This window comes from Paraburkholderia sp. RCC_158 (genome assembly GCF_041355255.1).
GTDB lineage: Bacteria > Pseudomonadota > Gammaproteobacteria > Burkholderiales > Burkholderiaceae > Paraburkholderia > Paraburkholderia graminis.
The window spans coordinates 55,011-111,565 of record NZ_JBFUPM010000002.1; the positions used below are offsets into that span (position 1 = coordinate 55,011).

Genomic DNA, 56,555 nt, shown 5'->3' on the forward strand with positions numbered 1-56,555 from the left:
CGAGGCCCGACAGGTTCGTCTGCGAGTACACGAGACCGACGGTTGCCGGACCGAACGCGTAGCTCGCGCCCGCGCCCCACGTCTGCTGACGGCTAGCGAAGAAAGTGTTGTCGCTCGACACTGCGCCGCCGGCGTTGAACGCCGCAGCCGCGCCCGTCGCGCCGTTGTTGTTCAGTTGCAGGTACGCTGCGCCGACATTCAGGCCGCCCCAGTTGTACGATGCGCCGGCGCTGTAAGCGCGGTTGTTGGCGAAGCCGTCAGCCTGGTTCGAGAAGCCGTACAGGCCGCCGAACTTGAAGCCGCCGTAGTTCGCGCTCGTGTACTTGACCGAGTTGTTGATGCGGAACGAGTTGTTCAGGTTGTCGTTGTCGAACGGATGGGCGAACTGCGTGCCGCCGTACTGCGTGCCGGTCAATGCCAGCGGGCCGACGAAATCGACCATGCTGTCATATTGACGGCCGAGGGTCACGGCGCCGAACTGGTTGCTCGACAGACCGACAAATGCCTGACGGCCGAATTCGCGGCCGCCTTGCTTCAGCGAACCGTCATTGATGCCGAAGCCGTTTTCCAACGTGAAGATTGCCTTCAGGCCGCCGCCGAGGTCTTCAGCGCCGCGCAAGCCCCAACGGCTGCCGTTCACCGAGCCGCTGGTTTGCTGCCAGTTGCTGTGACCGTGCTGGTTGTTGGTGTACGTGATGCCGGCGTCGATCAAGCCGTACAGAGTGACGCTGCTTTGGGCGTGCGCCGCGGTGGCAAAAACGCCCGTCAGGGCTGCGACCATGAGAGTCTTTTTCATCTTGTTACTCCGAAAGCAAGAATTGGCGGTGAATGCTGCTTCGGAAAACCTTCACGCGGACGCTGCGAGAGGCGTATCCGCGAGAAGAGCGTCTGAATGCGGCGCTGTTTTCCGGTTACGCAAAGTGTAGAGAGACCGTCTAATCAATGGGCGTTTCTGTTTGCGCAATAGAGTATTACGCCATTCGAAACGATATGCGGACGCGTTGAAAGCCCCGCCGGTTAAGGCTTTCGAGAGTACCAAGGGCTCATGCAAGGGGTGCGGAGGAATTGGCGTTGCTTATATACGACGCTTATCCGATGCAAAAAAACAACAAGAGCGGCTATGCGAAGTTATTGTTGTTGTTAATGCAATAGCCGATTGTTATTTGTGTGAATAATCGGACTCGGAAATAAGCGCTATACTGAATTACCGCTTTCCGAAGCGGACTTTTTCGTTGTCGAAAAAGATCTCCAAACCTTTGTCAGCGCGACTTCCCAGTCGCGCTTTTTTTTGCGCGCTCAGAACTGCGAAGCCCGATTTGGCGCGTGACTTCCGCTCAATGCGCCGGTGCGGCGTAGTCGGTGTTCCACCGTTCGGTCGCCGTCGAGGAACTCCAGTCCTCCATGACGTAGCGCCGGGCGTCCATCGGCGACGACAGCAGGTTTTGCCAATGGTCGCCGTGCCATACCGGGTCGAATTCGAGGGCCGACGAGTTCTGCCGGTCTGCTTCGGCACTGGAAGTGCGAGATGCTTGCGACGGTGATTGAGCGGAATGAGGGATGAGCCGGGCAAGAATGAGGCGGATGGTATGGAACTGCATGGCAATCTCCTGATGCGCATTACTGCAAATACATAGCTTCACGATGCGGTTCGCTCGGCGAGGCGAACAAGCCGGAGAAACACTTACCAAAGTCACAAATCGTTACAAACGTCGCGTGCATTTCGGGAAGTCTTTCTCTTTTTCTGTGCTCGCGTTAAAGGAGGAGTAAATTTGACGCGAGCGCGAGTATCCAAACGCCGGTTATTTCCGCCATTCGGCTAACTTTTCGCTTATCCAATGTCGTACTTAGGGACTATTAAAAATTCACTTGACGGTGATTCAACGCGCCCCGTATAACGGCAAAGCTGAATTCAGTAGCCGCTCCGAGTGCGCAATGCCTCAGGGATATTCCTTATGGATAAGATGGCAATGGATTGAGGCGTTGAGGGCATTGCCCGATTTGATAATTCGTTGAGGGAAACTGGAATATGGAAACAGGTATCGTCAAATGGTTTAACGATGCTAAAGGTTTTGGCTTCATTACGTCCGATTCGGGTGGCGAAGATCTCTTTGCGCATTTCTCGGAAATTCGCAGCGAAGGCTTTAAATCGCTGAAGGAAAACCAGCGTGTATCTTTCGACGTCAAGGCCGGCCCCAAGGGCAAGCAGGCGGCGAATATCCAGCCGCTGTAAGCGGTAGTGCCGCTGCCCCGTAGCGCGCGGGGCAGGATCCGCTGCTAAAGGCCCTCGCGATTCATCGCGGGGGCTTTTGTTTTTATTCGCTTCGGTCGGGCGTGTGGTCCCGCTGGCGAGATCTACGCACGGTCGGCGGCCGCCAACTAGTGCATACTTGGCGCAAAGTCACGCGTCCAAGCATTCTCTCCATGTCCGAACAGTTTTTGGCCGAACCGGCCTTCGCAGAGCCCATCGTCTTTGTCGATCTTGAAACCACCGGCGGCTCGACCAGCGAGCACCGCATTACCGAGGTCGGCGTCGTCGAAGTCGGGCCGGCCGGCGTCACGCGCTGGAGCAGCCTCGTCGATCCGCAGCAACCGATTCCGTCCTTCATTCAGCAGCTGACCGGCATCACGAATGCGATGGTGCGCGGCGCGCCGACATTCGACGCCATCGCGCCCGAACTCTTTGCCCGCCTGAACGGCAAACTGTTCGTCGCGCATAACGCGAGCTTCGACCGGGGTTTCTTGCGTGGCGAATTCCGGCGCGCCGGTATTTCATTCGACCCGGACGTGCTGTGCACCGTGCGCCTGTCTCGCGCGCTGTTTCCGTCGGAAAAGCGTCACGGACTCGATGCGCTGGTCGAGCGTCATTCGCTCGTGCCGTCGGATCGCCACCGCGCGCTCGCCGACGCCGATCTGATCTGGCAGTTCTGGCAGCGCCTGCATGGCCTCGTGCCGCTCGACGTTTTAAGGGCGCACATCGAGCGCACGACCCGGCGCTACCGGCTGGCCGGCAACATCACCGAAGATCTGCTCGACACGGCGCCTGCGGGCTGCGGCGTCTACGCGTTCTATGGAGACGACGACTTGCCGCTGTATGTCGGACGAAGCGTTCGCGTCCGTCAGCGGCTTCGCGCGCATCTGACAGGGGAGCGCCGTTCGTCGAAGGATATACGGCTTGCGCAGCAGGTTCGGCGTGTCGAATGGCGCGCGACGGGCGGCGAGCTGGGCGCAATGCTGACAGAGGCACAGTGGATTGCGGCGCTGCGGCCGGGGCACAATCGCGCGCCGCGCGTCGCCAAGAGCGATCCCATCGACGCGCCGTGGCCGTTTGTCGGGCCTGTCGTTTTCGAGGAGCGGGAACAAGCGTCAGAGGCGTGCGCTTTTCATGTTGTTGACCGCTGGTGTTATATCGGCCATGCGCCGTCGCTGGAGCAGGCGACCGAGTTGCACACGTCGCGTCTGGATAGCAGCGGCTTTGAGCTTTCGACGTATCGGATTTTGCAAAGCCATCTCGCACGCGGTTTGCGGATGACGCCGCTGACGGTCGTGAACGCGGAGCCTGTCGTGGGCGTTGCCTGACCGCTTCGCCTGCACATTCACCCGCTCGTTCCGCCCGATCGTGCAAGCCCCGCAGCGCGATCAGTCCACGCCTTCCTCCTGGCGTCCGCCGTCAGCCCGTCGCGCCGACGCCGCCGCTTTCGCACACGTGTCCAAGCGCATGAGTTAGCGCATTCGACCGGGTCGAGTCATAGCGGGTCAGCGACTTCCAGTTAGCGAGCGCTTGCGCGACGCGCGACGGACAGTCCGGCGCCGCGCGCAGCGGTTGCACGCGGGCGAGGCCGGCGACGAGCGCCTGCGTCAAGCGGTCCAACTGAGGGCGCGTGCTCGTCGCGAGGTCCGGCGCCGGTTCTTGTGGCGGCTGAGTCGCGCGCCAGTTCGCGAACAGCGCGTTTTGCACCTCTTTGCTGGCGTCTATCTGATCCTGGAAGAAAGCGCGCGCGAACGCCGGATCCACGTTGGCCGCCGCGGCTCGCTTTTCCACATCGGCGAGCAGCGCCTGTTCGCGCGGCGTGTCGGTGATCGCTTGATGGTTGGCCCACTTCCAGCGCGCCACCGGCTCCGCGAGCGCAAGGCGTTGCGACGCAAGCGCGATCACGTTGGTTAGCGCGGTATCGTCGCCATCGGCAAAGGCGGGGGCTGGCGCGAACGCGGCACAGGCGAAGAGCGCCAGCGCGCACGGCGCAGCGAAGCGAAACAATCGATTCATGGGATCAACGGTCGGCCGGGTGGCCCGGAAGGAAAAACCAGAAGAATAGACGATCTACGATCGCACAGGCGCGCTCCCGGGCGCAGCCGCTGCTGGAAGCAGAGCACAACCGATGCTCGCGCAGCGGAAGCGCGCAAGCGCAACGACAGGCGCCGGCACTACGCGGCGGCAGTCCGTCTATTGGTAGCGTCCAAACGAAAGCGATCGGGGAGCGCGCGAGCCACCAGACCTCATGCACGAGACACGAAGACCGCTGCTGCGTTGCGCCACTGCACAGTTACTTTGCGTCGCACGACTTACGTTGTTCGTCGAAAAAGGCGCGCACGTGCTCCGGCAGTTCCGCACCCAAAAATTCGACGCCGACAGGTTCCGGATCCGGGCTGAAAACTTTGTCCGGGGTCGGAATCTTCGGTGGTTTGGCATCCATGATCTTTCTCCTTTACAAACTCATTATTCCCTCGGGCCCCGATTAGCACCAGTGCCCGATTAACATCACGCGTTCTTTGTTGCTTTAACGGCACAGCGCACCATTTCAGCAGAGTCTTCTGATTAAATTTATAGGTTCGCAGCTTGTGTTGTTCTGTGGGCTTGCGTACGTTCAGCGTATCAATTCATCGGTAGATTCCCTGGCGCCTTGTCAGGCGGGCCGCCCAAGCACTGCTGCCTCTCGGTCTCGCGAGTCCGCTCGTGTTCATTCCGGGTATTCCCCGATTCAAAGCTTTTTGTGCGCCGCCGCATCGGAATCGTTTTCCGCGCTAAAAGGCGAACGTTCGTTTATTACCGAGCCGGACCTTATATCTCGAGAAAGCTTTACCTCTTTGTAAACGGGCGACGTGTCGCGCCGTTGACGATCTACGGCCTCTTTTTTCAAACGCGACTTAAGACTTTTTAGGCGTTTCCCTGAATGGTTTAAGCATTGGGCCGGCGTTGCATTCCAGCTCGCGCATTTCGCGACAAAACATCATCGCTCGATGACAACGCCGGCAGCCGCGATCCTGGCTTCTATGACGTGAAGACGTATCGTCAACCGAGAGTGCGTTGGGCAACGGACGCGCGTCTGCCGATGCGGAAGATGGTCGTCTTCGCCTTCAGAGAGTGGGTCATGGAAAACGCTGTGTACTGGAAGGGACGTCAGGTTGGCATCGAATGCGACGGCCGCATCTCGTGGTTTCCGTCGGCGCCGCAGGAAGCGGTCGCTGCGCATTGCGGCGAGGAACGCAGCGACGTCGAGCAGGGCGTCGCGACAAACGATTCCGTCGTCGCGCGCAACCTCGTCACGATCGCACGCTTGCACGGCGACTGAGCGGACTTTTGCGGATAGCCAAAGCCAACTAGTAACCGCAAGACGCGTGTTGTCCCAACCTCGACAAACGCATCGCCAAAACAAAAAGCCCAGTCGCGAGGACTGGGCTTTTTGCTTGAATCTTGATGGTGCCGGAAAGAGGAATCGAACCCCCGACCTTCGCATTACGAATGCGCTGCTCTACCGTCTGAGCTATTCCGGCATCAGGAGAAGCGAGATTATAGGGACTTCTTTATTGGCTTGGCAAGCCCCTCGGTCAATTTTTTGTTTCGAGATGGTAGCGGGTCACGCGGTCCACTTCGTTCTTCGAGCCGAGGAACACCGCGACGCGCTCATGCAGGCTCTTCGGCTGAATATCGAGAATGCGTTTCTCGCCATTGGTCGCGGCGCCGCCTGCCTGTTCAACGATAAACGCCATCGGGTTCGCTTCGTACATCAGACGCAGCTTGCCCGGCTTGTCCGGCGTGCGCTTGTCGGCCGGATACATGAAGATGCCGCCGCGGTTCAGGATACGATGCACGTCCGCGACCATCGACGCGATCCAGCGCATATTGAAGTCGCTTTGACGCGGACCTTCCTTGCCTTGCTTCAGTTCGCCGATGTACTGCTCGACGGGCGGATACCAGTGCCGCTCATTCGACGCGTTAATCGCATATTCGCGCGTCTCGACCGGAATGCGCATGTCGCTTTGCGTAAGCACCCACGAACCGAGTTCGCGGTCGAGCGTGAAGCAGTTCACACCGTTACCAGTGGTCAGTACCAGTACGGTTTGCGGCCCATACACCGCATAACCCGCGGCGACCTGCTGCGTGCCCGGCTGCAGGAACGACTGCTCGGTAGGCTGCTGGCCGTCCGGGCAGCGCAGCACTGAAAAGATGGTGCCGATCGACACGTTCACGTCGATGTTCGACGAGCCGTCGAGCGGATCGAACACGAGGAGATATTCGCCCTTCGGATAGTTCGCGGGAATAGGAAAGAACTGCTCCATTTCCTCCGATGCCATGCCTGCCAGGTTGCCGCCCCATTCATTCGCTTCGAGCAGGATCTCGTTCGACAGAATATCGAGCTTCTTCTGTACTTCGCCCTGCACATTTTCGCTGCCCGCGGTGCCGAGCGCATCGCCCAACGCGCCCTTGCTGACGTGATAGCTGATCGCCTTGCAGGCCCGCGCGACAACTTCGATCAAAAGGCGCAGATCGGCCGGCAGGTTATTGGTTTCCCGCTGCTGCTCGATCAGGTACTTCGTGAGAGTGGTACGACGTTGCAAGGACATTGCTGTACTCCAGGAGGCTTGAGGAATATCCCGATTTTAACCGCTCGGTGTGTCTGCCCCGTGCTTTTGCTGTGGGCGGAGAGATGAAAAACGCGCGCGACGCGGCCAGTGAGCAGCAACGAGCATAACCGGCGGCCAAAGCACAACCCAAACCACAACCGGCCGGTCAGCCTTTGCGCCGGACCTTGCCCGCCGCGGCGCTGCCGCTCACGCTCGCTGCGAGCGCCGCGGCGCGCGCATGTTCCGCGGAAACCTTGGGCAGCTTCGGGCGATCGGCGTTCGGCATGGGTTCGATCTCGCGTTCGATCTGCGCGCCCGCCGCGGCCGTGGCGACGCGCAGGTCGTAGGCGATTTGCAGATTGAGCCAGAACTGCGCGCTCGCGCCGAAGTAGCGCTCGAGCCGCAGCGCGGTGTCAGCCGAGATCGCGCGCTTGCCACGCACCACGTCGTTGATGCGCGGCGCCGGTACGCGCAACGCAAGCGCGAGCGCATTGACGGACATGCCGAGCGGTTCGAGGAATTCGCTGCGCAAAATCTCCCCCGGATGGATTTCCTCGATGCTGTCTCCGGTGTCGATGCCGGAGAAATCGGTGCTGTCCAGATCGGAGCGTTTGATGACCATGTCGGTCTCCCAATAATCAGTGATAGTCGACAATCTCAACATTCAGCGCCTCGCCGTCGATAAAGTGAAAACAGATGCGCCATTGCGCATTGATCCGGATGCTCCACTGCCCGCTGCGCTGCCCCTGCAACGCTTCGAGCCGGTTGCCGGGCGGCGCATGCAAACTATGGACGGTGTCCGCGGCGTCGATCATCAGGAGCTTGCGATACGCGAGCGCCTGGATATGACGCGGCAGCGCATGCACGAACCTGCCCTGAAAAATTCTTGCCGTAGCCTTGTCGCCAAATGTTGTGATCATGGGAATGATATAACGCATCGCGTTAAACGTAAACCGTCAATTGAATGCGTTTACTTTCCCTCAATGCGGCGCTTAAGAACAGTCGGCCAAATGGCTAACGTCGACGTGAACCTGCCACCGGGTCGTCGCAACACAAGGGCGAAAAAAAGCCGGCAACGCGTGCCGGCTTTCGGGGTTGAGAACCGCTCAAACGCGCATCATGCGAGCGCCTTCTCGACGATTTCGCGCACGTCGCGCGACTTCACTTGCGACGCCACTTTCTCCAGCGCCGCACGCATGCCATCGCGCAGCGTCGGCGTGAAGCGGCGCCACAATTCGAGCGAGCGTGCGAGGCGGGCGGCCACTTGCGGATTGATTGCGTCGAGCGCGATCACCTGGTCGGCCCAGAACGCGTAGCCCGAGCCGTCTTGCGCATGGAACTGCGCGGGGTTGGCCGCGCAGAAGCTGAAGATCAGCGAGCGCGCGCGGTTCGGGTTTTTCAGATTGAAGGCGGGATGCGTCATCAGCTTGCGCACGATTTCGATCACGGGCCGCTGCGCACTGCCGCGCTGCGTGGCCTGCAACGCAAACCACTTGTCGATCACGAGCGGCTCTTTCTCGAAACGCCGGTAGAAGTCGTCGAGCGCATGTTGAGCCTCGGCGCTGCCGCCATTGGCCGCTGCGGCGTTGAGCAGCGCGGACAAGGCCGCGGCGCGGTCGGTCATGTTGTTCGCGGCCTCGTATTGCGCCGACGCGAGCCGCACGGCTTCGGCCGGATCGTCGAGCTCGGTCAGATACGAGAGCGCGAGATTCTTCAGAGCGCGATGTCCGGCCGCCGTCGGCGTGGCTTCGTACGGACCCGCCGTGCGATGCTTCTCGTAAATGCTCAGCCACTCGCCCTTGAGCGCATTCGCGAGACGCTTGCGCACGAACTGCCGCGCCGCATGCACGGCCGCCGGATTCGACTCCGTCATCTGCTCGGCCAGATAGGCCTCCGACGGCAGCATCAGCGCGAGTTCGCGGAACGCTGGCGACAGCGATTCGTCCGTGAGCACGCGTGCGAACGCGGCGACCACCGAGTCGTCGAGTTGCAGTTGCGCGCCTTTCGCCGCCTGTCCGGCGAGCGTCAGCAACTCGCGCGTGGCAAGGCGTTGGCCGGCTTCCCAGCGGTTGAACGGATCGCTGTCGTGCGCGAGCAGGAACGCGAGCTGTTCGGCCGGATAATCGTATTCGACGATCACGGGCGCCGAGAAATTACGCAGCAGCGACGGCAGCGGCTCGTCTTCGACATTGACGAACGTGAACGTCTGCTCGGTCTGCGTCAATTCGAGCACGCGCGTGGTCGAGTCGGAAGCGCGCGCTTCGCCTTCGAGTTGCAGCGGCAGATCGTTGCCGTCCTTGCCGATCAGGCCGATGGCGAACGGAATCAGCAGTGGTCCCTTCTGCGTTTCGCGCGCGGCCGGCGCGGCGTCGCCATAACCCTGCGTGAGCGTCACGCTATAGCGCCGCGCCGCCGCGTCGTAACGGGTGCGCACCGACACGCGCGGCGTGCCCGCCTGGCTGTACCAGCGCTCGAACTGCGCGAGGTCGCGGCCGTTCGCGTCGGCGAGCGCATGACGGAAATCGTCGCACGTCACGGCCTGGCCGTCGTGACGCTTGAAGTACAGGTCCATGCCCTTGCGAAAACCGTCGCGGCCGAACAGCGTCTGATACATCCGCACGACTTCCGAGCCTTTTTCGTAGACGGTCATCGTGTAGAAGTTGTTGATCTCGACGTAGCTTTCCGGGCGCACCGGGTGAGCCATCGGGCCGGCGTCTTCGGCGAACTGCATCTGGCGGAGCACGCGCACGTCTTCAATGCGCTTGGTCGCGCGCGCCGCTTCGTCGCCGCTGCTGGTCAGTCCGGCGGCCATGTCGGCGGAGAATTCCTGATCGCGGAACACGGTCAGGCCTTCCTTCAGGCTCAACTGGAACCAGTCGCGGCAGGTCACGCGGTTGCCGGTCCAGTTATGGAAATACTCGTGGCCGACCACCGCCTCGATGTTCGCGAAGTCCGTGTCGGTCGCCGTTTCCGGGTTCGCCAGCACGTACTTCGTGTTGAAGATGTTGAGCCCCTTGTTTTCCATCGCGCCCATGTTGAAGTCGCTCACCGCGACGATCATGAAGCGGTCGAGATCGAGTTCGAGGCCGAAGCGTTGTTCGTCCCAGCGGATCGAATTGATCAGCGAATCCATCGCGTGACGGGTCTTGTCGAGATCGTGCGGCTCGACCCACACCTGCAGCAGCTTTTCCTTGCCCGAGCCGGTTTTCACACGCTCTTCGAGAGCAACGAGCTTGCCGGCGACAAGCGCGAACAGATAGCTCGGCTTCCTGAACGGATCTTCCCAGCGCGCGAAATGACGGCCGTCCGGCAGATCGCCTTCCTCGAGCAGATTGCCGTTCGACAGCAGCACCGGATAATCGGCCTTGCTGGCTCGCAGCGTGACCGTGTAGGTCGACATCACGTCCGGCCGGTCGAGGAAATAGGTGATGCGCCGAAAGCCCTCGGCCTCGCACTGCGTAAAGAAGTTTCCGCTCGACACGTACAGGCCCGAGAGCGTCGTATTCGCGGCCGGATTGCAGATGCTGGTGAGCGTGAGCTCGAAGCTGTCGGGCACGTTATCGAGCAGCAGGCCGTGTTCGTGCGGATGCGCGTTGGCGAACGGCTGACCGTCGAGCGTCGCGCCGACGAACTCCAGTTGTTCGCCCATCAGTCCGAGATGCGGCGCGCGCGCGGCGTCCGGATTGCGGCGCACGCGCATCGTGTTCTTCACGACCGTGCGTTCGGGCAGCAGATCGAACTCGAGCGCGACGGTGTCGATCAGAAAAGCGGGCGGCGCATAATCGGCGCGGCGGATCACATTGGGCGTTGCGGTATCGGCCATGGCGTTCTGTAGTGATGGGACTCGAGCGGCCGGCGCACGAAGACACGCGAGCCGGGCTTGTCGAGCCATTGTACAAAGCCTCGGGCAATCGTGCGGCGCGCGCTTTTCAGATAGCCGTTCGGCCGATGCGCGCTCGGACGCCCGCACCGCTCTTGCTCACGCTCAAGCTCCTGCGGCGTGGGAGCGGAAGGGCGCGGAACGGCGCGGCGCGATCGACGGTCATACGTACAATGAAAGACGAACGAACAGAAACGCTTCACGAGGTAGACCATGACAACGAATATCTGGACGCGCCGCGCCATGTTGCTGCTCGCGGCACTGAGCGTGCTGCTGTCCGGCTGCACGACCTACGTGACCACGCAGGTCACCGCGTTCTCCGACTGGAGCGGCAGCGACGCGGCCCGCACCTACGCGTTCACACGCGAGCCCGACCAGCGGAACAATCTCGAGCTGACGACCTATGAGCGCATCGTCGCCAACGAACTCGCCACGCATGCGTTCCGTCAGGTCGACCCTAACGACGCGCGCTATCTCGTCGGGCTCTCGTATGGAATCCGCTCGGACATGGTGACGGTGGCCGAGCCGGTCTACTACAACCCGTGGCCGGCGCCTTACTGGGGCTGGGGCCGTCCGTACGATCCGTGGGGCCCGTGGGGTCCGTTTCCCGCCGGCTACGTGAACCAGAGCTATCCGATCTTCACGCATCTGCTCGGCGTGCGGATCACCGAGCGCGCGACGGGCAAGGAGGTCTACAACGTGACCGCGCGCAACTCGGGCGGCGAGTCGTCGCTGGTGAGAGCCATGCCGTATCTGGCGCGCAGTGCGCTTGCCGACTTCCCGCTCGGCAACGGCGTCGTGCGCACCGTCAAGATTCCGCTCGGCAACAGCGCCGGTGCTTCCAACGAAACGGCGGCGCCGGCTGCCGCCGCGTCGCCGGCTGCAGCGTCGGGCGCGAAAGCCGTGCAATGACCGCGACGCAACCGCAAGCGCGATAAAAGCGTGACAAGAGCGCGATCCGGCAAATGCCGGCATCGCGCACCTTCGTCAGAGCCCGCCGCCGAACAGCGCCATCGTTCCGAGAACCACGAACAGCACGGCGGCGATGCCGTGCACGATGCCGGTCGGCAGACGGTGCGCGAAGCGGTCGCCGAGCAGGATCGCCGGGACGTTGGCGATCATCATGCCGAGCGTGGTGCCCGCCACCACGCCGAAGAAGTCGTGAAAGCGCGCGGCGAGCGCAACCGTCGCGATCTGCGTCTTGTCGCCCATTTCCGCGAGGAAGAAGGCCACGACAGTCGCGCCGAACACGCCAAGATGCGTGCGGTTCGTGTTGGCTTCTTCGTCGTCGAGCTTGTCGGGCACGAGAATCCACAAACCCATGCCGATGAATGAAATGGCCAGCGCCCAGCGCATGATGGCCGGCGTGAGCAGCGAGCCGAGCCACGCGCCGAGCGCGCCCGCGCCCGCGTGATTGACGAGCGTCGCGACCAGCACGCCGAGGATGATCGGCATCGGCTTGCGATAACGCGCGGCGAGCACGAGCGACAGCAGCTGCGTCTTGTCGCCGATTTCGGCGAGCGCGACCGCTCCGGTGGAAATGAGGAAAGCGTGGAACACGTGGGTTGGAATCCGCGGGCCGGGAAATGAACGAGCGACGACCCACGACACGCCGGGCCCAATTGCGGCGGGGTGTGGGTCATCGGTCTCGCCAGGCCAGAGGCTGCGGCTGCCACGGCCATGACGGCCAAGTCTGTTGACAGGCGCCCCCGCGAGCGCACGTTGTTGCGAGCCCGGCTAGATGCCGGGCGAACGTGGCGCGGGGCGGCTACTCCCCAATGAGGGACGGATTATAGCAGGCGTCGCCGCGCGGCCGTTCTGCCGGAGCAGAATTCGCGTGAAATCGGATCGCATGTATTCGACTGCAACAGTCGTCGCAGAAAGTTAATTGAAAGTATCCAGGGGATTCTCTTTGCGAACGCGACCTTCTGACAGTCGAATTCCCAAAAACCTACAGACGTAGGGATATTCCCAGGCCAAGATGGGAAATTTCTGCAAATCGCCATAGCACTCAAATTAGCGTCGTAAACGCGAGACGGATACAGATGGATACGTCTTTTGTGGCTGATTTAATTCAGAATATTCAGTATGATTCCGGCGACTAAGGAAGCCTGAGCCAAACTACACGGCCAATCGTCAATGGCCTAAATAATCGGGCCAAAGTGCCGTTAATTCGCTGAACCCTACAAAAGAAGTCTGGATTGTCCCCCGGCTGGAAATTGCCGGTCCGCGCGGCGCGCATACGCTGTGACGGCTGCGTATTCCGTCAGGCGCTTCAGCCTCTCCTTGCTTCAACGCGCGAACACCGATATGCCCGATCCGCACTGGACCATTCCGGTCGCTCGCTGGTCTAGCTGGCCTGCTGCCACCACCGCCGCACCCGACATCGGTTTTATCGAACCGATCGTGCGGCGGCGTCTCAGCACGCTCTCGAAAGCCGCGCTGAAGGTGGCGCACGATTGCGCCGGGGCCGACGAGGCGCGCGTCGTGTTCGCGTCGCGGCACGGCGAACTGCGCCGCACCACGGAGATCCTGCGCGCCATCAGCTCCGGCGAGCCGGTGTCGCCGACGGCCTTCAGCCTCTCGGTGCTCAATGCGATGACGGGCGTATTCGGCATCGCGCGCGGCGACCGCTCGGCGGCGAGCGCCATTTCGGCGGGCCCGGAAACGCTCGGCTATGCGCTGCTCGAGGCGTATGCGCAACACGCAACGCAATCGGCGTCACCGGTGCTGCTGGTCTACGCCGACGAACCGGTCGACTCCGCATACGGAACGATCGACGATGAAGTGCAGGGCGGCGCGATCGCGCTGCTCTTGAGTAACGAAACGGCGCTCGGCCATCTGGTCTGTACACGGTCCGCATCGCCGGGCCTGCACGATTCGGAGCCCGCAGCAACCCGCTTCGCCACGCAAAGCCAGGCGCTGCTGCATTGTCTTGAAACCGGCGAGCCCGCGGCCTGGCAAGGCGCCGGCGTCCTTTGGCAGTGGGAGTGGCATGACCGCGCGGCTTGACTACACGTGGCGATTCTTCGCCACGGGCATGGCTTTCGTCGTGTTCGGCATCTGCGGCGTGCTGTTTTCGGTGCTGGTGTTTCCGCTCGCGTGGCTGTGGCCGCATCGTGCGTCGCGGCAGTTCGCGGTGACGAGCATCATCCACTGGTTTTTCCGCGCGCTCGTCGGCGCGTTGCAACTGATCGGCGTGATGAAGCTCGAAGTGTCGGGCGGCGAGGCGCTGCGCGCGCGCGGTCCGTCGATCGTGGTGGCCAACCACCCGACCTACCTCGACGTGATGGTGCTGCTTTCGCTCACGCCGCACGCATGCTGCGTCGTGAAAAACGCGCATTGGAGCAACCCGTGTTTCTGGGGCATCGTGCGTTCGGCGGAATACGTGAGCAACGCCGATCCCGCGGAGCTCGTCGAAGCAGGCGCAAGGCAGCTCGCGGCAGGCTATACGATGATCATTTTTCCCGAAGGCACGCGCAGTCCCGCGCGCAACCGGCTGCATGCGTTTTCGCGCGGCTTCGCGCACATGGCGCTGAAGGTGGACGCGCCGATCGTGCCGGTGCTGATGGATTGCGATCCGCCCGCGTTCACGAAACAGATGCGCTGGTACGACGTGCCGGCGCGAGCGTTCCGCATGCGCGTGAACGTGCTGGAGCCGCTCGGCGTCGAGCGGCTCGCGGCAGACGACACAACACCGGCTCTCGCTGCGCGCAGCGTGACGAGCGCCGTCGAAGCACACATTACCCGGCACCTGTTCGATTATGGATTCTTTAAAACTGGAAATTAAGCAGCTTCTGATCGAGGCACTCGATCTGGAAGACCTGAGCCCCGCCGATATCGACGACGACGCACCGTTGTTCGATACCGACGGTATCGGTCTCGATTCGATCGACGCACTGGAAATCGGCATCGTGCTGCGCAAACAATATCAATTGACCATTGCGGCAAACGACGACCGCACGCGCGAGCACTTTCGCTCCATCAGCACGCTGGCCGCGCTGGTGGCAAGTCAGCGCGAAGCGGCGCACGCCGCGAACGAAACCAACAGCAAAGGGGAATGACCGTGTCCGAGGCAGAGATTCTTGAACGCATCCGCGCCATCTTTAAAGAGAACTTCGCAATCGAGCCGGAACGCGTGACACCCGACGCGCATCTGTTCGAAGACCTCGATCTGGACAGCATCGACGCGGTCGATCTCGCGATCAAGCTCCAGGAAATGACCGGGCGCCGCATCAAGCCGGAAGAGTTCAAATCGGTGCGCACGGTCGGCGACGTGATCGGCGCGGTCGAATCGCTGCTGGCGGCTCAAGGCTGATGCCGGCAGTGCGTTCGCGCACACGGGCGGCCGATCAGCCCGCCGCAAGCGCTTCGTCCGCGGCTGAACGCCATTGGCTGAAGGCGATCGTGCAAGTGCTGGTGAAGCTCGCGTATCCCGCGTTGATTCTGTGCGCGTGGCGTTGGGACACGCCGCGTTACGTCGGCTGCATGCTGTTTGCGATTCTGTGGCTGCAGCGCTGGGCCGGCAGCGGTGCGGTCGCGACTTCGCTGCGGCGTCTTTCCGCCATCGACTGGACCGTGGTCGGCTTGCTGAGCTGCGCGTCGGCGGCCATCGTGCTCACCAACAGCGAGCTGCTGTTGCGCCTCTATCCGTCGCTCGTCAATCTCGGGCTCCTGATCGCGTTCGGCGCGACGCTCGTGCGCGGTCCGTCGATGATCGAAAAATTTGCGCGCCTCGGCAAGCCCGACTTGCCGCCGGGCGCAGTGCGCCACACGCGGCGCGTCACTCAGGTGTGGTGTGTGTTCTTTCTACTGAACGGTGCTTTTTCCGCGTATACCGCGCTCTACTGGAGCCGCGCAAGCTGGTCGCTGTATAACGGCGCGATTGCTTATCTGCTGATCGGTGTGCTGCTGATCGCCGAGGTCGTGTGGCGCTATCTCGTCGTGCTGCCGCGAGCCGCGCGTTCGGAGGCGGCGTGATGATCGCGTTGCACGACCTGTTGTCCGTTCCGCTCGATGCCGCCGCTTCACGCGTTGCCGTTTGCCGCGATCGCACGGCGCTGCTCGATCGCGCCGCGTTTCGCGCGCGCGTCGCGGCGCTCGTTGCGCTGGTGCAATCGCAAGCGGCGCAACGCTATGCACTGTGTATCGACGATCCGTTCGATTTCGCGTGCGCGTTGTTCGCGCTCTTCGCGTGCGGCAAGGAGCCGGTGATTCCGGCGAACGCGACGCCCGGCTATCTTGCCGATCTCGCCGACGCGTACGACGTCGTGCTGACCGACGCGACGCTGCAGTTGCATGCGCAAGCCGATGCGCAAGCCGAGGCGGCCGCGTCCGCGCTCGACAAAAACATCGACCCGCAAGCGCCGCTCACGCTCTACACCTCGGGCAGCAGCGGCCGTCCGAAGCCGATCCGCAAAACGCTCGCGCAGTTCAACGCCGAAGTGCACACGCTCGAGAAGCAGTGGGGCGCGCTCGTCGGCGACGCGACCATGCTCGCGAGCGTGCCGCATCACCATATCTACGGTCTGCTGTTTCGCGTGATGTGGCCGCTTGCCGCCGGCCGCGCATTCGATCGCGAGATCAGCATCGAACCGCTGCATCTGCAAACGCAGATCGCGCAATGCGGCGCAGCCGTGATCGTATCGACGCCCGCGCAGTTGTCGCGCTGGCCCGCGCTGCCAGGCTTCGCCGCGTTGACGCCCGCGCCGCGCGCGGTTTTTTCGTCGGGCGGTCCGCTCGCGCTCGAAGCCGCGCAGCAATACGCGGCGGCTTACGGCGCCGCGCCGCTCGAAATCTACGGCAGCACGGAAACGGGCGGCATTGCATGGCGTCGTCAGGACCAGACCGATGCATGGCAAGCGACGACCGGCATCGAAGTGCGTTGCGACGAAGACGGCGCGCTCAACGTGCGCTCGCCGCATCTCGACCATGGCGGCTGGCATCGCACCGACGACAAGATCGCGTTCGACGCGCAAGGCCGTTTCCGTTTGCAGGGCCGTCTCGATCGCGTGCTGAAGCTCGACGGCAAGCGTGTGTCGCTGCCGGAACTCGAAGCGCGTCTCGCGCTGCATCCGTATGTGATGCAAGCGGCAATCGCGCCGCTCGAAGGCGGCGCGCGTGAGCGCGTCGGCGCGGTCGTCGCGTTGACGGGAGCGGGCAACGACGCTTTGCGCGACGAAGGCCGCGTGGTCCTCGCGCAAAACCTGCGTCGCCATCTCGCCGATTACTTCGACGCGGTGGTGTTGCCGCGTCATTGGCGCTTCCGTCTCGCGTTGCCGTTCGACGCGCGCGGCAAGCTGCCGGTGTCCGCGGTTGCCGCGGCGTTCGAGCCGCGCGCCGAAGGTTTCGAGCTGCTCGCCGAAGCGCGCGCAGGCGACACGCTGCACTACGAACTGCGCGTGCCGCCCACGCTGATTCATTTCGCCGGCCATTTTCCCGGTCTGCCGATTCTGCCGGGCGTCGTGCAGGTCGATTGGGCTGTGCGTCTGGCCGCCGAACAACTGCCGTGCGCGCACAGCGTCGCGTCCGTCGACCGGTTGAAGTTCATGGCGCCGGTGTCGCCCGGCGCGGTGTTGAAGCTGACGCTCGCGCACGATAGCGCGCGTCAGCGCGTGCAGTTTGCGTACCGCGTGAACGAGCGCGATTGCGCATCGGGCGTGATCGTTTATCGGGAGAGCGCGTGATGAATTTCGCTCCCTGCATCGTGATCCCGATCTACAACCACAAGGACGCGATCGGCGCGACCGTCGCGCATCTCGCGGTGCACGGCTTGCCGATTTTCATCGTCGACGACGGCAGCGACGAAGCCACCCAACAGGTGCTCGCCGAGCTTGCACAGCAATACGTGCAGCAAGTCTCGCTGCTGCGTCTGCCGGTCAACGGCGGCAAAGGCGCGGCGGTGATGGCGGGCCTGCGCGCCGCGCGCGATGCGAAGTACACGCACGCGTTGCAGATCGACGCGGACGGCCAGCACGACGCCAATGACGTGCCGCGTTTCGTCGAAGCCGCGCGCGCCGAACCCGGCGCGGTCATTCTGGGCCGTCCGGTGTATGACGAGAGCGTGCCGAAAGCGCGACTCTACGGCCGTTATCTGACGCACGTGTGGGTGTGGATCGAAACGCTGTCGCTCACCATCCGCGATTCGATGTGCGGCTTTCGCCTCTATCCGCTTGCGCTCGCGTGCGAGTTGATCGACAGCGTGCAGTTGCCCACACGCATGGACTTCGACATTGAGATTCTGGTGCGCCTGTATTGGCGGCGCGCCGCGTTTCGCGCGATTCCCACGCGCGTCACGTATGCGAGCGACGGCGTCTCGCATTTCGACGTGCTGTGGGACAACGTGCGCATCAGCCGCAGTCATACGCGGCTCGTGTGCGGCATGCTGCTGCGTCTGCCGATGCTCGTCGCGCACAAGTTCATGCCGCGCCGCGCCGTGCTCGCAGCCGTGCAAAGCGAGCCGAACGCGCAGGACTGGTGGCGTATCGCGGAGCGGGGCAGTCACCTCGGCATGTCGTTGCTCGCGCTCAGTTGCAAGCTGTTCGGCCGACGTTTCACCGCGCTATGGCTGCATCCGATCGTCGCGTATTTTCTGCTGACGGGACGTGCCGCGCGCGAGGCCTCGGCCAATTACTTCACGCGTTTGCGCGAGGCCGCGCCGCATGGCGAGACGCCGCGACCCGGCTGGCTGTCCGCGTATCGACACATGCTGGCGTTCGCGCAATCGGGCTTCGACAAGCTCGCCGCGTGGTCCGGCTGCGTCAACAATGCCGACGTCAAGTTCGAAGATCCTTCGGCGTTCGAAGCATTGGTCGCGAGCGGCAAGGGCGCGCTGGTGATCGGCGCGCATCTCGGCAATCTGGAGATGACGCGTGCGCTCGCCGCGCAGGGCGCCTACGCGAAAGTCACGGCTGTCGTCTATACGGAACATGCGCGGCGCTTCAATAGCGTGCTCGCGTCGGCGAACAGCGAGTTCGCGCGGCATCTGCTCGAAGTCGCGGACTTCGGGCCTGAAACGGCGATGCTGATGCAGCAGCGTGTCGACGCCGGCGAACTGCTCGTGATTGTCGGCGACCGCGTGCCCGCGCACGAAGCGGGCCGCACCACCCAGGCGCGCTTTCTCGGCGCCGATGCGCCCTTCGCGCAGGGACCGTACGTGCTCGCGCATGCGCTCGGCTGTCCCGTGTATCTCTTCTTCTGCCTGAAAGAGCAGGGCGGTTATCGTCTTTACTTCGAGCCGTTCGCGGAGCGCATCGAATTGCCGCGGCGCGAACGCACGCAGCATCTCGCCGCGTGGGCGCAGCGTTATGCCGCGCGTCTCGAACACTATTGCCGCAAGGCACCTTATCAATGGTTCAACTTCTTCGATTTCTGGGCCAGCCCCAAGCGAGGCGCGAATGGCCGAACATGATCTGATCGACGCGCCGGATGCCGGCGTGCAAGCGGTTTCAAATCGCGGCGGCAACGCGGCTCCGGTGGTGATCGGCGCACGCAAGCTGACTATTGAGGACGTCGTCGCGATCGCGCAGCATCGCGCGCCGGTCGCATTGAATACGGACCCCGAGTGGCGCGCGCGCATTCAACGCGGCGCGGATTTCTTGCGCCGCCATCTCGCGGCGGGCGCGACGGTCTACGGCGTCAACACCGGTTACGGCGACGCCTGCGTGGTCGACGTGCCGATGGAACTCGTCGAAGCCTTGCCGCTGCAACTCACGCGTTATCACGGCTGCGGCATGGGCCGGTATCTCGACGACGGCGAGACGCTTGCCGTCATCGCCGCGCGTCTGAACTCACTCGCGTACGGTTTTTCGGGCGTGCGCCCCGTGCTGCTCGAACGTCTCGCGGACCTCGTCAATCATCGCGTATTGCCGCGCATTCCGGCCGAAGGCTCGGTCGGCGCGAGCGGCGATCTCACGCCGCTTTCGTATGTGGCCGCCGCACTCGCGGGCGAACGCGAAGTCATGTTCGAAGGACGCCTGCGCGACGTGCGCGAAGTGTGGAGCGAACTCGGACACACGCCGCTCACGCTCGCGCCCAAAGAAGGCCTTGCGCTGATGAACGGCACCGCGGTGATGACCGGACTCGCGTGCCTCGCGTTCGCGCGCGCCGACCATCTGACGCGGCTCGCCGCGCGCCTGACCGCGCTGTGCACCGTCGCGCTCGACGGCCGCGCCGCGCATTTCGACGCGACGCTCTTCGAAGTGAAGCCGCATGCGGGCCAGGCCGAAGCCGCCGCCTGGATTCGCGCCGATCTCGAAGGACGCGACGATACGCCGGGTCACCGCTTGCAGGACCGCTATTCGATTCGCTGCGCGCCGCACGTGATCGGCGTCGCGCGCGATGCGCTGAGCTGGGTGCGCCGCGACATCGAAAACGAACTGAACAGTGCGAACGACAACCCGCTGATTGACCCCGACAACGAACGTGTTTTGCATGGCGGCAACTTCTACGGCGGCCATATTGCGTTCGCGATGGACTCGCTGAAAGTGGCCGTCGCGAATCTCGCCGACCTGATGGACCGGCAACTGGCGCTGCTCGTCGACGTGAACTTCAACAACGGTTTGCCGCGCAACCTGAGCGGCGCAGCGCCCGCGCGTGCGGCCATCAATCACGGCTTCAAGGCCGTGCAGATTTCGTCGTCCGCGTGGACGGCGGAGGCGCTGAAGAACACGATGCCCGCCAGCGTGTTTTCGCGTTCGACCGAAGCTCACAATCAGGACAAGGTCAGCATGGGCACGATCGCCGCGCGCGACTGCCTGCGTGTGCTCGAATTGACCGAGCAGGTCGCGGCCGCGCATACGCTTGCCACCGTGCAGGCGGCGCAGTTGCGCCTGCGAATCGACAGTGCGACGCCGGTGCCCGCGCCGTTGCAAACGTTCGTGGAAAACGTCGGCGCACAATCGCCTTTCGTCGACGATGACCGCGCGCTCGAATCTGATCTGCGCGCACTGACCGCGCGCATCGCCGCCTGCGAGTTGCTGCACGACTATCGCGGAGGCTCAGAAGCATGAGCGCCGCCCGCAAGGTATTGAGCGCGAGCGCGGCGGTCGAAGTGCCGTTTCACGACGTCGATGCAATGAACGTGTGCTGGCACGGCCATTATCTGAAGTACTTCGAGATCGGCCGTGCGGCGCTGTTGCGCGCGTTCGATTACGACTACCGCGAAATGCAGGCGTCGGGTTATCTGTGGCCGATTGTCGAAGCGCACTTGAAGTACGTGCGTCCGGCAACCTACGGCCAGAAACTCGACGTGCGCGCGCAACTGCTCGAACACGAAAACCGCCTGAAAATAGGCTATGAAATCGTCGATTGCGCGTCGGGCACGCGGCTCACGAAGGGCTACACGATTCAGGTGGCTGTCGATGCCGCGACGCAGGAATTGCAATTCGTGTCGCCGCCCGTCGTGTTCGAGAAACTGGAGCGCGTATGGGCAGCATGAATTGCTACGGGCCACTAAGCAAAGCGCTATGCAACGCGCTATGCGCTCTCGCGCTTTCGGGCGCGTTGAGCGTGGCCGCATCGCCGGCTTCGGCGGCATCCACTGACGGCAACCCCGCACTCGTCTCGCAGATCGCATCGCACCTTGCCGCGGCCAAGGGCGTGCGCGCGCAGTTCACGCAGACGCAGACACTCGCCGCGATGAAGCAGCCGCTCGTCAGCACCGGCTCGCTGCTGTTCGTGCGCGAGCGCGGCGTGATCTGGCAAATCGCGACGCCGTACAAAGCCACGTATGTGATTACCGATGCAGGCGTCGCCGAAGTCAACGCCAACGGTCAGCGTGTCACCACGCACAGCGCGCAGGGCACGCGCGGCGTCGCGCAAGTCTCGAAGATGATGCGCGCGATGCTCGGCGGCGATCTGTCCGCACTGTATTCGCAATTCGACGTAGAGGCCGAAGGCAGCCCCACGCACTGGCGCATGCAGCTCACGCCGAACCAGCCGCAAATCGCGCAGTCCATCAAAGGCTTGCAGATGAGCGGCGGCGATTATCTGCAGAGCTTGCGCATCGCGCTCGCCAACGGCGATACGACGCAACTCGAGTTCAGTAAAAGCGAGGCGGTGAGCGAACTCGCGCCGGCCGAACGCAGCCTGTTCGGGACGCCGTAATGGATTTGCTGCGACACCGATCCGCGAGACAGACATGGGGCGTGCGCGCCGCGTGGCTCGCGCTCGCGCTCGTCGCGGCGCTGTATTGCGGCTGGCGGTTCGCGGGACCGTCGCCGTTGCAGACCAATTTGCTCGCGCTGTTGCCCGCGACCGAAGCGGACCCCGTCGCGGAAAAAGCCGTCGATATGCTCGCGAGCGCGCTCGGCGACCGCACCGTTTTTCTCGTCACGAGCCACGACGACGCGCACGCGAAAGCGGCGGCGAAACAGCTCGGCGCATCGCTGCGGACAAGCGGCGCATTCGCTTCGGTGACGGCGGAATTGCCGCCGTTCGATCTGTCGCAAATCGCGGCGCTGTACATGCCGTATCGCTTCGGCTTGCTGACGCCTGCCGATCGTGCGGCAATCGCCGGCGGGAACGCAGCGGATTCGACGCTGCGCGATGCGCTGGCTCAGCGCATCTACAGTCCGCTGCGCGGCGGCCTCACCACCTCCCTATCGGACGACCCGTTCGGCTGGCTCGAACATTGGCTCGGCAATCTGCCGCTTGCCACGTCGAATCTCGAACTCGAGGACGGTCTGCTCGTCTCGCATCGAGGCAATGCGACAAGCGTGCTGATCGTCGCGACGCTGCCCGGCTCGGCCTATGAAACGAAGACGCAGCACGCGGTGCTCGGCGCGTTGGCGCAAGGCGAAAGCGCGCTGAAGCACGCGTTCCCCGATGTGTCGGTGGCGCGCACTGGCGCCGTGTTCTACGCCGAATCGGCACGCAGCGCGTCGGAGCGCGAAGTGCACGCGATCGGCATCGCGTCGCTCGTCGGCATTGCGTTGCTGATGATGTGGGTGTTCCGCTCGCCGCGCCTGCTGCTGCTCGGTTTCGTCTCGACCGCGCTCGGCATTGTCTGCGCGCTTGCGGTCACGTTGCTCGTCTTCGGCAAGCTGCATCTGCTGACGCTCGTCTTCGGCGCGAGCCTGATTGGCGAAGCCGTCGATTATTCGATTCAGTATTTCGTCGTCTATCTCGGCGCGGGGCGCGACTGGGATGCGCGGCGCGGCGCACGCGCGGTGCGTCCCGCGTTGGGCGTCGCGCTTGCCACAAGCCTGCTCGGCTACGCGATCCTGACATGGGTGCCGTTTCCCGCGCTCAAGCAGATCGCGTGCTTTGCGATGGCCGGCATCGTGACGGCGTTCGCCTCGGTGATGTGGCTGTTGCCGGCGTTGCTGCAGCATGCGCCGAAGCGCAGCCCGCGGCGTCTGTTCGAGCGCGCCGCGCGCCTGCTCGGCGTGTGGCATCGCATGATCGGCGGCAAGCGCGCGTGGTTCGTCGCCGCGCTGCTGCTGATTGCCGCGATTCCCGGCTGGCTGCGCCTCACTAGCGACGACGACATCCATCTGCTGATCCAGCGCGATGCGTCGCTCGTCGCGCAGGAAGACAAGGTGCGCGAGGCGGTCGGCGTGGATAACAGCGCGCAGTTTTTCGTCGTGCGCGGCGAGACGGCAGAGCTCGTCTTGCAGCGGGCCGAAGCGCTCGGCGCGAAACTCGATGCGTTGAACGGCACGGCCGACAAGACGGGCGGTTATCAGTCGGTTGCGCAATTCGTGCCGTCCGCGCGTCGGCAGAATGAAGACCGCGCGTTGCTCGCGCAACATCTGTTTAACGACCCGGCCGCATTGCGCGCGACGCTGCTGCAAGCAGGCTTCAAAGACGAAGTCGCCGACGCGTGGATCGCCGCTCAAGCGAAGCCGCAAGCGCTGTTGAGTATCGACTCATGGCTCGCCGCGCCGTGGTCGCAACCGTATCGGCATTTGTGGCTCGGCCAGGTCGACGCGGCGAGCCACGCGTATGCGGCTGTCGTGATTCCGCAAGGCGTGACGCCGCGCAACGAGTCCGCGTTGATCGCCATCGCGCAGGCGCTGCCGGGTGTCGCGTTCGTCGACAAAGCCGCGAGCGTGTCGAAGCTGTTCGGCGCGTATCGCGTGGATAGCGGCTGGTGGCTCGGCGGCGCGCTGACGCTCGTTCTGGTTCTGCTGATCGTGCGTTACGCTGCGCGGCGCGCTGTGTCACCGAATGCAGGCGGCGCAGTCTCTGTGCTTGAGCGCGTGCGCGGCGGCGTCGCGGTGACGTTGCCGGTGCTGCTCGCTGTCGGGGTCACGCTCGCCGCATTCGGTTATGCGCGGGTGCCGCTCAATCTGTTCAACTGGCTTGCGCTGATGCTCGTGCTCGGCGTGGGCGCAAACTACGCGGTGTTTCTGCGCGAAGGATGCCTGCGCGCGGACGCCGACCTCGGCGCGGTGTGGACCGGCGTGCTGTTGTCGGCGGCGACCACGCTGCTGTCGTTCGGCATGCTCGGCATGAGCGCGATGCCCGCGTTGAAGAGCTTCGGCGCGACGCTCGCGCTCGGCATCGCGGTATCGGTGCTGCTTGCGCCGATCGGCATGCCATCGGAAACAAGGAGGGCCGCATGAAAGCGCCATCAGTTTATTTGCACGCGCTCGGCATGATCAACGCGCTCGGCGGCGACCTCGACAGCATCGTGCCCGCGCTCGCGGCGAGCGACGCGCGCGGCATGGCAAGCATGCACACCGGTATCGGCGACGCGTTTGTCGGCAGCGTCGTGACGCCGCTCGAACTCGCGCCGTCCGCGGATCTTGCGCGCTACGACTGCCGTAACAACCGCTTGCTGCTCGCGGCGCTTGCGCAGATCGCGCCTGCCGTCGACGCAGCGCGCGAGCGCTATGGCGCGCATCGAATCGGCGTGGTGCTCGGCACGAGCACGTCGGGCATCGAAGCGGCCGAAGCCGCGTTCGTCTATCAGGCACAAGCGGGCGCGCTGCCGTCGAGCTTCAATTACCGGCAGATGGAGATCGGCACGGCCGCGCCGTTCGCGGCCGCGGCGCTCGGGGTGAAAGGGCCGGCGTATACGATCTCGACCGCCTGCACGTCGAGCGCGAAGGCGTTCGCATCGGCGCGGCGCTTGTTGCAGTTGCAACTATGCGACGCGGTCGTGGTGGGCGGCGTCGATTCGTTATGCGAGCTCACGGTGCAAGGCTTTGCGTCGCTCGAATCGACGAGCAGCGCGCGCAGCAATCCGATGAGCCGCAATCGCTGCGGCATCAATGTCGGCGAAGGCGCAGCCGTGTTCCTGATGAGCCGCGACGAAGCGGCGGTGCGTCTTGCGGGCGTCGGCGAATCGAGCGACGCGCATCACATTTCGTCGCCCGATCCGCAAGGCGTGGGCGGCGAACTCGCGTTGCGCGAGGCGCTGGCCGATGCGGGCATTGCGCCGTCGTCTATCGGCTATGTGAATCTGCACGCCACGGCGACGCGCAAGAACGACGAGATGGAAGCGAGCCTGATGTCGCGCGTCTTTCCCGAAGGTGTCGCGACGAGCGGCACAAAGCCGCTGACCGGTCATCAACTGGGCGCCGCGGGCGCGACGGAGCTTGGCTTCGTGTGGCTCACGCTCGCGCGTCAGGACGTTGCGCTGCCGCGCCATCTGTGGGACGGCGAGGCCGACCCGGCCCTGCCCGCGCTCGACCTCGTGGAAACCGAACGTTTCTTGCCGCGCGAGGCGGCCACGCAGGGAGCCACCCGATACGCGATGAGCAACTCGTTTGCATTCGGCGGCAGCAACGTCAGCCTGATTCTTGCAGGATGAGCGCGATGAACGACACGCGAACTATCGACGAACTGCTGCAGCAACCGATCGAAGCGATCATCCCGCATCGCGGCACCATGCTGCTGATCAACGGCGTGGACGCGTTCAGCGAAGAGACGCTGACCGCGCGCGCGACCGTTCACGCCGACGCATGGTACGCCGACGCGCAAGGCGCGATGCCCGCGTGGATCGGCATCGAACTGATGGCGCAGACCATTGCCGCGCATGTCGCGCTGCTGGCCATGCGCGGCGGCGGCCGTGCGCGGCCCGGCGTGCTGCTCGGTTCACGCAGCTACAAGGCGTTGCAGCCGAGCTTCGCAGGCGGCGCGCAACTGCTGGTTCACGCAACGGAACTGCTGCGCAGCGAGGAAGGCCACGGTGCGTGTGAATGCACGATTCACGACGGCGACGTGTGCTGCGCCGAGGCCGTGATCAAGGTGTTTCAGCCAGCCGATTTTCAGTCATTCATTGAGGGGAGTTTCAGTTCATGAGCCGGCGTGTTCTCGTTACCGGCGCAAGCCGCGGCATTGGCCGCGCGATTGCGTACCAGTTGGCCGCCGACGGCTTCGCGGTGTCCGTGCATTGCCGCACCGGACGCACCGAGGCCGAAGCGGTCGCGACGGGCATCGCCGCGCAGGGCGGCACCGCGCGCGTGCTGCAGTTCGACGTGCGCGAGCGCGCGGTGTGCCGCGAAGTGCTCGAAGCCGATGTCGCGGCGCATGGCCCGTACTACGGCATCGTATGCAGCGCGGGCGTCACGCGCGACGCCGCGTTTCCCGCGCTCAGCGACGAAGACTGGGACATCGTGATCGAAACCGGCCTCGACTCGTTCTACAACGTCGTGCATCCGTTGACGATGCCGATGGTCCGCGCGCGCAAGGGCGGGCGCATCGTCACCATCGCATCGGTGTCGGGCGTGATGGGCAATCGCGGCCAGGTGAACTACAGCGCGGCGAAGGCGGGTCTGATCGGCGCGACCAAGGCGCTCGCGGTCGAACTGGCGACGCGCAACATCACCGTCAATTGCGTGGCGCCCGGTCTGATCGAAACCGGCATGCTCGAAGAGATGCAGCTCGAACACGCGCTGAAGACGGTGCCGATGAACCGCGTCGGGCAGCCTGCGGAAGTCGCGTCGGTGGTCAGCTTCCTGATGTCGGATGCGGCCTCGTATGTCACGCGCCAGGTGATCGGCGTCAACGGCGGGATGATCTGATGAAGCGAGTCGTCATTACCGGCATGGGCGGCGTCACCGCGCTCGGCGATAGTTGGGATGCCATCGAAGCGCGCCTGAAAAGCGGCGTGAATGCCGTGCGGCGCATGCCCGAGTGGAATTACTTCGAATCGCTGCATACGCGGCTCGCGTGTCCGTTGCCGGGCTTCGTCGCGCCCGCGCATTATCCGCGCAAGAAAACGCGTTCGATGGGCCCCGTGTCGCTGTATTCGGTGCGCGCAAGCGAACTCGCGCTCGCCGATGCGGGCCTCGCCGACGACGCCAGCATCAAGGACGGCCGCATGGGCGTCGCCTACGGTTCGTCGTCGGGTTCGGTGCAGCCGATCCGCGCGTTCGGCACGATGCTTGAAACCGGCTCGATGAGCGACGTCACATCGAACAGCTACGTGCAGATGATGCCGCACACCACGGCCGTCAACGTGAGCCTGTTCTGGGACCTCAAGGGGCGCATCATTCCGACTTCATGCGCGTGCGCGTCGGGCAGCCAGGCGATCGGCTACGCATATGAAGCGATTCAGACGGGCAAGCAGACGCTGATGCTCGCAGGCGGCGCCGAAGAATTGTCGGGGCCCGCCGTCGCCGTGTTCGACACCTTGTACGCAACGAGCACGCGCAACGACGAGCCGCATCTCACGCCGCGTCCGTTCGATGCCGCACGCGACGGCCTCGTGGTCGGCGAAGGCGCGGCCACGCTCGTGCTGGAGGAATACGAACACGCGGTGGCGCGCGGCGCGCGGATTCACGCCGAGATTGTCGGCTTCGGCTGCAATTCGGACGGCGCACACATGACGCAGCCGACCGCCGAAACGATGGCGCTCGCAATGCAGCTCGCGCTGAACGACGCGCAGCTTCCGCCCGACGCAATCGGGTATGTGAACGCGCACGGCACGTCGACGGATCGCGGCGATATCGCCGAAAGCCACGCGACTGCGCAGACCTTCGGCGAGCGCATGCCGATCAGTTCGCTCAAGAGCTATGTCGGGCATACGCTCGGCGCGTGCGGCGCGCTCGAGGCGTGGTGGACCATCGAGATGATGAAGCGCAACTGGTACGCGCCCACGCTGAACCTGAACAATGTCGATCCGGCTTGCGCGCCGCTCGACTACATCGTTGGCACGGGCCGCGAGATCGACGCCGAACTCGTGATGAGCAACAACTTCGCGTTCGGCGGCATCAATACGTCGCTGATCTTCAGGCGCGTTCGATGAGCGTGAAGCTGCAACGCGTCGTGGTCACGGGCATGGGCATCGTGTCGTGCCTCGGCAATACGCTCGACGAAGTGTCGGCCGCGTTGCGTGCAGGCACGTCGCGCATCGAGCGGATCGACGCATGGCGCGAGCGTGGTTTCGGCTCGCAGGTCGCGGGCGTCGCATCGGTCGATAGCGAGCCGCCGTTCGAGCGCAAGCTCGAGCGCTTCATGGGGGATACCGCGCGTTTCGCGTGTCACGCCGCGAAGAAAGCGATTCACGATGCCGGCCTAGACGCCGCGATGTTGCGCTCGCCGCATGCGGGCACGGTGATCGGCTCGGGCGTCGGCACCATGTCGAGTTACGACGCGGCGATGGCCGTTGCGAACACGCGCGGCGTCGAAAAAGTGCCGCCGTATACGGTGCCGCATGCAATGAGCAGCACGGCGTCGGCGAATGTCGCACAGGTGTTCGGGCTCGAAGGCGTCAGCTATTCGCCGTCGTCGGCGTGCACGACGTCCGCGCTCGCGATCGGCCAGGCAATGCAACTGATCCAGACCGGCCGCCAGCAGATCGTGCTCGCGGGCGGCAGCGAGTCGTTGCACGACAACATGACGCTGATGTTCGACGCGATGGGCGCGCTGTCGCGCCGCTTCAACGATACGCCGCAGCGTGCGTCGCGTCCTTACGACAGCGAACGCGACGGCTTCGTGATCGCGTCGGGCGGCGGCGTGCTCGTGCTGGAGGCGCTGGATCACGCGTTGGCGCGCGGCGCACGCATCTACGCGGAGCTAACGGGATTCGGCGATTGCACCGACGCCGGCATGGTCACGCCGCGCGCGGCGGGCATCGCGAGGGCGATGCGCGGCGCGCTGAACGAAGCGGGCAAGGCACCGGACTACATCAACACGCACGCGCCGTCCACGCCGCTTGGCGACGTCGAGGAACTGCGCGCGTTGACGCAAGTGTTCGGCGCGGCTTCGGAGCGCGGCATACCCGCGTTTTCATCGACGAAGGGCATGACCGGGCATCCGCTTGGCGCTTGCGGCGCGCACGAGGCGATCTACACGCTGCTGATGATGCGCGACGGTTTCATCGCGGGGACACCGGGGATTGAAAGCGCGGGGATTGAAAGCGCGGAGCCGGCAATCGACGGCATGCCGCTCGTGCGCGAGACGCGCGACGCGCGCATCGATACGGCGATGTCGGTCTCGTTCGGATTTGGCGGCAGTTGCGCGAGCTTGATGTTCGAGGCGTGGCGGGGCGGCTGAAACGGCCGCGATTTTAAAAACGAGGGTAATAAGAATGACAAAAGCAACGAAGAGAATGGTGAAAGCAGCACTCATGCTGGGCACATTGACGATGGCAGCCGCAGCGCTGACGGGCTGCGCGACGCAAGTCAAATCGCTGCCGCTCGCGGCTGCGGGCGGCGAATCGCGCGGCGCCGTGCCGGTGTATTTCGGCGAGCAGAACCATCCCGCGGTGAAGCGCGACCTCGGCGACGTGTCGTACTCGGTGCGCATCGCGCGCAAGGTCGCCGATGCCGACGACGCATGCCGCGACGCGCTTACCGAAGCCATCGGCAAGCTGCGCGCGGCGGCACGCGAACGCAGCGCGAATGCGGTGATCCACATCAAGACGCGCTTTCACAGCAGCGAGAGCAATTCGTCGCGCGAGTTCACCTGCGGCGTAAGTCAGAGCGCCGCGGCGATTGCAGTGAGCGGCAGGCTCGTCGTGCTCGAGGCGAACTAAGGCGCGCTCGCTCGTGAGGCAATAGTAGATACGTCAATCGTAAAACGGATAACAACCAGCAAAGGAGTATCAATGAAACGCCATCTGATGTCTGTCACACTCGCCGCTTCGTTCGCCATGCTGAGCGCTGCACCGGCTTTCGCACGCGACACGGTGGAAAACTATCCGATCGAACCGGCGTTGCACAGCGAGCCGGGCAAGGTCAGCGACGACATCGCATTGTATTTCGCGGGCCAGCGGCATCCGGCCGTCGCGAAGAAGATCGGCGAGTTCGCCACCAACAAGAAGACCAACGCGTTCGGCAAGAGCGATACCGACGCGTGCCAGCATGTGTTCCTGTCGGCGGTGATCGAGTTGCAGGACCGCGCGCGCAAGGAAGGCGGCAACGCAGTCATCAACATCAAGAGCAACTACAAGAACGAAGTGCGCGAGAGCGCAACCGAGTTCACCTGCGGCGCGGGCGCCGTGATTGCCGGCGTCGCGCTGAAGGGCGATGTGGTCACGCTGCGTAAGTAAGCAGGCTAAGTAAGCCAAATAAGCGGGCTGCGGAGCACCTGATTCAATCGGCCTTGACCGCCGCGACATTGACGAGCGTCTCGCGGCGCTTGCCGGGTTGCGGACGGTAAAGGCCGAGCCGTTCCAGCAGACCGAAGTCTTTGGCGCGGCTCCACCAGAGGTAGGGCAGCGAGACGTTGCGTTCGGTAAAGCTGAAGCCGCCGCGACGGATCATGTCGAGATAGCCATCCGCGCTTTTTTGCATCTGCATAGGATGGCGAAACAATAGCCGGATCACCCACGATCTGATGTACGCGTCGGTGGATTCGGCGAACAGCAGTACGCCGCCGGGCTTCAGCACGCGGCGGAACTCGGCGAGCGCGCGGTCCTGCTCGACGAGATGATGGAAAGTCTGATGGCAGAACACGATGTCGGCGCTTGCATCGGGCAGCGGCAATTCGGCGCAGTCGCCGTGCAGCAGCTCGATGTCGGCGACTTTATCGCGGCAGGCTTGAGCCGCATTCGCGGCGAGCGCGAGAGACGGCTCGTGATAGTCGATGCCGACAATGCGGCGCGGCTTGAACGCATCCGCGAGCAGACGAAACGAAATGCCTTGTCCGCAGCCCACGTCGACGATGACGGGCGCCGCGGGCAACGGTGTGTCGATCAGACGCTTGAGGTCGTCGATCGCGACACGCAGCACGTGGTGTTCCCACGTATGCGTGCGCAGGAACCAGATTCCGAATGCGGTTTCCGGCACGAAGGGCACGGTGGATGGATGAGACGGCGGCACGCTGGGCTCCCCGGAAAAAACGGTTCTTTCTGTTAGAGATGCAATGTAACAAGGCGTAAGGATGCAGCGTAATGCTGCGTCGAGCAAGCAAACGATTGAGGCAAACTTGAGTACACATGTCATGAAGCATTTGGCGGCCGATGTCGTCATCATCGGCGCGGGGCCGGCCGGGGCAGTTGCCGCGGCGTTGCTCCGCAAGGCGGGCCGCTCGGTGCTCGTGCTGGAGCGTCAGCACTTCCCGCGCTTTTCGATTGGAGAGAGCCTGTTGCCGCAAAGCATGGCTTATCTCGAGGAAGCAGGGATGCTGCAAGCGGTGGTCGAAGCAGGGTTCCAGTACAAGAACGGCGCACAGTTCGTGTATCGCGACCGGTCGTCGTCGTTCGATTTCCGCGACAAGCATTCGGCGGGATGGGGCACGACGTATCAGGTCGAGCGCGCGGCGTTCGACGACATCCTGATTCGCTGCGCGGCCGCGCAGGGCGCCGACGTGCGCTTCGGCCACACGGTGCAGGCGGTTCATACGGACAGCGTTGCGCCGCGCGTCGACGTGACCGACGAGGCCAGTCATGCGTATCAGATCGAAGCGCGCTTCGTGTTCGACGCGAGCGGCTTCGGCCGCGTGCTGCCGCGTCTGCTGAATCTCGAAGCGCCCACGCGCATGCCGACGCGCGCGGCGCTGTTCTCGCATGTGTACGACGGTCTGCCGGCCGGCGCGCATGATCGCAACAAGATCTGCGTGGCCACGCACCCCGAGCGTCGCGACGTGTGGTTCTGGATGATTCCGCTCGCGGGTGGACGGTCGTCGGTGGGCTGCGTCGCGGAGTCGAGTTTTCTCGATGTGCCGGAAAACGAACGCGAGGCGATGCTGCGCGCGCTGATCCAGAAGGAGCCGACGTTCAACCGGCTGATCGGCGACGCGCCGTTCCTGATGCCGGTGCGTCACATCGGCGGGTACTCGGCGAATGTCGAGCGCTTGCATGGGCCCGGCTATGCGCTGCTCGGCAACGCGGGCGAGTTTCTCGATCCGGTGTTTTCATCCGGCGTGACGATCGCGCTGCGCTCGGCGCATCTCGCGGTGCAGACCTTGAACCGTCAACTGGACGGCGAGCAGGTCGACTGGTCCGCGCAATACGATGTGCCTTTGCGCAAGGGCATCGACACATTCCGCGCATTTGTCGAGCGCTGGTATACGGGCGAGTTGCAGGACATCATTTTCTATCCGGACCAGACGCCGTCGATTCGCCGCATGATCAGCTCGGTGCTCGCAGGCTACGCATGGGACGAATCGAACCCGTATGTCGCCGATCCGGTGCGCAGGCTCAACGCGTTGCACGAGGTGTGCACGCAGCGTTGATCGCGCTTTGGTTGTAGCGCTTCGTCAGGCCACAACCGGTGCCATGTGCGCCACGCGAGGCGCATGCTCGCGCACATCGTCGCGGCGATGCACGCGCTTGCCCGCCGCATACGTCTCGTACACCGCGCGGTCGTCGCCGAGCAGCGCGAACGCGAACAGCAACTCTTCGAGCGATTCGGTGCGCGCCGTGCGGCGCGCAAGCAGCGGCGTCGCTTGCGGATCGAGCACGACGAAGTCCGCTTCGGACTTCGGCTTCAACGTGCCGACTTTATCCGCGAGATCGAGCGCTTGTGCGGCGCCCGCGGTCGCGAGATAAAACATCCGCGTGGCCGTCAGATGATGTCCGGTCAAGCGTGCAACCTTGTGCGCTTCGTTCATCGTTTGCAGCATGGAGAACGACGTGCCGCCGCCGACGTCCGTTGCGAGCGCAACGGGCATGCCGGCTTCGTCGGCCTTGTCGAAATCGAACAGACCGCTGCCGAGAAAGAGATTCGACGTCGGGCAATGCGACGCGACCGTGCCGGTTTGCGCCATGCGTTTGCGGTCTTCCGCGTCGAAGTGAATGCAATGGCCGTACACCGCGCGGCGGCGCAGCAGACCGTAGTGATCGTAGATGTCCAGATAGCTGCGGTGGCCCGGAAAGAGGCTATTGACCCACTTCACTTCATCCAGATTTTCCGCGACGTGGCTCTGCACGAACACATCCGCATGTTCGCGCGCGAGCACGCCACACGCTTCGAGTTGCGCTTCCGTCGAAGTCGGCGCGAAACGCGGCGTGAGCGCATACATCTGACGCCCGCGGTTGTGCCAGCGGCCGATCAGTTCGGCGCTGTCGTCATAACCGGATTGCGCAGTGTCGCGCAGAAACTCCGGACAGTTGCGATCCATCAGCACCTTGCCCGCGACCATGCGCAGATTGCGAGCCTCGCTCTCGGCGAACAGCGCGTCGGCGGATTGCTTATGCACCGTGCAATACACGAGCGCGGTCGTCGTGCCGCAAGCCAGCAGTTCCTCGAGGAAGAAGGCCGCGGTGTCGCGTGCGTAGGCTTCGTCGGTGAAACGGCGCTCGGTCGGAAACGTGTACGTGTCGAGCCACGGCAACAAACCCGACGCGGGCGACGCGATCATGTCGGTCTGCGGATAGTGAATGTGCGTGTCGATGAAGCCCGGCACGATGAGTTTGTCGCGCATGTCCTGCACGGACGCGCCCGGCGCGAGTTGCGACGCGAGCGCGGCATACGCGCCCGCCGCGACGACATGGCCGTCTTCGACGATCAGCAGGCCGTCCTCATGGAAGACCGCCGCATCGGGCGAGCGCGACGGATCGCCGTTAAAGGTCAGCAATTGCGCGCGAAATGCCGATTGCGCCGGCGCCTGTGCAGAATGAGTCATGGGAAAACCGTCTCCGAAATGAAAAGCTAAGCAGCGTGTGCGGCGCTTGATTGACGCCGCGCGCGCTGCGATACATCGGCCTTTATCGGCTTTTTAGTGCCTTTAATGCGGGCCGTTTTGATTCCAGTACGCGTCGAGCTTCGCGATCAGTTCGGCGCGTTCGTCGGGCGTCACGAACGACGCCTCGAAGCCGTTGCGGATAATCGTGTAGACGTGGCTGTCGTCGAGCTTCAACGCGTCGATGGTGGCCGCGTAGTTCGCGTTCACGTAGCCGCCGAAATACGCGGGATCGTCCGAATTCACCGTGACCGCAACGCCGCGATCGAGCAAATCCTTCAGCGTATGTTTGGTGAGATCGTCGAACACGCAGAGCTTGAGATTCGACAGCGGACACACCGTCAACGCGACGCGTGTGTCGGCAAGACGCGCGACGAGCGCCGGGTCTTCGATGCTGCGCACGCCGTGATCGACACGGTCGACCTTGAGCACGTCGAGCGCTTCATAGATGTACGACGGCGGTCCTTCCTCGCCCGCATGCGCGACGAGCTTGAGCCCAAGTTCACGCGCCTTCGCGAACACACGCTCGAACTTCGACGGCGGATGGCCGCGCTCCGACGAATCGAGTCCCACGCCGATCAGGCGATGCTTGTACTGTTCGAACAAAGGCCGCGCCTCTTCGAACGTGGCGAGCGCGTCTTCCTCGGATAGATGCCGCAGGAAGCACAGAATCAGCTTGCTCGTCATGCCGCGCTGTTGCGCGTCGGCGAGCGCGCGTTCGATGCCGGCCACGACCGTCGCGATCGGCACGCCGCGCTCGGTATGCGTCTGCGGATCGAAAAAGATTTCGCTGTGAATCACGTTGTCGGCGAGGCAGCGCTCGACGTACGCCATCGTCATGTCGTAAAAGTCCTGCTCGTGCAGCAGCACGCTCGCGCCGGCGTAATAGATGTCGAGGAACGATTGCAGGTCGGTGAACGCATACGCCGCGCGCAGCGCTTCAATCGAGTCGTACGCGAGCTTCACGCCGTTGCGCTTCGCGAGCGCGAAAATCAGTTCGGGTTCGAGCGAGCCTTCAATGTGGATATGCAACTCGGCCTTCGGCGCGAGCAGGGTTTTTTCAACGAGAGTGGCAGGGCTTGTTCTATTCATGGTCGGTCAGAATGTGTGTGTGTTGTTGCTCGCCGTCGGTCGAAACAGTCAAACCGTTTGCGCCGTGCGATGCAGGCTCGCGTTGGCTTCGACGGCTTGAAGCAACTGCGCGGCCGCGGAAATCGCAATGATTTCCGGCGACTTGTCGACGATGCCGTCCACCCCGAGCGGGCACTTCATCCGCGCAATCCATGCGGGATCGATGCCGCGCGCGGCGAGCCGGTGCTCGAACTGCTTGCGCTTGCTATGCGAGCCGATCATGCCGAAGAACGCGAAGTCGCGGCGCCGCAGAATGCGCTCGGCCAATTCGAGATCGCGCGTATGGTTGTGCGTCATCACGATGAAGTACGTATTCGGCGCGGCCTCGTCGACGGCTTCGTCGGGCGCGTCGTTCGCGTCGATCTTCACGTTGTGCGCGTGCAGCGATTCGACGGGCGGAAACTGCGCGTCGCGTTCGTCGACCCAGCGCACCGTGCAAGGCAGCGTGGCGAGCACGCGAACCAGCGCGGCGCCTACGTGGCCCGCGCCGAACAGCACGACCGGGAAGTCGCCTGGCGCGATGGTTTCGGTGAGCAGCGCGCCGCTGTCGTCGAAACCGGCGCCGTCCCACAGCAGGCAGTCGGCGGCATCCACGCCCGGCTCGGGATCGGACAGCATCACCGCATCCGGCGCGGGGCCGAATGATACGCTACGCACCGTCGATTGACCGGCCGCGAGGCGCTTCGCAATCGACGTGATCCAGCCGAGGTCGCCCACGTCGAACCGTTCGAATGCGAGCACCACTGCGCCGCCGCAGCATTGACCGAGGCTCGGGCCGAGCGCGAAACGCTCGAGCCGGCGCATATGCGGCGAGCGCATGCCGTCGCGCAACACCTGGCGCGCGGTCTCGATCGCTTTCCATTCGAGGTGGCCGCCGCCGATCGTATGCTTTGCCGAATCGCGCGTGACGATCATCTTCGTGCCGGCTTCGCGCGGCGCCGAGCCTTCGACGCGCGCGACCGTCACCAGCACGGCCGCGTCGCCGTGTGCGAGCAGATGTTGCAGGTCAGGTAGCCAGGCTTGCATCCGGCGATTCTCCGTGGAGTGCCGCGCGCGGTGTCCGCGCGGCCGGTTGAGCGTGGCGCGATGCGTTGGGGTCGCGTCGGGCTGTGGCGTTGTTCATCGCGTTACTCATTGTTTTGTTCAGTGCTTTGTTGAGTGCGGTTCGGCTCAAGCCGTGGTGTGCGTGATCGTCGCATGATTCGCAGTGCGTTGCGCCGATGCGGGCTCGTTCGCTTCGTCGGCACTCGATGCACTCAACGCATCCAACGCATCGAGAATCGCTTCGGGCGTGGCCGGCGCACGCAATGACGGCGCGCATCGCGCGTTCGGCACAGCGGCCGCAATCGCATCGCGGATCGCGAGAAACACCGAGAACGGCAGCAACAACGGCGGTTCGCCGACCGCCTTCGAGCGGAACACCGTCGGTTCCGCGTTCTGATTGTCGTAGAGCCGCACATTGAATGCGGCGGGCGTGTCGCTCACCGCAGGAATCTTGTAGGTGGACGGCGCGTGCGTCATCAGGCGGCCGTCGCGATTCCACCAGAGTTCCTCGGTGGTGAGCCAGCCCATGCCCTGAATGAAGCCGCCTTCGACCTGGCCGAGATCGATCGCCGGATTGATCGACTGACCGGCGTCGTGCAGCACGTCGGCGCGCAGCAGTTTCCATTCGCCGGTCAATGTATCGATCGCGACTTCGGACACGGCCGCGCCGTACGCGAAGTAATAAAACGGATGACCGGTGAGCGTCTTCGCATCCCAATGCACTTTCGGCGTCGCATAGAAACCGTCCGACCACAACTGCACGCGCGCGAGATACGCGGCGCCGACCAGTTGCTCGAACGGCATTGCGCCGCCGTTGACCGACACCTCGCCGCTCGCGAACCGCACGTCGTCGGCATGGCCGCCCAACTGCTTCGCCGCGAGTTCCGCGAGCCTCGCGCGGATCGTGCGCGCCGCGGCTTCGGCGGCCTTGCCGTTCAGATCGCTGCCGGTGGAAGCAGCCGTCGCCGATGTGTTCGCGATCTTCGACGTATCCGTTGCGCTCACACGCACGCGCGAGAGCGGCAAGCCGAATTCGCCGGCGACGACTTGCGCGACCTTCGTGTTGAGCCCTTGGCCCATCTCGGTGCCGCCATGATTGACGAGCACCGAGCCGTCCTTGTAGACATGCACGAGCGCGCCTGCCTGATTCAGAAACGGCACGTTGAACGATATGCCGAACTTGACCGGCGAGAACGCGAGGCCGCGCTTGAGCACCGGACTCGTCGCGTTGAACGCGGCGATCGCTTCGCGGCGCGCGCGATAGTCGCTCGAGTCGAGTAGCTCGTCGGTCAACGGCGCGAGGATGTTGTCCTCGACGCGCTGTCCGTAGGGCGTCGTATCGCGTTCGCCGATGCCGTAGTAGTTGGCCGCGCGCACGTCGAGCGGATCGCGGTTCAATTGACGCGCGATGCTGTCGAGCATCACCTCCATCACGAGTGCGCCTTGCGGTCCGCCAAAGCCGCGAAACGCGGTGTTCGACTGCGTGTTGGTCTTGCAGCAGAGCGCGACGATGTCGACATCGGACAGGTAGTACGCGTTGTCGAAGTGACAGACGGCCCGTGTCGCGACGGCGCCTGACAGGTCCGCGGAATAGCCCGCGCGCAACGCGATTTCCACGCGTGCGCCGAGAATGCGGCCGCTGTTATCGAAGCCGGCCTCGTATTCGTAGATCGCGTCGTGACGCTTGCCGGTAATCATGAAGTCGTCGTCGCGATCGGCGCGCAACTTCACCGGACGGCGCAGCAGCTTTGCCGCGAGCGCGGCCACGCACGCGAACAGCGCCGACTGCGATTCCTTGCCGCCGAAGCCGCCGCCCATGCGCCGGCATTCGCACACCACGTTGTGCGCGGGCCAGCCGAGCATATGCGCGACGACCTGCTGCATTTCGCTCGGATGCTGCGTCGAACTGTAGACGAGCATGCCGTCCATCTCTTTCGGCACCGCATACGCGACCTGGCCTTCCAGATAAAACTGTTCCTGGCCGCCGACTTCGAACGTGCCGCTGATCCTGTGCGGCGCGGCCGCGATCTTTGCATCGGGATCGCCGCGCTTCAGATGCAGCGGCGGCAGCACGAACTGCTTCGCGGCCTTCGCGTCAGCCGGCGTGAGGATCGCTTCGAGCGGTTCATAGCGGATCACGTCGTCGCTTTTCGCAAGCGCGGCCGCGCGGCGCGCAAGCTCGTTGCTTTCCGCGATCACGGCGAACACGGGCTGGCCGAGGTACAGCACTTCATTCACGGCGAGGATCGGATCGTCGTGCAGCACCGGGCCGCAATTGTTTTCACCGGGGATGTCGTCGGCGCTCAGCACGGCGATCACGCCGGGCGCTTTTCTGACCGCGTCGAGATCCATCGACACGATGCGCGCGTGCGCGTGGCGCGAGAGGCCGAGCGCCGCGTGCAAGGTGCCGTGCAGTTCGACGATGTCGTCGGTATACGTCGCTTCGCCGCTTACGTGCAGCGCGGCCGATTCGTGCGGCAGCGCGACGCCGATCGCGGCTTTGCTTTCGCGCGCGGCGGCCGGACGTTCTGCCGGATGCGCTCCGGCGTCCGCGGCGCGTTCGACAAAAGCATCGGTGCGGTTCATCACGACGGCTCCTTCGCAATCGCGTCCGGCGTGCCGGCTTCGAACGCGAACACATTGACGTCGAAGAGCGCGAGCGGCGCGTCGTCGCGCGTTTCCAGATAGCAGCGCCACAGCAGGTTGCGCGCGACCTTCAGCCGATACGCGCTCGACGCGCGCATGTCGGTGAGCGGCTGGTAGTCGGCGGCGAGCACGTTCATGGCCTGCCGCGCCGTCGCTTCGTCCCATGTCGCGCCGGTTAGCGCGGCCTCGGTTTGCACGGCGCGCTTAGGCGTGGCCGCCATGCCGCCGAACGCGACGCGCGCCTCGCGGATCGTGCCGCTATCGTCGATATGCAGCGCGAATGCCGCGCACACCGCGGAGATGTCCTGATCGTAGCGCTTCGACACTTTGTACGTGCGAAAGCGCAGCGTGCCGCCAGGCCGCGGCACGCGCAGCGCGGCGACGAATTCGCCCGCGGCGAGCGCCGTCTTCTGATAGCCGAGATAGAACGCGTCGAGCGGCAGCGTGCGCGTTTTCGCGCCGTGACGCAGCACGACTTCGGCGCCGAGCGCGAGCAGCGCGGGCATCGAATCGCCGATGGGCGAGCCGTTCGCGACGTTGCCGCCGAGCGTGCCGGCGTTGCGGATCGGCAGCGACGCGAAGCGCGTCCACAGTTCGGCGAGTTCGGGGTAGTCGGCGGCGAGGGCCGCGTACGCGTCTTCGAGCGTGACGGCGGCGCCGATGGTCAGCGTTTGCGCGTCGTGCTCGACCGTCTTCAGTTCGCGCACGTTGCCGATATACAGGATGTCGCCGAGATCGCGGAATTGCTTCGTGACCCACAGGCCGACATCGGTGCTGCCCGCGACGAGCCGCGCTTCCGGATGCTCGGCGCGAAGCTGCGCGAACGCGTCGAGTGCGACGGGCCCGTAAAACGCCGGCGAGCCGAACGCAGCGCCACGTGCATCGGCGGCGCGGTATTCGAAGGTGTCGTTGCGTTGCAGTTCGCGCAGTGCTGTTTCAATTGCCTCGCGGTCGAGCGTCGTACGCGGATATTGCGCGTAGTCGAACATTTTCTGCGCGGCGTCGACGATCGGCCGGTAGCCCGTGCAGCGGCAGAGGTTGCCGGACAGCGCGGTGTTGATTTCGTCGCGCGTCGGCAGGCCGGCCGCGACCGGCTGGTTTTCGTACAGCGCCCACATCGACATGACGAAGCCGGGCGTGCAGAAGCCGCACTGCGAACCGTGGCAGTCGACCATCGCCTGTTGTACGGGATGCAGCGTGCCATCGGCGGCGCGCAGGTCTTCGACGGTGAAGAGCGCCTTGCCGTCGAGCGTCGGCAGAAACTGGATGCAGGCGTTGACCGCTTTCAGCGCGAGCGCGCCGCGCGCGTCGAGTTCGCCGATGACCACGGTGCAGGCGCCGCAGTCGCCTTCAGCGCAGCCTTCCTTGGTGCCGGTGCAATGCAGGTCTTCGCGCAGATGCTGGAGCACGGTGCGCGAGGCGGGCACGCCCGCGACCTCTTGGACGGACCCCTGGCGATAAAAGCGGATGGTTTGCGTTGTCATGGCGAATCCAGAAGACAGTGCGGACCGGGCGCGCGTTACGCATGGGGTCGCGCCAAAGCCGGCCTCGCGCACGTAGATCGCCATCCAGAACCGAAGATAGCACTCCCGCGCCCCAAAAATATTTCCGATGCCGCATGAAGCTTATGCGGAACAAGCAATGAGATAAGTCCGATTTGTGTCGGATTCGTGAGGGGCGGGGAAGTTGCGTTGGGGCGCGGTGTTGCCTGCCAGGCGGTGGGCGGCGCTGCGGTGGCTGTGGCGCTCGCGGTGCGTGTGCCCGGCTTCGAAAGCGCCGGTATTTTCGCACTCGCTGACGGCGGCGCCGCGGTTCTGGCGGTGGCGGCACGCGACGCGGTGGGGAGCGGCGGTGGGCCGTGCCGGACGGCGCGCTACGGCGGCGTCGCTGCTCGGTAGGGCAGTGTGCGGTGCGGTAGCGTAGCGGGCTGCCTGGGCGAGGCCGGAGCCCAGCGGCAGCTCCAACCCCGCCCCAACCAGCGAATCCTCGCCTACGCGATCCGTCGACGATTGCGCACCAGACTCAGCGCCAGCGGCACAAAAGCCAGCACGAAGCCGACGAGCGCCCACATCGGCAGCGTGAGCCCGAGGATAGGCGGATAAGCGGTTTCGCACAGCCCCGCGACCTTGAACACGCCCGGCAGCCAGTGCGCGGGCGGCAGGCTGTCGACGATCGGCTGGAGCGCGTCGAAGCCGCAGCTAAAGCCCGGATTCGCCTGCACATACACGTGGCGGACGGCGGTCACGATGCCGGCCAGCGCCGACAGCGCAGCCATGACTTCCAGCAGACGCACGCCGCGCCAACTGTTAAAACGCGCGCCGAGGAATGCGAAGATCGCGATCAGCAGGAAGAAATAGCGCTGGATGATGCACAGCGGGCACGGGTCTTCGTGCTTGAAGTATTGCAGGTACAGTGCGCCGGCCACGAGGCCGACGCAGATCAGGCCTAGCAGGACCAGCAGGGAGCGCTCGCGGCGCAGCATCGCGTTGTCGTTGTTCATGGATCGTGTGGCTGTGTGCGTGTGTTGTGCGGCTGTTGTGGGCTGTCAGGCGGTCGTTATGGCCGTCTGTCAGCGAAAAGGGCAGGTGCCCGCGATTCTAGCGCGAACCCCCGCCCCCACGGCGCCACGCACTCAGGCGCGCTTCGATGCCGCAGGCGCGCGTCAGCGAATCGCGTTGAGCACTGCCTCGGCGCCGCGGCCGATAGCGAGCAGCGCGTCGTCGGCGTGGGGCGCGCCGGCCAGCATCAGGCCGACCGGCGCGTCGCCGCGCAGGTGGCACGGCAGCGACAATGCACACGCGTCGAGAAAATTAAACACGCCGGGGTTACGCAGGATCAGCGCGTTGGTGCGGCCGAACAGATCGTCGTCGGAAACCAGTTCGGCGACGCGCGGCGGCACCACCGGCACCGTCGGCGCGACCACCGCGTCGAAGCGCTGCCACAGCGTGCGGGCGGCTTCGGCGAGCATTGCGTCGCGCTCGGCGAGCAGGTCGAGATAGTCGGCGGCGCTCGCGGGCTGGCCCTTCAGAATGCGCACCAGCACGCGCGGATCGTATTGTTCGCGATGCTTTTCCAGCAACGGACGATGCCACGCATACGCCTCGATCGGCGAAAAGCCGAAGCGGTTGATCTCCGGCAGACGGTCGAGCGGCGCGAAGCGCACTTCGCTGACAATCGCGCCGGCCGCTTCGAGATGCTTGAGCGCGGTGTCGATGGCGGCGGCGACCGCGGGCTCGACGCCGTCGGTGACGTAGTTCGTCAGCACGCCGAGGCGCACGCCTTCGAGCGGGCGCGCGGCCGGCACGCGCGGCTCGAGGCCGGCCAGCATGCGGTCCACCAGCGCGCAACACGCCACGGAAACGCCGATCGGCCCGAACGAATCGAGCGTCGACGAAAGCGGCACGCCGCCTTGCTTCGGAATGCGCGTCGACGTCGGCTTGAAGCCGGTCAGGCCGCACAGCGCGGACGGAATGCGGATCGAGCCGCCGGTGTCGGTGCCGAGCGCGACGGCCGCCATGCCGTCCGCAACGGACGCCGCCGCACCCGACGACGAGCCGCCCGAAATCCGCTCGTCGCCTTTCACGTCGCGGCGGTACGGCGACAGCGGGTTGCCGTAGTGCGGATTGAGGCCGAGCCCGGAGAACGCGAACTCGCTCATATTGGTGCGTCCGACGATCACCGCGCCCGCCCGTTTGAGGCGCGCGACGGCCACCGCGTCCTGCTTGGCGGCGGGCGCGTCGGCCAGCACCGTCGAGCCGGCGCGGGTCGGCTGGCCTTCGATGTCGAACAGATCCTTCACCGATACCGGAATGCCCGCGAGCGGCGACAGAACCGTACCGGCGGCGCGCAGACGGTCGTGCGCGTCGGCGGCCTGGCGTGCGCCGCCGGCGTCGACGTGCATGAAGGCGACCGCGCCCTGGCCGGCCGGATCGGCGATCCGTTCGAGCGCGGTTTCGACGAGCGCGCGGCTCGTGGTCCGTCCCGCGGCGAGATCGGCGGCGAGTTGGGCAAGCGGCGGGAAGGGCGTGAATTCGGTGGCCATGATGTCGTTCGATCCGGTTGGACTGTATGAAGCCGCTTCGCTAGCGTGACTTGCAAGCGGCTGGGTCAAATGCGTGTCGATCAGATGCGGTTGAAAAGCGTCGCGCGGAATGCCTCGATATGTTTTTGCACCGAGCGGCGCGCGCCTTCGGCGTCGCGCTCGCGCAGCAGGCGGAACAGTTCGAGATGTTCGTCATGCACGTCTTCGAGATGATGCGGCTCGGACAGCGAAATGAACCAGAAGCGCAGCGAGCGCTCGTGCAGTCCGCGCAGAATGTCGGCCAGCACGGCATTGCGCGAGGCCGCCGAAATGGCCAGATGGAATTCGCGGTCGATGTCCATCATGCCTTCGATGTCGTGCGCGGCGACGCACACGGCCGAGCGTTCGAGCAGCGCCTGCATCGCGTCGTAGTCGTGCTGCTGCGCGTGGCGCGCGGCGAGTTCGACACAATAGCTTTCGTTGACGAGGCGCACGTCGATGATCGACAGCACGTCGTCGAGCGAAACCGGACGAACCATGATGCCCTTGCGCGGCATGATGGTCAGCATCCCTTCGTGCACGAGCCGGTGCAGCGCCTGGTGCACCGGCGTTCTGCCGATGCCGGTCAGCGCCATCAGCTCCGCTTCGTTGAGCACCTCGCTCGGCCGCAAACGCATCGTGATGATCTCGCGCTTGACGAACGCATACGCCTGTTCGGCGAGACTCGCGTTGGCGGTCGCTCGGGTGGGGCGCGGAGGGCGGGCGGTCTGCAAAAGCGTCATGTGAAAGAGTGCGGACTAGGTCGTCCGGGCATTGTAGAGCAAGGTTTTGTGCGCACGTGCGGGTGGCCCGTGCGCTATCAGGCGCGTCCCGGCACCGCCGTCGCTGCGTGCTCGACTTTCACGCGCGGCATCATCAGCGTGACGAGGCCGCCTACGATCAGCGCGCCCGCGATCAGCACGAGCCCGAACGTCACGCTATGCGTCGCGTCCTTCACGATGCCGAGCACATACGGGCTCACATAGCCGGCGAGGTTCGCGATCGAGTTGATCACCGCAATGCCCGCGACCGCGGCCGTGCCTTGCAGGAAGCTTGTCGACATCGACCAGAAAATGCCGAAGCCCGCCAGAATGCCGATATACGCAATCGACAAACCTGTGACCGCAAGCGGAATCGAATTCGTGACCGACGCGCTGCCGAGCAGCCCCGCCGCGCCGATGAAGCAGCACACGGCGTAATGCCAGCGGCGCTCGCCCGTCACATCCGACGAGCGGCCAATCAGAACCATGCCGATGCCCGCGGCCAGATACGGAATCGCGGTGACGAAGCCATTGCTGACGAGGTTCGTCACGCCGAGATCCTTGACGATCTGCGGCAGCCAGAACGAGAAGCCCGCATTGCCGGTGACGAGGCAAAAGTAAATCAGCGTGAGCAGCCAGAAGCGGCCCGAGCGCAACGCGACCGCGAGGCTATGCTCGGCGCCTTGCGCGGCGGCCGCGGCGTTTTCGCGCGAGAGGCGGGCGAGGATCACGCGCTTTTCATCGTCGGTGAGCCAGGCGGCTTCGGCGGGCGTGTTGCGCAAGACCGCGAGCGCCCAGAAGCCGGCGAGAATCGACGGAATGCCTTCGATCAGGAACATCCACTGCCAGCCGCGCAAGCCGTGCGCTTCGTGCAGCGCCGACATCAGAAAGCCCGACAGCGGCGCGCCGATGATGCCCGCCACCGGAATCGCGGCCATGAACACGGCGACCATCCGCGCGCGCCGGGCCGACGGAAACCAGAACGTCAGATAGAGCACCACGCCCGGCACGAGCCCGGCTTCGGCGACGCCAAGAAAAAAGCGCAGCACGTAGAACATCGTTTCGCTGCGCACGAACATCATCAGGCACGAGAGCAGTCCCCACAGCATCGTGATGCGCGCGATCGTGGCGCGAGCGCCGAACTTCTTCAGCAGCAGATTGCTCGGCACTTCGAACACGAAATAGCCGAAGAAGAAAATCCCCGCGCCGAGTCCATACGCCGCGTTGGAGAGCCCGAGGTCGCCGGTGAACTGCAGCTTCGCATAACCGATGTTGACGCGGTCCAGATACGACAGCACATAGACGAGAAACAGGAACGGCATGATGCGCCACGTGATCTTGCGGATGGCGGCGGCTTCGAGCGAGGCGTCGGTGGACGGGTCGGCGGACGGGTGCGCGGCGGACGGCGAGGGGTTGCTCATGAGTGCCTCATTCGACGATGGACAACGCGCGCACGCGATAGGCGTGGCGCAGCGTGCGGTTCAGGACGGGGTCGTGCAATTCGAGTTCGAGCGCGTCGCCGTCGGCCATGCCGACGATGCCGCCTTGCACCGCGAGCGTCCCGCAGAACATGGCCGCGCCTTCGCTAAGCGGGGCGCGCGCGAGCAGATCGGCGGCGGGCAGCAGCGACGCGACGCTGCCTTGCTGATAGACGCGCCGCTCGCCGTTCGCGAGCGCAAAGGCGCGCAATTCGAGTTGGTCCCAATGGTCGCGGACATCGTCGAAACGCCATGCATCGCGCGCGATGGGTTTCGGGCACACCTGCTTCGAGACCGTCACCCCATAGGCTTCCACTTCGCGGTCCGTGTGGTCTGAGCCGACGGTGACGAGCAGACCTTCATCCGATTGCACCAGCACGCATTCCGCTTCGCCGCTCGACTTCGTGCCGACCACGTCGATCTGTTCGGCTTGCGTGAGCAATTCGGAGCCGAGTCGATAGAAACAGGGCGTAGTGGACGGGCGCTTCACGCCCAGTTCGGCCAACTCGGCAATGTGATGCTCGATCGCGGCCTGGTCGCGGCCGGCCCAACCGGCAATCGTCAGACGGTCCACTTTGATCGACGCGGTGCGCGCGGCGCCCGAACGATCTACAACTTGAAAAGACACCTGCTGCATCACTTGGCTCCAAAGAAATATGCGGCAAATATTATTGTGATATTTCACAGGCGTCCAGCGTGTCAAAAACATTTGCAACTCGGACGAGCGAGGTGTCGCGCTTTATTGGGCGCGGGTTCGACGATGAGCGCGCGTTTGTTACACTCTTCGCTGACATTACTTTTTGTAAGGGATCGGGCGCATGCATGAAGGCATCGGCTTCATTCAGGATCTGGCGGTCGTGATGGCGCTCGCCGGCGTCGTCACGGTGCTGTTCCATCGCCTGAAGCAGCCGGTGGTGCTCGGCTATATCGCGGCGGGCGTGATCATCGGGCCGTACACGCCGCCGTTTCAGTTGATCCACGACGAACAGACCATCAAGACGCTCGGCGAACTCGGTGTCGTTTTCCTGATGTTTTCGCTCGGTCTCGAATTCAGTCTGCGCAAGCTGTTCAAGGTCGGCGCGACTGCGATCGTTGCGGCGCTTTCCGAAATCGTGCTGATGTTGTGGCTCGGCTATGAGATCGGCAGCGCGTTCGGCTGGAGCCCGATGGATTCGCTGTTCCTCGGCGCGATACTCGCGATTTCGTCGACGACGATCATCGTCAAGGCGCTATCCGAACTCGGCCTGAAGCGCGAGAGTTTTGCGCAGCTCGTGTTCGGCATTCTGATCGTCGAGGACATTCTCGCCATCGCGATGCTGGTGCTGCTCTCCGGCATCGCGCAGACGGGGGAGTTGAGCGCGGGCGTCGCCGTCGTCACGCTCGGCAAGCTGCTGCTGTTCATGACGGTGTCGCTGGTGGTCGGCATTCTCGTCGTGCCGCGGGCGCTCAACTACGTGGCGCGCGCCCGCAGCGACGAGATGCTGCTCGTCGCCGTGCTCGGCTTCTGCTTCGGCTTCTGTCTGCTCGTCGTCAAGCTCGATTACAGCATTGCGCTGGGCGCGTTTCTGATCGGCGCGATCATGGCCGAGTCGCGGCATCTGCATCGCATCGAGCATCTGATCGCGCCGCTGCGCGATGCGTTTTCCGCGATCTTCTTCGTGACCATCGGCCTGATGCTGAACCCGGCCGTGCTCGTCGACTACGCGTGGCCGATCGCGGTGATCACGGTCGCGGTGATCGTCGGCAAGATCGTGTCGTGCGGGCTCGGCACTTTTCTCGCGGGCAAGGACGGACGCACGGCGATGCGCGTCGGCATGACTGTTTCGCAGATCGGCGAGTTCTCGTTCATCATCGCGTCGCTTGGTTTGACGCTCAAGGTGACGAGCGCGTTTCTGTATCCGATCGCGGTCGCTGTCTCGGCGCTCACCACGTTATTCACGCCGTATCTGATTCGCGCCGCCGATCCGCTGACGCGCCGTTTGGCTCACGCTATGCCGCGCACGCTGGTCAACGTGTTCGGCATGTATAGCCAATGGCTCGGCAGCCTGAGCACCGGAAGCGGGGAGCCGACGCTTTTCAGCATGACGCGGCGAATCATCCTGCAGATCGCGGTGAATCTGGCACTGGTCGCTGCGATCTTTCTGATGGTGTCCTACGGCGCGCCTTACATCAGCAGCTTGCTGACGCACTGGATCAGCGCCGAGCCGATGCAGCGTGTGGTGCTGTGGAGCGCCGCCTTGCTTGTGTCGATGCCGTTTCTCGTGGCGGTTTATCGCAAGACCAAGTCGCTCGCGTTGCTGCTTGCGGAAGTGAGCGTGCAGCCGGCGACGGCGGGGCGCTTCACGAGCGCGCTGCGCTATGCGATCTCCGATCTGGTGCCGGTGGTTTGCATGGTCGGCGTGTTTTTGCTCGTGGCCGCGCTGTCGGGCGGGATTCTGCCGCCGACCGGTCTGCTCGCCGTCGTGCTGATCTGCGCGGCGCTGCTGCTCGCGCTTGTCTGGCGCTGGTGCGTGAAGATTCACGCGGCTATGCAAATCGCGCTGCGCGAAACTTTCGACGAACAGCCTGATCCTTAAGTTTGACGGCAGTGGGCGGCGCGGCCGGACAATGTGAGCAATTGTGTGCGCGTTTGCCCGGTCCGGCACGCTGGCGGATAATCAGGGCATATTCATTCGTTCGCGTGGAAGGCGCCCCTCCGACAGTCATGAGCGAAAACAAACCTGAAAACGCCGGTCAAGCCGGTGGAACTTCGACATCTTCGGTGACGGCGGGGATGGCGGGAACACCTGGAACGCCGGGGACTTCGGCAACGTCGGGAACGCCCGCGACGTCCGCAACGCCTGGCACCACAACAACGCCTGGTCAAGCGCCCGCCGAACCGGCGGCTTCCTTGCCCCTCTCGCATGAAGATGCCATTCAGTCGCCGGTGAAAGACCCTGTGACTTCCACTGCGGTGTCATCCTCATCGACGGCGGGGCGTGCGGCGGCTCTTTCGTCCGGGGGCGGCGCATCGGTGTCATCGCCGATTTCCGCGCCTCCAGGCTCGTCCGAAGCCGCGGCGAGGTCGTCGACGGACGCTCCCGAAAGCGCGTCCACGGTGACGCCCGTCGACAGGCGCACGGCCCAGCAACGCGACGCCGCCGAAGCGCGCAGTGCCGCTGCGGCGTCGGTCGCGAAGCAGGAAGCAGCCGTCCACGAACGCGATGCGCGCACGACGCGCGGCCGCGACGCCGCGTCGTCCATTCCTCCCGCGCCGCCCACGCAGTCTTCACAGCCTCGCGGCGCGGCGCCGCTCACGAGCGAACCGATCGAAGGCGAACTGATCACCTCGACCGACGAAGTCCTCGACGCCGAGGCCACCACGGCGTCCACCGCGCGTCCCGCCGGCTCGCCGCCGCCGGGCTTCGGCGCGGCGCCCGACTTCAGCGCGACCAATCCGCCGCCGCCGAATGCATTGCCGCCTTCGCCGCCGCGCTATCTGAAGCAGACGGATTCGGCGTGGTCGGTGTTCGGCCGCATCATCGCGGCGCGCGCGCGGCAGCTATTCGACCGTGCCGGCCAGCGGATCACGCAGCGCACGCTGCGCATCGGCGTATCGGCGCGCATCTTTCACCCCGAGCCCGGCGCGAAAGGGCTGCGCGGCAAGACGCTGCAATACCTCGAGGAATCGATTGCACATTGGGTGATGTCGCGCGACGTGCTCGTATTCATGATTCCGACGGTCGGGCACCAGGGCATGCTGCATCCGAGCAATATCCGTTTGCGCGATTACGCGAAGCATCTCGACGGGCTGCTGCTGCAAGGCGGCGCGGACGTGTCGCCGCAGTCGTATGCGGAAGCGGCGACACGTCCCGAATGGCCCGGCGACCGCGTGCGCGACATGTACGAGCTGGAACTGCTGCATGAATTCATCGAGTCGGGCAAGCCGGTGCTCGGCGTGTGCCGCGGCTGCCAGCTCATCAACGTGGCGTTCGGCGGCACGCTGTATCAGGACATTGCGACCGATGTGCCGACCGCGGGCGCGCACGTCAACGAAGATTACGATCAGCACCGCCATGCGATCCATTTCCCGGACGGGTCGACGCTCGCGAACATGTTCCCCGCGCGGCGCGATGTGATCGTCAATTCGATCCACCATCAGGCGGTCAAGACGCTCGGCCGCGATCTGAATATCGAGGCGGTGTCGGCGTCCGACGGCATCATCGAAGCCGTGCGCTATCGGCGCGCGCCTTTCGTGATGGGCGTGCAGTGGCATCCGGAGTTTCATCGCGCGGGCGGGCCGGAGTTGCTGGATTGCACGCCGCTGCTCGATACTTTCTTGCGGGTGGCGCGGGAAACGCGGTTTTAGGCGAGGCGCCGTAGCTGCATCCAGCCTGCGCGTCTGCGCTCGTCGCCGCTTACGCGGCACGCCCCGCGCGCCGACGGATATCCTGGCCGTTGGGCCGCGCGGCTATGCGACGTGACCTGATCGGATCGCGGCTCGGCCACTAGAAAATCTGATTCGTTTCGAGGCGCTACTGTCCAGGTGGCGCCTCGGTTTTTTATGCCGTTGACGGTTATTTACACATCTTGTTTTTGACCGCCCCGAGTCGGGCGATTAGCGCTTTTCTCACATCCGGCTCTCTTCAGATTTCGCGATAAGCGTCTTTGTCGACTAATTCGGACACCATAGTTTTATCTCGATTTAAAGTCCAATTTTGCGACGCTTCAATGCTTCGCTTAAGCACAAATCCGCGCGATAATTCAAGGCTGTTTTTTGGATCCGCATGGAGCATGCAGATATGAAGCACCCCTTATTGGTACGGCGCGCCCTGCTGCTCGCGGCGTCGTGTCTGCTGTTGCAGCATGGCGGGTCTGTGCTTGCCGCGCAAGGCGAAGAGGCCGCGCCGATCGTCGGCACGCGGCCGGCTCTCAATACGCTGACGCCGCAGCCTGTCGCCGACGCGCTGCGCGATGCGGCGTCGGGTTCATCGGCGGCGTCGTCGTCGGCTTCGGTTTCGGCGTCGTCGTCGGCCGAAGTGCAAGGCAATGTCGCCGAGTTGATGCAGATGATTCAGGACACGAAGCTGAGCGAACTGCGCACCACTTACAACGGCAGCTATGGCGCGAGCCTGTTTTTCTATCCACGCGAGTTGACGTACTACGTCGCGTTGTTTCAGAACAAGCATTTCTGGCGGGTGATCAAGTCGGCGGATGCGGGCCGGGCCGAGGCGATTTACGCGGGCTTCGCGCAGCAAACCGCGCAGCTTGCCGAGGTCGAGATTCGCCGCACGCAGTTGCAGGCGCAGAAGCTGTACATCGAAGACGTTATTGCGTTGTCAGAAGACCGGGCGAAGCGCCTGCAAGCCGATCTGGAAGTCGCGCGCACACAGCAGGCGAAGGTCAACGACTATCAGCGCCAGACGCAGGACGAAGCAGCCGCGTTGCGTGAAGAGAAGGAACGCGCACAGGCGCAACTGCGGCAGGTGCAAGGGCAGGTCATGCTATTGCAACGGCAGATGGAGATGGGTCTGCCAGGCCAGAAGTAAAGGCGCGGTTGGAGTGCGAAAAAACCCGGCTTGGATAGCCGGGTTTTTTTATGGCGCGCGTTGCAGGGCTATCGAGTGAATTGGTCGGGGACTTCGGTCACGCGGCGCTGCGAGAGTCGGTTTATCCATTGCGGGCTGGTGTTCGGCGATGGATTCGCGGATGAGGGTGGTTGGGGTTGTTGCGCTTGTTGCGCCGGTTTCGCTTGTTGCGCAGGCTGCGCCGGTTTCGGCTCCTGCGCTTGCTGGATCGGTTTCGCCTGCTGCGCTTGTTGGATGCGTTGTGCGTCCTGGGCGTCTCGCGGGTGCTGAGCGTCTTGGGCCTGTTGGGCGTCCTGCGCCGGCTTCGCCTGTTGCGCAGGTTGCACTGGTTTGGCCTGCTGCGTTTGTTGCGCCGGTTTCCCCCGTTGCGCTTTTTCTATGGGTTGCGCGTCTTGAGCGTCTCGGCGGCGTTCGGCGTCTCGGGCCTGTTGGACTTCTTCCGCTACTTGCGACCATTGCGCCGACTGCGCCATTTGCGCCGCTTGCGCGCGACCGCTGCTACCGACGCCCGCGCTCATGTCCATCGACGCGTAATCGTGCGTGCCCAACTGCGCCGGCCGAAGCGGTGAGTATGCACCCGCAACGGACGGCTTGACGATCGTTCGCGGCGCGGTCGCTTGCGCTGCGATGCTCGACGCGTCGACGGCTGCATACCGCCGATGGCTCACCGCGGCGCCATCTGCAAGATGCCGTTGCATGTCCACATGACGACCGTCTTTCCTTGCAGCAAGCTGGTCGCGTGCGCGTGTGATCGACCTGTCTGCTGACATGCGCCGCTCGATAGGTTTTGCTGTTTCCGGGCGTCCAGCGGTCGCGCCGACGACAATGCCTCGGCCCGCTTCCGGCACCGACGCGGCGTGCGCAAGCTGCGTCGCGGAAGCTGCACTCGCGGGCTTCGCGCGCACGGCTTCGTGGGTCTTGTTGGAACTGTCGGCGCCGCGGCGCAACGGAGTTTGCGCAGCCATCGTGTTGGGGACGGCAACGGCTCCTTCCGCGGATTTCATGTCGTGACCGTTGCGCGGATGCGAGGCGCCGTCATGGGTGGCCATCCACGTAAGCAGTGCCGCGCCGCTCACAGCGCAGACGCCGCCCGAGAGCGCCCACCGCGGCGGGAATAGCGCGCGAGGCGCGCGCTGTGCGGCTTCTGAAGGATGTGTTGTCTCGGTTGCGCAAGCATCCGGCGAAACGGCAGCTTGTGCGAAAGGCAATGCGTCGGCGAGCACCGGCGCATCCGTCCAAGCTGGACCCACCGGCGGCACCAAATCCACCGAGCGCGCAGAAGCCACCGAAGCCACCGAAGCCACCGAAGCCACCGAAGCCACCCCCCACGGAACCTCCAACGCCTCTACCTCCACCCCTTCGCCAATCCGCGACGCCCCCTCGCCACCCACCGACCCCGCACCCATCGCAGCCACCGCATCCCCACGCCGACCCTCCGGCGCCACCCATCGACAAAACGAGCGAATCGGCTGCTGGCTCAAATCAAACGTTTCGAGGACCGCGCGGTACAGCCCGTGTAGCCCCCTGTCCAGCGAATAGCATGGCGCGAGCAAGGTCCAGCCGCGGCCAAATGGCGCCGGCACATCATTGAACGGGCGCGAGCGCGGCAACGCCATCGCGCCTTCGACTACGGTTAACGGTGTGGTGGACATCGCTCTCTTGCAGCGCCTCGGGGAGGGACGCCGCCTGGGCATCCGTGGGTCGGTGACGAGGGGCTCGGCGCGCTACGCAAAAACGCTACGCAAAAACATCACGCGAAAGCGCCTCGCGCGTGCATGCGAGGGCAACAGCGCAGAGGCGCAGCAACCCACCAACACGCGCTCGCACGCATGCGGAAGGACGCATCGGCGCCGTGCGTGGAAAGCCATCGTCGGGAAGAGAAGATGATGCGCTGGAATGAAACGCCGTAACGCTCGGAAGCTTCGCAAAGTACCTGCGGATACTTCCTGGATCCGCGCTAACGGACACGACAGACGCCGATCAAACGCAGATCAAACGCGGATCAAACGCCAGCCCCGTCCAATCGATAAACATAACGCAGCGCGGTGATGTCCACGCCGCCCATGCGGTCCGGTTCCGCGCCGGCGAACTGCCAGCCTTGCCGCTCATAAAAGCCGATCGCGGGCATATTGCCTTCGAGCACATACAGATGCAGCTGCGTCTCACCTTGCGTACGAGCCCAGTCTTTGGCGGCGCGCATCAACAGCTTCCCGACGCCGATTCCCTGGTAGCCCGGCAGTGCGTGAAGGTTGTCGAGCAGCACGCCCCACGCGGACTCCGGCTGACGCTCGACACACACGAAGCCGATCGGCTTATCGTCCAGCACCGCGATCAGCACGATGCGGCGCTCGCCGCCCGGCGCGCGCATGCGCGCCTGCCACCAGTCCGCGCGTTCCTGCGCGACCTCGCCGTCGAGAAAAGCGTCGGGCAGCAGGCCACGGTAAGTGGCGCGCCAACTCGTGGTGTGAATCGACGCGATGAGCGCGGTGTCGGCGACGGTGGCGGTGCGCAGCGACAAGGCAGGGGCGGTCTGCATGAGAGGCATGGGAAGCGTGGGACGGGTGGGAACGGCATCGACGGGAATGGCTGAATCGCAATTTTAGCGGCCGCCCGCCGCCGGGCCGGCTGTAATGAAAATGTAGGGAATACGCAACAGTGCCATCGACGGTAACATGTGGCGGCGCGGCTCCCGGCGGTTCACAACGTTTACCCTGATACCGCTCCAGCGCCTTCGCTTGCAAAATGCTGCGCCCCTCGGCGCGGCGCTATCCGCAGCGGCCGTTTGCCTGTGGCATCCGCCAGTTCGACAAGGCGGCCCGTTTCAACTGCCAGATCGCCGTCGTTCGCGCGGCGTGGGCTTATCAGAGAACGTCAATGTCAACAGCGTCCCACGCTATTTCTTCGTCGGAAGAATCCAAGGTCAAGACAGTGTTCCGCGTGGTCAGCGGCAACTTTCTTGAGATGTACGACTTCATGGTCTACGGCTACTACGCGTCCGCGATCGCCAAGACCTACTTTCCGAGCGGCAGCGAATTTGCGTCGCTGATGCTCTCGCTGTCCGTGTTCGGCGCGGGCTTCCTGATGCGGCCACTCGGCGCGATCGTCCTCGGCGCGTACATCGATCATCATGGCCGGCGCAAGGGGCTCATTCTCACGCTCGGCCTGATGGCGCTCGGCACGCTCACGGTGGCGTCCATTCCAGGCTACGCGACGATCGGCGTGCTCGCACCGGTGCTCGTGCTGTTCGGCCGGCTGCTGCAAGGCTTTTCCGCGGGCGTCGAACTCGGCGGCGTGTCGGTGTATCTGTCGGAAATTGCCACCAAGGGAAACAAGGGCTTCTATTGCGCGTGGCAGTCGGGCAGCCAGCAGGTCGCCGTGGTGTTCGCCGCGCTGATCGGCGTGATGCTCAACAAGACGCTGCCCGCCGACCAGATGAGCGCATGGGGCTGGCGCGTGCCGTTTTTGATCGGCTGCCTGATCGTGCCGTTCCTGTTCATAATCCGCCGTTCGCTGAAGGAAACCGCGGAGTTCTCCGCGCGCAAGCATCGTCCGGGCATGGGCGAGATCATGAAGAGCATGGCCGCGAACTGGGTCACGGTGCTGGGCGGCATGGGCATGGTCATCATGACGACGGTGTCGTTCTACATGATCACCGCTTACACGCCGACGTTCGGCAAGGAAGTGCTGAAGCTGTCGGCGATCGACACGCTCGTCGTCACCGTGTGTATCGGCCTGTCGAATCTGATCTGGTTGCCGCTCGCGGGCGCGCTGTCGGATCGCATCGGCCGTCGTCCGGTGCTGCTGGCTTTTACCGCGCTGACCATTGTGAGCGCTTATCCGGCGCTGCAATGGCTCGTCGCCGAGCCGTCGTTCGCGCGTCTGCTCACGGTCGAGCTGTGGCTGTCGTTCCTGTACGGCAGCTACAACGGCGCAATGGTCGTCGCGCTGACCGAAGTGATGCCGGTCGAAGTGCGCACTGCGGGCTTTTCGCTGGCCTACAGTCTCGCGACGACGATCGGCGGCTTCACGCCCGCCATTTCGACGCTGCTGATTCATTCCACCGAAAACAAGGCGGCGCCGGGTCTCTTCCTCGGCGTGGCGGCGATCTGCGGACTGATCGCGACGCTCGTGTTGTACCGCACGCCTGAATCGCGCAATCAATACAAGGGCGCGTGATGCGTGGCGCGCGCTGACGCCTGCTGCGGCATCGGCGCATAAAAGAAAACCCCGCGCTCGACGGAACGCGGGGTCGCATTGAGATGGTCATTAAAACCCTGCACGCGAGCTTCGCTGCAGGGTTTTTGTTTGTTTGCCTGACTCGCGATTTTCGCGCGGATTCAACGCTTGTTCAGCGCTTTGTTCACCGCGCGACGCTAGCCGCGGCGCAGTTCTTCCGCGACGGCTTCCACCACTTCCCGCCAGGCACCCGGCCGCGGCTGGCGCACCAGCTTCGCGCTGGCGTACCACGGGCTGCGCGCGTCGTCGTGACACCAGCGCCAGTCGGGCGCGAACGGCAGCATCAGCCACAGTGGCTTGCGAAGCGCGCCGGCGAGATGCGCAATCGACGTATCGATCGACACCACTGCATCGAGCCGTTCGATGATCGCCGCCGTATCCGCGAAGTCGCCGATCCGCTCGTCGAACCGATGAATCGACCCGGCGCGCGGATGCCCGTCGAGCGCCGCGCGTTCTTCGGCGCTGAGGTGAGGCTGCAGCACAATCCAGTCGATGCCTTCGAGCGCGAAAAGCGGCTCGAGCGCGGCGAGCGGCATCGAACGCGTTTCGTTTTGCTGGATGCGCCCGGACCACGCGAGCCCGATCTTACGCTTCGCCTGGCCGCCGATCGAACCGCGCCATTTGCGCCGATACGCGGGCGGCGCGCTCAAATAAGGCGTGCGCTCGGGAATCGTGGCGAACGTCGTGCCGAGCGCGAGCGGCAAGCTGAGCAACGGGCATTGGATGTCGGCGGCGGGACGCGGCGCGCCTCGCGCGATGAGCGTCACGCGCCAGGCTTCCGCGACCGGCGCGAGCAGCGGCAGCAACGGTGGCTGCACTTCTAGCACGACGCGCGCCGCACGCTGCGCGGCGAGCGGGACGAAGCGCACGAACTGCAGCGTATCGCCGAAACCCTGTTCCGCGTGGATCAGCAGCGTGCGCTGCGCGGCCGGCTCGCCGTGCCAGCGCGGCACGGTCTCGATGGCCGGTTCGGCGACGGTTTGCAGACGCCATTCGTATTCCGGCAGGCCGCGCGCGAAATCGCCCAACGCGAGCCACGCGAGCGCGCGGTTCATATGCGCGGACGCGAGATCGGGCTGCAAGCGCAACGCCTGATCGAATGCGCGCAGGGCAGTGGCGTGCGCGCCCAGCGCCTGGTGCGCGGTGCCGAGACTCAGCCAGGCGAGCGCGAATTGCGGATCGAGCCCGACCGAGCGTTCGAGATACGGTATCGCCTCCGTGTGGCGCCCGAGCGCGGCCAGCGCATTGCCCATGCCGTAGATGGCGGGCGGCAGGTTCGGCTGCAACGCGAGCGCCGCTTCGAACGACGCGACGGCTTGCGCGTGGCGGCCGGTGGCGTCGAACGTATTGGCGAGGTTGAAATGCGCGGCGACGAAGCGCGGCTCGGCGGCCAACGCGGCCTTGAAGCAGGGAATCGCTTCGTCTGCGCGGCCGAGCGCATTGAGCGACATGCCCATGTTGTTCAGCGCGCCCGCGTGTCCGGGGCGCAGCTCGAGCGTGCGCCGGAACGACGCGATGGCTTCCTCGTGACGCCCGAGCGCGTGCAGCGCGTTGCCGAGATTGTTGTGCGACGACGCGTCGTCCGGTTGCAGGTGCAACGAACGGCGGAACGCGTCCGCGGCGTCCTCGTGACGGCCCGTCGCCGCATACGCGTTGCCGAGGTTGTAGTGCGCCATCGGGAACGACGGCGCGAGCGTCAGCGCGTTGCGGAACTGGTCGATGGCCTCGTCGATCTGGCCGAGGGCCTTCAGCGCGTTGCCGAGGTTCAGCTGCAGCGCGGCGTCTTGCGGGCGCAGGTTGACCGCGCGCCGCACCAGCTCGGCGGCTTCGGCGTGCTGGCCCTGCTGATGGCGCAGCACGCCCAGCAGATGCAACGCGTCGACGTGC

At 64.4% G+C, this 56,555-nt stretch carries 50 protein-coding genes, 1 tRNA gene and 1 riboswitch (2 of these 52 cut by a window edge); of the genes, 27 read left to right on the plus strand and 24 right to left on the minus strand.

Going from position 1 to position 56,555, the window contains the following annotated elements:
- Together AB6809_RS04625 and AB6809_RS04630 are read right to left on the minus strand one after the other, a co-directional pair.
- On the minus strand, positions 1–796 hold the 5' portion of the coding sequence (locus AB6809_RS04625; RefSeq protein ID WP_006050180.1) for a porin. Its footprint begins 350 nt before the window's first position; 796 of the gene's 1,146 nt are visible here — the first part of the coding sequence; it begins with the start codon at positions 794–796; its stop codon lies off the left edge, out of view.
- A gap of 538 nt (positions 797–1,334) precedes the next feature.
- Entirely contained in the window at positions 1,335–1,598 is a 264-nt protein-coding gene (locus tag AB6809_RS04630; protein WP_029967982.1) for a hypothetical protein, read from the minus strand.
- Between the two features lie 428 nt (positions 1,599–2,026).
- Between AB6809_RS04630 and AB6809_RS04635 the strand changes: the two genes are divergently transcribed.
- The gene (locus AB6809_RS04635) at positions 2,027–2,230 is read left to right on the plus strand and encodes a cold-shock protein (RefSeq protein WP_006050182.1); all 204 of its coding nucleotides are present in this window, start codon (positions 2,027–2,029) and stop codon (positions 2,228–2,230) included.
- A 191-nt stretch (positions 2,231–2,421) separates the two neighbouring features.
- Positions 2,422–3,576, plus strand: coding sequence for an exonuclease domain-containing protein (locus AB6809_RS04640; protein ID WP_029967980.1), 1,155 nt, complete (start codon positions 2,422–2,424; stop codon positions 3,574–3,576).
- A gap of 91 nt (positions 3,577–3,667) precedes the next feature.
- On the opposite strand, the gene AB6809_RS04645 is transcribed toward AB6809_RS04640, so the two are convergent.
- Positions 3,668–4,264: a chorismate mutase gene (locus AB6809_RS04645; RefSeq protein ID WP_029967978.1), complete on the minus strand. Its 597-nt coding sequence runs from the start codon at positions 4,262–4,264 to the stop codon at positions 3,668–3,670.
- A gap of 277 nt (positions 4,265–4,541) precedes the next feature.
- Entirely contained in the window at positions 4,542–4,691 is a 150-nt protein-coding gene (locus AB6809_RS04650; RefSeq protein WP_006050185.1) for a hypothetical protein, read from the minus strand.
- A 675-nt stretch (positions 4,692–5,366) separates the two neighbouring features.
- Between AB6809_RS04650 and AB6809_RS04655 the strand changes: the two genes are divergently transcribed.
- Entirely contained in the window at positions 5,367–5,567 is a 201-nt protein-coding gene (locus AB6809_RS04655) for a hypothetical protein (protein WP_307257464.1), read from the plus strand.
- Positions 5,568–5,693: 126 nt separating this feature from the next.
- Here AB6809_RS04655 and AB6809_RS04660 read toward each other — a convergent pair.
- From AB6809_RS04660 to pepN, 5 genes are all read right to left on the minus strand, one after another.
- Positions 5,694–5,769: transfer RNA gene (locus tag AB6809_RS04660), tRNA-Thr, on the minus strand.
- 54 nt (positions 5,770–5,823) lie between these two features.
- Entirely contained in the window at positions 5,824–6,840 is a 1,017-nt protein-coding gene (locus tag AB6809_RS04665) for a class 1 fructose-bisphosphatase (RefSeq protein WP_006050187.1), read from the minus strand.
- Between the two features lie 166 nt (positions 6,841–7,006).
- Positions 7,007–7,462, minus strand: coding sequence for a HigA family addiction module antitoxin (locus tag AB6809_RS04670; RefSeq protein ID WP_029967974.1), 456 nt, complete (start codon positions 7,460–7,462; stop codon positions 7,007–7,009).
- Between the two features lie 16 nt (positions 7,463–7,478).
- A complete protein-coding gene (locus tag AB6809_RS04675) occupies positions 7,479–7,760 on the minus strand; it encodes a type II toxin-antitoxin system RelE/ParE family toxin (RefSeq protein WP_029967972.1) in 282 nt (93 codons plus the stop codon).
- A 197-nt stretch (positions 7,761–7,957) separates the two neighbouring features.
- Complete coding sequence (pepN, locus tag AB6809_RS04680) at positions 7,958–10,663, minus strand: aminopeptidase N (RefSeq protein ID WP_029967970.1); 2,706 nt, start codon at positions 10,661–10,663, stop codon at positions 7,958–7,960.
- A 270-nt stretch (positions 10,664–10,933) separates the two neighbouring features.
- Here pepN and AB6809_RS04685 point away from each other — a divergent pair, with 270 nt between their 5' ends.
- Positions 10,934–11,632 carry a DUF4136 domain-containing protein gene (locus tag AB6809_RS04685; protein ID WP_029967968.1) on the plus strand — a complete coding sequence of 233 codons (699 nt, stop codon included), beginning with the start codon at positions 10,934–10,936 and terminating at the stop codon, positions 11,630–11,632.
- A gap of 75 nt (positions 11,633–11,707) precedes the next feature.
- On the opposite strand, the gene AB6809_RS04690 is transcribed toward AB6809_RS04685, so the two are convergent.
- Entirely contained in the window at positions 11,708–12,280 is a 573-nt protein-coding gene (locus AB6809_RS04690; RefSeq protein ID WP_006050192.1) for a TMEM165/GDT1 family protein, read from the minus strand.
- Between the two features lie 11 nt (positions 12,281–12,291).
- A riboswitch (yybP-ykoY riboswitch) is annotated at positions 12,292–12,509 on the minus strand.
- 521 nt (positions 12,510–13,030) lie between these two features.
- Here AB6809_RS04690 and AB6809_RS04695 point away from each other — a divergent pair.
- The 18 genes from AB6809_RS04695 to AB6809_RS04780 all read left to right on the plus strand — a co-directional run bounded on the left by AB6809_RS04695 (position 13,031) and on the right by AB6809_RS04780 (position 30,170).
- Entirely contained in the window at positions 13,031–13,732 is a 702-nt protein-coding gene (locus AB6809_RS04695; protein WP_029967966.1) for a beta-ketoacyl synthase chain length factor, read from the plus strand.
- Entirely contained in the window at positions 13,716–14,510 is a 795-nt protein-coding gene (locus tag AB6809_RS04700) for a 1-acyl-sn-glycerol-3-phosphate acyltransferase (RefSeq protein ID WP_006050194.1), read from the plus strand. The genes AB6809_RS04695 and AB6809_RS04700 overlap by 17 nt, the downstream gene beginning before the upstream one ends.
- Positions 14,485–14,784, plus strand: coding sequence for a phosphopantetheine-binding protein (locus tag AB6809_RS04705; protein ID WP_006050195.1), 300 nt, complete (start codon positions 14,485–14,487; stop codon positions 14,782–14,784). Before AB6809_RS04700 ends, AB6809_RS04705 begins: the two co-directional genes overlap by 26 nt.
- Complete coding sequence (locus AB6809_RS04710; protein WP_006050196.1) at positions 14,781–15,038, plus strand: acyl carrier protein; 258 nt, start codon at positions 14,781–14,783, stop codon at positions 15,036–15,038. The genes AB6809_RS04705 and AB6809_RS04710 overlap by 4 nt, the downstream gene beginning before the upstream one ends.
- Positions 15,038–15,700 carry a membrane protein gene (locus AB6809_RS04715; RefSeq protein WP_029967963.1) on the plus strand — a complete coding sequence of 221 codons (663 nt, stop codon included), beginning with the start codon at positions 15,038–15,040 and terminating at the stop codon, positions 15,698–15,700. The genes AB6809_RS04710 and AB6809_RS04715 overlap by 1 nt, the downstream gene beginning before the upstream one ends.
- On the plus strand, positions 15,700–17,406 hold the full coding sequence (locus tag AB6809_RS04720; protein ID WP_029967961.1) for an AMP-binding protein: 1,707 nt from the start codon (positions 15,700–15,702) through the stop codon (positions 17,404–17,406). The genes AB6809_RS04715 and AB6809_RS04720 overlap by 1 nt, the downstream gene beginning before the upstream one ends.
- Positions 17,406–19,130 (plus strand): glycosyltransferase, encoded by a 1,725-nt coding sequence (locus AB6809_RS04725; RefSeq protein ID WP_029967959.1) that lies wholly within the window; start codon positions 17,406–17,408, stop codon positions 19,128–19,130. Before AB6809_RS04720 ends, AB6809_RS04725 begins: the two co-directional genes overlap by 1 nt.
- Positions 19,117–20,730 carry a histidine ammonia-lyase gene (hutH, locus tag AB6809_RS04730; RefSeq protein ID WP_029967957.1) on the plus strand — a complete coding sequence of 538 codons (1,614 nt, stop codon included), beginning with the start codon at positions 19,117–19,119 and terminating at the stop codon, positions 20,728–20,730. The genes AB6809_RS04725 and hutH overlap by 14 nt, the downstream gene beginning before the upstream one ends.
- Positions 20,727–21,158 carry a thioesterase family protein gene (locus AB6809_RS04735; RefSeq protein ID WP_029967955.1) on the plus strand — a complete coding sequence of 144 codons (432 nt, stop codon included), beginning with the start codon at positions 20,727–20,729 and terminating at the stop codon, positions 21,156–21,158. The genes hutH and AB6809_RS04735 overlap by 4 nt, the downstream gene beginning before the upstream one ends.
- The gene (locus AB6809_RS04740; RefSeq protein ID WP_371026047.1) at positions 21,146–21,826 is read left to right on the plus strand and encodes an outer membrane lipoprotein carrier protein LolA; all 681 of its coding nucleotides are present in this window, start codon (positions 21,146–21,148) and stop codon (positions 21,824–21,826) included. The genes AB6809_RS04735 and AB6809_RS04740 overlap by 13 nt, the downstream gene beginning before the upstream one ends.
- Positions 21,826–24,291 carry an MMPL family transporter gene (locus tag AB6809_RS04745; protein ID WP_029967952.1) on the plus strand — a complete coding sequence of 822 codons (2,466 nt, stop codon included), beginning with the start codon at positions 21,826–21,828 and terminating at the stop codon, positions 24,289–24,291. Before AB6809_RS04740 ends, AB6809_RS04745 begins: the two co-directional genes overlap by 1 nt.
- Positions 24,288–25,484: a beta-ketoacyl-[acyl-carrier-protein] synthase family protein gene (locus AB6809_RS04750; RefSeq protein WP_029967951.1), complete on the plus strand. Its 1,197-nt coding sequence runs from the start codon at positions 24,288–24,290 to the stop codon at positions 25,482–25,484. The genes AB6809_RS04745 and AB6809_RS04750 overlap by 4 nt, the downstream gene beginning before the upstream one ends.
- A gap of 5 nt (positions 25,485–25,489) precedes the next feature.
- Positions 25,490–25,975 (plus strand): hotdog family protein, encoded by a 486-nt coding sequence (locus AB6809_RS04755; protein WP_371026048.1) that lies wholly within the window; start codon positions 25,490–25,492, stop codon positions 25,973–25,975.
- A complete protein-coding gene (locus AB6809_RS04760) occupies positions 25,972–26,697 on the plus strand; it encodes a 3-ketoacyl-ACP reductase FabG2 (protein ID WP_006050206.1) in 726 nt (241 codons plus the stop codon). Before AB6809_RS04755 ends, AB6809_RS04760 begins: the two co-directional genes overlap by 4 nt.
- Complete coding sequence (locus AB6809_RS04765; RefSeq protein ID WP_029967949.1) at positions 26,697–27,923, plus strand: beta-ketoacyl-ACP synthase; 1,227 nt, start codon at positions 26,697–26,699, stop codon at positions 27,921–27,923. The genes AB6809_RS04760 and AB6809_RS04765 overlap by 1 nt, the downstream gene beginning before the upstream one ends.
- Positions 27,920–29,173 carry a beta-ketoacyl synthase gene (locus AB6809_RS04770; RefSeq protein ID WP_307257448.1) on the plus strand — a complete coding sequence of 418 codons (1,254 nt, stop codon included), beginning with the start codon at positions 27,920–27,922 and terminating at the stop codon, positions 29,171–29,173. Before AB6809_RS04765 ends, AB6809_RS04770 begins: the two co-directional genes overlap by 4 nt.
- Before the next feature lie 55 nt (positions 29,174–29,228).
- On the plus strand, positions 29,229–29,654 hold the full coding sequence (locus AB6809_RS04775) for a signal peptidase (RefSeq protein ID WP_029967947.1): 426 nt from the start codon (positions 29,229–29,231) through the stop codon (positions 29,652–29,654).
- 72 nt (positions 29,655–29,726) lie between these two features.
- Positions 29,727–30,170, plus strand: a complete 444-nt coding sequence (locus AB6809_RS04780; protein ID WP_029967946.1) for an excinuclease ABC subunit A — start codon at positions 29,727–29,729, stop codon at positions 30,168–30,170.
- A gap of 43 nt (positions 30,171–30,213) precedes the next feature.
- On the opposite strand, the gene AB6809_RS04785 is transcribed toward AB6809_RS04780, so the two are convergent.
- On the minus strand, positions 30,214–30,942 hold the full coding sequence (locus AB6809_RS04785; RefSeq protein WP_029967945.1) for a class I SAM-dependent methyltransferase: 729 nt from the start codon (positions 30,940–30,942) through the stop codon (positions 30,214–30,216).
- 121 nt (positions 30,943–31,063) lie between these two features.
- Here AB6809_RS04785 and AB6809_RS04790 point away from each other — a divergent pair, with 121 nt between their 5' ends.
- The gene (locus tag AB6809_RS04790; protein WP_006050212.1) at positions 31,064–32,296 is read left to right on the plus strand and encodes an NAD(P)/FAD-dependent oxidoreductase; all 1,233 of its coding nucleotides are present in this window, start codon (positions 31,064–31,066) and stop codon (positions 32,294–32,296) included.
- Positions 32,297–32,320: 24 nt separating this feature from the next.
- Here AB6809_RS04790 and guaD read toward each other — a convergent pair whose 3' ends face one another.
- The 10 genes from guaD to AB6809_RS04840 form a co-directional block, all read right to left on the minus strand.
- Positions 32,321–33,688, minus strand: a complete 1,368-nt coding sequence (gene guaD / locus AB6809_RS04795) for a guanine deaminase (RefSeq protein ID WP_006050213.1) — start codon at positions 33,686–33,688, stop codon at positions 32,321–32,323.
- A 102-nt stretch (positions 33,689–33,790) separates the two neighbouring features.
- Complete coding sequence (locus AB6809_RS04800; RefSeq protein ID WP_006050214.1) at positions 33,791–34,837, minus strand: adenosine deaminase; 1,047 nt, start codon at positions 34,835–34,837, stop codon at positions 33,791–33,793.
- 48 nt (positions 34,838–34,885) lie between these two features.
- A complete protein-coding gene (gene xdhC, locus AB6809_RS04805) occupies positions 34,886–35,902 on the minus strand; it encodes a xanthine dehydrogenase accessory protein XdhC (RefSeq protein WP_006050215.1) in 1,017 nt (338 codons plus the stop codon).
- A gap of 144 nt (positions 35,903–36,046) precedes the next feature.
- Positions 36,047–38,506: a xanthine dehydrogenase molybdopterin binding subunit gene (gene xdhB, locus AB6809_RS04810; RefSeq protein WP_029967943.1), complete on the minus strand. Its 2,460-nt coding sequence runs from the start codon at positions 38,504–38,506 to the stop codon at positions 36,047–36,049.
- The gene (xdhA, locus tag AB6809_RS04815) at positions 38,506–40,050 is read right to left on the minus strand and encodes a xanthine dehydrogenase small subunit (RefSeq protein ID WP_081653007.1); all 1,545 of its coding nucleotides are present in this window, start codon (positions 40,048–40,050) and stop codon (positions 38,506–38,508) included. The genes xdhB and xdhA overlap by 1 nt, the downstream gene beginning before the upstream one ends.
- Positions 40,051–40,556: 506 nt before the next feature.
- The gene (locus AB6809_RS04820) at positions 40,557–41,066 is read right to left on the minus strand and encodes a disulfide bond formation protein B (RefSeq protein ID WP_006050218.1); all 510 of its coding nucleotides are present in this window, start codon (positions 41,064–41,066) and stop codon (positions 40,557–40,559) included.
- A 162-nt stretch (positions 41,067–41,228) separates the two neighbouring features.
- Positions 41,229–42,608 carry an amidase gene (locus AB6809_RS04825; RefSeq protein WP_029967940.1) on the minus strand — a complete coding sequence of 460 codons (1,380 nt, stop codon included), beginning with the start codon at positions 42,606–42,608 and terminating at the stop codon, positions 41,229–41,231.
- Positions 42,609–42,688: 80 nt separating this feature from the next.
- Positions 42,689–43,369 (minus strand): GntR family transcriptional regulator, encoded by a 681-nt coding sequence (locus tag AB6809_RS04830; RefSeq protein WP_029967938.1) that lies wholly within the window; start codon positions 43,367–43,369, stop codon positions 42,689–42,691.
- A gap of 77 nt (positions 43,370–43,446) precedes the next feature.
- A complete protein-coding gene (locus AB6809_RS04835; RefSeq protein ID WP_371026049.1) occupies positions 43,447–44,808 on the minus strand; it encodes an MFS transporter in 1,362 nt (453 codons plus the stop codon).
- A 7-nt stretch (positions 44,809–44,815) separates the two neighbouring features.
- Positions 44,816–45,502 (minus strand): DUF2848 domain-containing protein, encoded by a 687-nt coding sequence (locus AB6809_RS04840; RefSeq protein WP_029967934.1) that lies wholly within the window; start codon positions 45,500–45,502, stop codon positions 44,816–44,818.
- A gap of 181 nt (positions 45,503–45,683) precedes the next feature.
- On the opposite strand from AB6809_RS04840, the gene AB6809_RS04845 reads away from it, so the two are divergent.
- The 3 genes from AB6809_RS04845 (at position 45,684) to AB6809_RS04855 (ending at position 50,393) form a co-directional block, all read left to right on the plus strand.
- Positions 45,684–47,441 carry a cation:proton antiporter gene (locus AB6809_RS04845; RefSeq protein WP_029967931.1) on the plus strand — a complete coding sequence of 586 codons (1,758 nt, stop codon included), beginning with the start codon at positions 45,684–45,686 and terminating at the stop codon, positions 47,439–47,441.
- A 128-nt stretch (positions 47,442–47,569) separates the two neighbouring features.
- Complete coding sequence (locus AB6809_RS04850; protein WP_029967929.1) at positions 47,570–49,213, plus strand: gamma-glutamyl-gamma-aminobutyrate hydrolase family protein; 1,644 nt, start codon at positions 47,570–47,572, stop codon at positions 49,211–49,213.
- A 433-nt stretch (positions 49,214–49,646) separates the two neighbouring features.
- On the plus strand, positions 49,647–50,393 hold the full coding sequence (locus AB6809_RS04855; protein WP_029967928.1) for a DUF2968 domain-containing protein: 747 nt from the start codon (positions 49,647–49,649) through the stop codon (positions 50,391–50,393).
- 68 nt (positions 50,394–50,461) lie between these two features.
- Here AB6809_RS04855 and AB6809_RS04860 read toward each other — a convergent pair whose 3' ends face one another.
- Both AB6809_RS04860 and AB6809_RS04865 read right to left on the minus strand, forming a co-directional pair.
- Complete coding sequence (locus tag AB6809_RS04860; RefSeq protein ID WP_371026050.1) at positions 50,462–52,048, minus strand: hypothetical protein; 1,587 nt, start codon at positions 52,046–52,048, stop codon at positions 50,462–50,464.
- Positions 52,049–52,434: 386 nt separating this feature from the next.
- Positions 52,435–52,968: a GNAT family N-acetyltransferase gene (locus tag AB6809_RS04865; protein ID WP_029967924.1), complete on the minus strand. Its 534-nt coding sequence runs from the start codon at positions 52,966–52,968 to the stop codon at positions 52,435–52,437.
- A gap of 338 nt (positions 52,969–53,306) precedes the next feature.
- On the opposite strand from AB6809_RS04865, the gene AB6809_RS04870 reads away from it, so the two are divergent.
- Complete coding sequence (locus AB6809_RS04870; protein ID WP_029967922.1) at positions 53,307–54,608, plus strand: MFS transporter; 1,302 nt, start codon at positions 53,307–53,309, stop codon at positions 54,606–54,608.
- 197 nt (positions 54,609–54,805) lie between these two features.
- Here the strand turns inward: AB6809_RS04870 and AB6809_RS04875 are convergent, their stop codons facing one another.
- On the minus strand, positions 54,806–56,555 hold the 3' portion of the coding sequence (locus tag AB6809_RS04875; protein ID WP_029967920.1) for a tetratricopeptide repeat protein. It continues 98 nt past the right edge of the window; 1,750 of the gene's 1,848 nt are visible here — the last part of the coding sequence; the start codon falls outside the window, past its right edge; it ends in the stop codon at positions 54,806–54,808.

Bases quoted from the DNA above. Each gene is read 5' to 3' on its own strand.
- AB6809_RS04630 (WP_029967982.1), bottom strand. From the start codon at position 1,598: ATGCAGTTCCATACCATCCGCCTCATTCTTGCCCGGCTCATCCCTCAT.
- AB6809_RS04635 (WP_006050182.1), top strand. From the start codon at position 2,027: ATGGAAACAGGTATCGTCAAATGGTTTAACGATGCTAAAGGTTTTGGC.
- AB6809_RS04640 (WP_029967980.1), top strand. From the start codon at position 2,422: ATGTCCGAACAGTTTTTGGCCGAACCGGCCTTCGCAGAGCCCATCGTC.
- AB6809_RS04645 (WP_029967978.1), bottom strand. From the start codon at position 4,264: ATGAATCGATTGTTTCGCTTCGCTGCGCCGTGCGCGCTGGCGCTCTTC.
- AB6809_RS04650 (WP_006050185.1), bottom strand. From the start codon at position 4,691: ATGGATGCCAAACCACCGAAGATTCCGACCCCGGACAAAGTTTTCAGC.
- AB6809_RS04655 (WP_307257464.1), top strand. From the start codon at position 5,367: ATGGAAAACGCTGTGTACTGGAAGGGACGTCAGGTTGGCATCGAATGC.
- AB6809_RS04665 (WP_006050187.1), bottom strand. From the start codon at position 6,840: ATGTCCTTGCAACGTCGTACCACTCTCACGAAGTACCTGATCGAGCAG.
- AB6809_RS04670 (WP_029967974.1), bottom strand. From the start codon at position 7,462: ATGGTCATCAAACGCTCCGATCTGGACAGCACCGATTTCTCCGGCATC.
- AB6809_RS04675 (WP_029967972.1), bottom strand. From the start codon at position 7,760: ATGATCACAACATTTGGCGACAAGGCTACGGCAAGAATTTTTCAGGGC.
- pepN (WP_029967970.1), bottom strand. From the start codon at position 10,663: ATGGCCGATACCGCAACGCCCAATGTGATCCGCCGCGCCGATTATGCG.
- AB6809_RS04685 (WP_029967968.1), top strand. From the start codon at position 10,934: ATGACAACGAATATCTGGACGCGCCGCGCCATGTTGCTGCTCGCGGCA.
- AB6809_RS04695 (WP_029967966.1), top strand. From the start codon at position 13,031: ATGCCCGATCCGCACTGGACCATTCCGGTCGCTCGCTGGTCTAGCTGG.
- AB6809_RS04700 (WP_006050194.1), top strand. From the start codon at position 13,716: ATGACCGCGCGGCTTGACTACACGTGGCGATTCTTCGCCACGGGCATG.
- AB6809_RS04705 (WP_006050195.1), top strand. From the start codon at position 14,485: ATGGATTCTTTAAAACTGGAAATTAAGCAGCTTCTGATCGAGGCACTC.
- AB6809_RS04710 (WP_006050196.1), top strand. From the start codon at position 14,781: ATGACCGTGTCCGAGGCAGAGATTCTTGAACGCATCCGCGCCATCTTT.
- AB6809_RS04715 (WP_029967963.1), top strand. From the start codon at position 15,038: ATGCCGGCAGTGCGTTCGCGCACACGGGCGGCCGATCAGCCCGCCGCA.
- AB6809_RS04720 (WP_029967961.1), top strand. From the start codon at position 15,700: ATGATCGCGTTGCACGACCTGTTGTCCGTTCCGCTCGATGCCGCCGCT.
- AB6809_RS04725 (WP_029967959.1), top strand. From the start codon at position 17,406: ATGAATTTCGCTCCCTGCATCGTGATCCCGATCTACAACCACAAGGAC.
- hutH (WP_029967957.1), top strand. From the start codon at position 19,117: ATGGCCGAACATGATCTGATCGACGCGCCGGATGCCGGCGTGCAAGCG.
- AB6809_RS04735 (WP_029967955.1), top strand. From the start codon at position 20,727: ATGAGCGCCGCCCGCAAGGTATTGAGCGCGAGCGCGGCGGTCGAAGTG.
- AB6809_RS04740 (WP_371026047.1), top strand. From the start codon at position 21,146: ATGGGCAGCATGAATTGCTACGGGCCACTAAGCAAAGCGCTATGCAAC.
- AB6809_RS04745 (WP_029967952.1), top strand. From the start codon at position 21,826: ATGGATTTGCTGCGACACCGATCCGCGAGACAGACATGGGGCGTGCGC.
- AB6809_RS04750 (WP_029967951.1), top strand. From the start codon at position 24,288: ATGAAAGCGCCATCAGTTTATTTGCACGCGCTCGGCATGATCAACGCG.
- AB6809_RS04755 (WP_371026048.1), top strand. From the start codon at position 25,490: ATGAACGACACGCGAACTATCGACGAACTGCTGCAGCAACCGATCGAA.
- AB6809_RS04760 (WP_006050206.1), top strand. From the start codon at position 25,972: ATGAGCCGGCGTGTTCTCGTTACCGGCGCAAGCCGCGGCATTGGCCGC.
- AB6809_RS04765 (WP_029967949.1), top strand. From the start codon at position 26,697: ATGAAGCGAGTCGTCATTACCGGCATGGGCGGCGTCACCGCGCTCGGC.
- AB6809_RS04770 (WP_307257448.1), top strand. From the start codon at position 27,920: ATGAGCGTGAAGCTGCAACGCGTCGTGGTCACGGGCATGGGCATCGTG.
- AB6809_RS04775 (WP_029967947.1), top strand. From the start codon at position 29,229: ATGGTGAAAGCAGCACTCATGCTGGGCACATTGACGATGGCAGCCGCA.
- AB6809_RS04780 (WP_029967946.1), top strand. From the start codon at position 29,727: ATGAAACGCCATCTGATGTCTGTCACACTCGCCGCTTCGTTCGCCATG.
- AB6809_RS04790 (WP_006050212.1), top strand. From the start codon at position 31,064: ATGAAGCATTTGGCGGCCGATGTCGTCATCATCGGCGCGGGGCCGGCC.
- guaD (WP_006050213.1), bottom strand. From the start codon at position 33,688: ATGACTCATTCTGCACAGGCGCCGGCGCAATCGGCATTTCGCGCGCAA.
- AB6809_RS04800 (WP_006050214.1), bottom strand. From the start codon at position 34,837: ATGAATAGAACAAGCCCTGCCACTCTCGTTGAAAAAACCCTGCTCGCG.
- xdhC (WP_006050215.1), bottom strand. From the start codon at position 35,902: ATGCAAGCCTGGCTACCTGACCTGCAACATCTGCTCGCACACGGCGAC.
- xdhB (WP_029967943.1), bottom strand. From the start codon at position 38,506: ATGAACCGCACCGATGCTTTTGTCGAACGCGCCGCGGACGCCGGAGCG.
- xdhA (WP_081653007.1), bottom strand. From the start codon at position 40,050: ATGACAACGCAAACCATCCGCTTTTATCGCCAGGGGTCCGTCCAAGAG.
- AB6809_RS04820 (WP_006050218.1), bottom strand. From the start codon at position 41,066: ATGAACAACGACAACGCGATGCTGCGCCGCGAGCGCTCCCTGCTGGTC.
- AB6809_RS04825 (WP_029967940.1), bottom strand. From the start codon at position 42,608: ATGGCCACCGAATTCACGCCCTTCCCGCCGCTTGCCCAACTCGCCGCC.
- AB6809_RS04830 (WP_029967938.1), bottom strand. From the start codon at position 43,369: ATGACGCTTTTGCAGACCGCCCGCCCTCCGCGCCCCACCCGAGCGACC.
- AB6809_RS04835 (WP_371026049.1), bottom strand. From the start codon at position 44,808: ATGAGCAACCCCTCGCCGTCCGCCGCGCACCCGTCCGCCGACCCGTCC.
- AB6809_RS04840 (WP_029967934.1), bottom strand. From the start codon at position 45,502: ATGCAGCAGGTGTCTTTTCAAGTTGTAGATCGTTCGGGCGCCGCGCGC.
- AB6809_RS04845 (WP_029967931.1), top strand. From the start codon at position 45,684: ATGCATGAAGGCATCGGCTTCATTCAGGATCTGGCGGTCGTGATGGCG.
- AB6809_RS04850 (WP_029967929.1), top strand. From the start codon at position 47,570: ATGAGCGAAAACAAACCTGAAAACGCCGGTCAAGCCGGTGGAACTTCG.
- AB6809_RS04855 (WP_029967928.1), top strand. From the start codon at position 49,647: ATGAAGCACCCCTTATTGGTACGGCGCGCCCTGCTGCTCGCGGCGTCG.
- AB6809_RS04860 (WP_371026050.1), bottom strand. From the start codon at position 52,048: ATGGCGTTGCCGCGCTCGCGCCCGTTCAATGATGTGCCGGCGCCATTT.
- AB6809_RS04865 (WP_029967924.1), bottom strand. From the start codon at position 52,968: ATGCAGACCGCCCCTGCCTTGTCGCTGCGCACCGCCACCGTCGCCGAC.
- AB6809_RS04870 (WP_029967922.1), top strand. From the start codon at position 53,307: ATGTCAACAGCGTCCCACGCTATTTCTTCGTCGGAAGAATCCAAGGTC.